The 57,275-nt window shown below is 63.0% G+C and carries 51 protein-coding genes, 1 tRNA gene and 1 riboswitch (1 of these 53 only partly in view); of the genes, 24 read left to right on the top strand and 28 right to left on the bottom strand.

The genetic code is table 11. The features are described from left to right. Window positions 1-134 precede the first annotated feature (134 nt). From EB231_RS34190 to EB231_RS34180, 3 genes are all read left to right on the top strand, one after another. Window positions 135-1,334: an aspartate aminotransferase family protein gene (locus EB231_RS34190; RefSeq protein WP_172352633.1), complete on the top strand. Its 1,200-nt coding sequence runs from the start codon at window positions 135-137 to the stop codon at window positions 1,332-1,334. Between the two features lie 16 nt (window positions 1,335-1,350). After that, window positions 1,351-2,262, top strand: a complete 912-nt coding sequence (gene argF / locus EB231_RS34185; RefSeq protein ID WP_172352632.1) for an ornithine carbamoyltransferase — start codon at window positions 1,351-1,353, stop codon at window positions 2,260-2,262. A gap of 100 nt (window positions 2,263-2,362) precedes the next feature. After that, window positions 2,363-3,394, top strand: coding sequence for an Hsp33 family molecular chaperone (locus tag EB231_RS34180; protein WP_140775438.1), 1,032 nt, complete (start codon window positions 2,363-2,365; stop codon window positions 3,392-3,394). Between the two features lie 36 nt (window positions 3,395-3,430). Here EB231_RS34180 and apaG read toward each other — a convergent pair whose 3' ends face one another. Then, the gene (gene apaG / locus EB231_RS34175; RefSeq protein WP_172352631.1) at window positions 3,431-3,823 is read right to left on the bottom strand and encodes a Co2+/Mg2+ efflux protein ApaG; all 393 of its coding nucleotides are present in this window, start codon (window positions 3,821-3,823) and stop codon (window positions 3,431-3,433) included. Window positions 3,824-4,123: 300 nt separating this feature from the next. Between apaG and EB231_RS34170 the strand changes: the two genes are divergently transcribed. Continuing rightward, on the top strand, window positions 4,124-5,275 hold the full coding sequence (locus EB231_RS34170; RefSeq protein WP_172352630.1) for a ceramide glucosyltransferase: 1,152 nt from the start codon (window positions 4,124-4,126) through the stop codon (window positions 5,273-5,275). A gap of 33 nt (window positions 5,276-5,308) precedes the next feature. Here EB231_RS34170 and EB231_RS34165 read toward each other — a convergent pair whose 3' ends face one another. Next, window positions 5,309-6,499, bottom strand: coding sequence for an O-succinylhomoserine sulfhydrylase (locus EB231_RS34165; protein ID WP_172352629.1), 1,191 nt, complete (start codon window positions 6,497-6,499; stop codon window positions 5,309-5,311). 56 nt (window positions 6,500-6,555) lie between these two features. Next, window positions 6,556-6,633: riboswitch (SAM riboswitch) on the bottom strand. A gap of 96 nt (window positions 6,634-6,729) precedes the next feature. Between EB231_RS34165 and EB231_RS34160 the strand changes: the two genes are divergently transcribed. Then, complete coding sequence (locus EB231_RS34160) at window positions 6,730-7,824, top strand: 2'-deoxycytidine 5'-triphosphate deaminase (RefSeq protein ID WP_172352628.1); 1,095 nt, start codon at window positions 6,730-6,732, stop codon at window positions 7,822-7,824. 486 nt (window positions 7,825-8,310) lie between these two features. Here EB231_RS34160 and araD1 read toward each other — a convergent pair whose 3' ends face one another. The 4 genes from araD1 to chvE all read right to left on the bottom strand — a co-directional run bounded on the left by araD1 (window position 8,311) and on the right by chvE (window position 13,589). Beyond that, on the bottom strand, window positions 8,311-9,303 hold the full coding sequence (gene araD1 / locus EB231_RS34155; RefSeq protein ID WP_172352627.1) for an AraD1 family protein: 993 nt from the start codon (window positions 9,301-9,303) through the stop codon (window positions 8,311-8,313). Between the two features lie 299 nt (window positions 9,304-9,602). Continuing rightward, window positions 9,603-10,889 carry a multiple monosaccharide ABC transporter permease gene (gene mmsB / locus EB231_RS34150; RefSeq protein WP_172352626.1) on the bottom strand — a complete coding sequence of 429 codons (1,287 nt, stop codon included), beginning with the start codon at window positions 10,887-10,889 and terminating at the stop codon, window positions 9,603-9,605. Then, entirely contained in the window at window positions 10,886-12,418 is a 1,533-nt protein-coding gene (gene mmsA / locus EB231_RS34145; protein ID WP_172352625.1) for a multiple monosaccharide ABC transporter ATP-binding protein, read from the bottom strand. Before mmsA ends, mmsB begins: the two co-directional genes overlap by 4 nt. Before the next feature lie 100 nt (window positions 12,419-12,518). Beyond that, the gene (chvE, locus tag EB231_RS34140; RefSeq protein WP_140775431.1) at window positions 12,519-13,589 is read right to left on the bottom strand and encodes a multiple monosaccharide ABC transporter substrate-binding protein; all 1,071 of its coding nucleotides are present in this window, start codon (window positions 13,587-13,589) and stop codon (window positions 12,519-12,521) included. A 312-nt stretch (window positions 13,590-13,901) separates the two neighbouring features. On the opposite strand from chvE, the gene EB231_RS34135 reads away from it, so the two are divergent. From EB231_RS34135 to EB231_RS34115, 5 genes are all read left to right on the top strand, one after another. Next, window positions 13,902-14,891: a LysR family transcriptional regulator gene (locus EB231_RS34135; RefSeq protein ID WP_172352624.1), complete on the top strand. Its 990-nt coding sequence runs from the start codon at window positions 13,902-13,904 to the stop codon at window positions 14,889-14,891. A 105-nt stretch (window positions 14,892-14,996) separates the two neighbouring features. Further along, window positions 14,997-15,647: a response regulator gene (locus tag EB231_RS34130; protein ID WP_172352623.1), complete on the top strand. Its 651-nt coding sequence runs from the start codon at window positions 14,997-14,999 to the stop codon at window positions 15,645-15,647. 5 nt (window positions 15,648-15,652) lie between these two features. After that, entirely contained in the window at window positions 15,653-17,377 is a 1,725-nt protein-coding gene (locus EB231_RS34125) for a sensor histidine kinase (RefSeq protein WP_246741055.1), read from the top strand. 343 nt (window positions 17,378-17,720) lie between these two features. Further along, window positions 17,721-22,538 (top strand): autotransporter domain-containing protein, encoded by a 4,818-nt coding sequence (locus EB231_RS34120; RefSeq protein WP_172352621.1) that lies wholly within the window; start codon window positions 17,721-17,723, stop codon window positions 22,536-22,538. A gap of 176 nt (window positions 22,539-22,714) precedes the next feature. Beyond that, window positions 22,715-23,035: a protamine-2 (modular protein) gene (locus tag EB231_RS34115; protein ID WP_172352620.1), complete on the top strand. Its 321-nt coding sequence runs from the start codon at window positions 22,715-22,717 to the stop codon at window positions 23,033-23,035. A 234-nt stretch (window positions 23,036-23,269) separates the two neighbouring features. On the opposite strand, the gene EB231_RS35470 is transcribed toward EB231_RS34115, so the two are convergent. Continuing rightward, the gene (locus EB231_RS35470; protein WP_246741059.1) at window positions 23,270-23,656 is read right to left on the bottom strand and encodes a hypothetical protein; all 387 of its coding nucleotides are present in this window, start codon (window positions 23,654-23,656) and stop codon (window positions 23,270-23,272) included. Here EB231_RS35470 and EB231_RS34110 point away from each other — a divergent pair. Continuing rightward, entirely contained in the window at window positions 23,615-24,097 is a 483-nt protein-coding gene (locus tag EB231_RS34110) for a Stf0 family sulfotransferase (RefSeq protein ID WP_340163222.1), read from the top strand. The two genes, EB231_RS35470 and EB231_RS34110, sit on opposite strands and share 42 nt — an antisense overlap. Before the next feature lie 92 nt (window positions 24,098-24,189). On the opposite strand, the gene EB231_RS34105 is transcribed toward EB231_RS34110, so the two are convergent. Further along, on the bottom strand, window positions 24,190-24,357 hold the full coding sequence (locus EB231_RS34105; RefSeq protein WP_172352618.1) for a hypothetical protein: 168 nt from the start codon (window positions 24,355-24,357) through the stop codon (window positions 24,190-24,192). Window positions 24,358-24,499: 142 nt separating this feature from the next. On the opposite strand from EB231_RS34105, the gene EB231_RS34100 reads away from it, so the two are divergent. Further along, entirely contained in the window at window positions 24,500-24,700 is a 201-nt protein-coding gene (locus tag EB231_RS34100) for a hypothetical protein (protein WP_172352617.1), read from the top strand. A 14-nt stretch (window positions 24,701-24,714) separates the two neighbouring features. On the opposite strand, the gene EB231_RS34095 is transcribed toward EB231_RS34100, so the two are convergent. Next, window positions 24,715-24,936, bottom strand: coding sequence for a hypothetical protein (locus EB231_RS34095; protein ID WP_172352616.1), 222 nt, complete (start codon window positions 24,934-24,936; stop codon window positions 24,715-24,717). Between the two features lie 130 nt (window positions 24,937-25,066). On the opposite strand from EB231_RS34095, the gene EB231_RS34090 reads away from it, so the two are divergent. Beyond that, window positions 25,067-25,606 carry an inorganic diphosphatase gene (locus EB231_RS34090; RefSeq protein ID WP_172352615.1) on the top strand — a complete coding sequence of 180 codons (540 nt, stop codon included), beginning with the start codon at window positions 25,067-25,069 and terminating at the stop codon, window positions 25,604-25,606. A gap of 74 nt (window positions 25,607-25,680) precedes the next feature. Further along, a complete protein-coding gene (locus tag EB231_RS34085) occupies window positions 25,681-25,965 on the top strand; it encodes a PRC-barrel domain containing protein (protein WP_172353145.1) in 285 nt (94 codons plus the stop codon). A 163-nt stretch (window positions 25,966-26,128) separates the two neighbouring features. Here EB231_RS34085 and EB231_RS34080 read toward each other — a convergent pair whose 3' ends face one another. The 6 genes from EB231_RS34080 to EB231_RS34055 form a co-directional block, all read right to left on the bottom strand. Continuing rightward, entirely contained in the window at window positions 26,129-26,362 is a 234-nt protein-coding gene (locus tag EB231_RS34080) for a hypothetical protein (protein WP_172352614.1), read from the bottom strand. A gap of 82 nt (window positions 26,363-26,444) precedes the next feature. Next, a tRNA-Gly gene (locus EB231_RS34075) sits at window positions 26,445-26,518 on the bottom strand. 97 nt (window positions 26,519-26,615) lie between these two features. Then, complete coding sequence (locus tag EB231_RS34070; RefSeq protein WP_172352613.1) at window positions 26,616-28,502, bottom strand: acyltransferase family protein; 1,887 nt, start codon at window positions 28,500-28,502, stop codon at window positions 26,616-26,618. 200 nt (window positions 28,503-28,702) lie between these two features. After that, entirely contained in the window at window positions 28,703-30,193 is a 1,491-nt protein-coding gene (locus tag EB231_RS34065; RefSeq protein WP_172352612.1) for a hypothetical protein, read from the bottom strand. Window positions 30,194-30,295: 102 nt separating this feature from the next. After that, window positions 30,296-30,748, bottom strand: coding sequence for a GtrA family protein (locus tag EB231_RS34060; protein WP_246740845.1), 453 nt, complete (start codon window positions 30,746-30,748; stop codon window positions 30,296-30,298). Beyond that, on the bottom strand, window positions 30,726-31,814 hold the full coding sequence (locus EB231_RS34055) for a glycosyltransferase family 2 protein (RefSeq protein ID WP_246740844.1): 1,089 nt from the start codon (window positions 31,812-31,814) through the stop codon (window positions 30,726-30,728). Before EB231_RS34055 ends, EB231_RS34060 begins: the two co-directional genes overlap by 23 nt. A gap of 195 nt (window positions 31,815-32,009) precedes the next feature. Here EB231_RS34055 and EB231_RS34050 point away from each other — a divergent pair, with 195 nt between their 5' ends. Next, a complete protein-coding gene (locus EB231_RS34050; RefSeq protein ID WP_027047739.1) occupies window positions 32,010-32,273 on the top strand; it encodes a DUF6460 domain-containing protein in 264 nt (87 codons plus the stop codon). Window positions 32,274-32,337: 64 nt separating this feature from the next. Here the strand turns inward: EB231_RS34050 and EB231_RS34045 are convergent, their stop codons facing one another. After that, complete coding sequence (locus EB231_RS34045) at window positions 32,338-33,240, bottom strand: histone deacetylase family protein (protein ID WP_172352610.1); 903 nt, start codon at window positions 33,238-33,240, stop codon at window positions 32,338-32,340. 132 nt (window positions 33,241-33,372) lie between these two features. Between EB231_RS34045 and EB231_RS34040 the strand changes: the two genes are divergently transcribed. Then, entirely contained in the window at window positions 33,373-34,713 is a 1,341-nt protein-coding gene (locus tag EB231_RS34040; RefSeq protein ID WP_172352609.1) for an MATE family efflux transporter, read from the top strand. On the opposite strand, the gene EB231_RS34035 is transcribed toward EB231_RS34040, so the two are convergent. Together EB231_RS34035 and EB231_RS34030 are read right to left on the bottom strand one after the other, a co-directional pair. Continuing rightward, window positions 34,706-35,785: a quinone-dependent dihydroorotate dehydrogenase gene (locus EB231_RS34035; RefSeq protein ID WP_172352608.1), complete on the bottom strand. Its 1,080-nt coding sequence runs from the start codon at window positions 35,783-35,785 to the stop codon at window positions 34,706-34,708. The genes EB231_RS34040 and EB231_RS34035 overlap by 8 nt on opposite strands. Then, complete coding sequence (locus EB231_RS34030) at window positions 35,782-36,132, bottom strand: DUF952 domain-containing protein (RefSeq protein WP_172352607.1); 351 nt, start codon at window positions 36,130-36,132, stop codon at window positions 35,782-35,784. The genes EB231_RS34035 and EB231_RS34030 overlap by 4 nt, the downstream gene beginning before the upstream one ends. Window positions 36,133-36,239: 107 nt before the next feature. On the opposite strand from EB231_RS34030, the gene EB231_RS34025 reads away from it, so the two are divergent. Both EB231_RS34025 and EB231_RS34020 read left to right on the top strand, forming a co-directional pair. Then, window positions 36,240-36,674 (top strand): hypothetical protein, encoded by a 435-nt coding sequence (locus EB231_RS34025; RefSeq protein WP_172352606.1) that lies wholly within the window; start codon window positions 36,240-36,242, stop codon window positions 36,672-36,674. Window positions 36,675-36,798: 124 nt separating this feature from the next. Continuing rightward, complete coding sequence (locus EB231_RS34020; protein ID WP_140775350.1) at window positions 36,799-37,458, top strand: response regulator transcription factor; 660 nt, start codon at window positions 36,799-36,801, stop codon at window positions 37,456-37,458. Window positions 37,459-37,517: 59 nt separating this feature from the next. On the opposite strand, the gene EB231_RS35860 is transcribed toward EB231_RS34020, so the two are convergent. Both EB231_RS35860 and EB231_RS34010 read right to left on the bottom strand, forming a co-directional pair. Next, entirely contained in the window at window positions 37,518-37,733 is a 216-nt protein-coding gene (locus EB231_RS35860) for a DAK2 domain-containing protein (RefSeq protein ID WP_172352605.1), read from the bottom strand. A 29-nt stretch (window positions 37,734-37,762) separates the two neighbouring features. Continuing rightward, window positions 37,763-41,269, bottom strand: coding sequence for a PAS domain-containing hybrid sensor histidine kinase/response regulator (locus EB231_RS34010; protein ID WP_172352604.1), 3,507 nt, complete (start codon window positions 41,267-41,269; stop codon window positions 37,763-37,765). Between the two features lie 250 nt (window positions 41,270-41,519). On the opposite strand from EB231_RS34010, the gene mscL reads away from it, so the two are divergent. Both mscL and EB231_RS34000 read left to right on the top strand, forming a co-directional pair. Beyond that, window positions 41,520-41,942 (top strand): large conductance mechanosensitive channel protein MscL, encoded by a 423-nt coding sequence (gene mscL / locus EB231_RS34005; protein WP_172352603.1) that lies wholly within the window; start codon window positions 41,520-41,522, stop codon window positions 41,940-41,942. A 110-nt stretch (window positions 41,943-42,052) separates the two neighbouring features. Beyond that, window positions 42,053-43,219: a pyridoxal phosphate-dependent aminotransferase gene (locus EB231_RS34000; protein ID WP_172352602.1), complete on the top strand. Its 1,167-nt coding sequence runs from the start codon at window positions 42,053-42,055 to the stop codon at window positions 43,217-43,219. Window positions 43,220-43,349: 130 nt separating this feature from the next. Here the strand turns inward: EB231_RS34000 and hemA are convergent, their stop codons facing one another. Beyond that, window positions 43,350-44,627, bottom strand: a complete 1,278-nt coding sequence (hemA, locus tag EB231_RS33995; RefSeq protein ID WP_172352601.1) for a 5-aminolevulinate synthase — start codon at window positions 44,625-44,627, stop codon at window positions 43,350-43,352. A 278-nt stretch (window positions 44,628-44,905) separates the two neighbouring features. Here hemA and galE point away from each other — a divergent pair, with 278 nt between their 5' ends. From galE to EB231_RS33980, 3 genes are all read left to right on the top strand, one after another. Beyond that, window positions 44,906-45,901 (top strand): UDP-glucose 4-epimerase GalE, encoded by a 996-nt coding sequence (gene galE, locus EB231_RS33990; RefSeq protein WP_172352600.1) that lies wholly within the window; start codon window positions 44,906-44,908, stop codon window positions 45,899-45,901. A gap of 103 nt (window positions 45,902-46,004) precedes the next feature. Continuing rightward, window positions 46,005-47,255 carry a D-amino acid dehydrogenase gene (locus EB231_RS33985; protein WP_172352599.1) on the top strand — a complete coding sequence of 417 codons (1,251 nt, stop codon included), beginning with the start codon at window positions 46,005-46,007 and terminating at the stop codon, window positions 47,253-47,255. 2 nt (window positions 47,256-47,257) lie between these two features. Then, window positions 47,258-49,084: an alanine racemase gene (locus EB231_RS33980; RefSeq protein ID WP_172352598.1), complete on the top strand. Its 1,827-nt coding sequence runs from the start codon at window positions 47,258-47,260 to the stop codon at window positions 49,082-49,084. Here the strand turns inward: EB231_RS33980 and EB231_RS33975 are convergent, their stop codons facing one another. The 7 genes from EB231_RS33975 to EB231_RS33945 form a co-directional block, all read right to left on the bottom strand. After that, a complete protein-coding gene (locus tag EB231_RS33975) occupies window positions 49,085-50,461 on the bottom strand; it encodes an FGGY-family carbohydrate kinase (protein ID WP_172352597.1) in 1,377 nt (458 codons plus the stop codon). Then, window positions 50,458-50,775 carry an L-rhamnose mutarotase gene (gene rhaM / locus EB231_RS33970; protein WP_172352596.1) on the bottom strand — a complete coding sequence of 106 codons (318 nt, stop codon included), beginning with the start codon at window positions 50,773-50,775 and terminating at the stop codon, window positions 50,458-50,460. Before rhaM ends, EB231_RS33975 begins: the two co-directional genes overlap by 4 nt. Further along, window positions 50,775-51,770 (bottom strand): ABC transporter permease, encoded by a 996-nt coding sequence (locus tag EB231_RS33965; RefSeq protein ID WP_172352595.1) that lies wholly within the window; start codon window positions 51,768-51,770, stop codon window positions 50,775-50,777. Before EB231_RS33965 ends, rhaM begins: the two co-directional genes overlap by 1 nt. Further along, the gene (locus EB231_RS33960; protein ID WP_172352594.1) at window positions 51,767-52,744 is read right to left on the bottom strand and encodes an ABC transporter permease; all 978 of its coding nucleotides are present in this window, start codon (window positions 52,742-52,744) and stop codon (window positions 51,767-51,769) included. The genes EB231_RS33965 and EB231_RS33960 overlap by 4 nt, the downstream gene beginning before the upstream one ends. After that, on the bottom strand, window positions 52,741-54,282 hold the full coding sequence (locus tag EB231_RS33955) for a sugar ABC transporter ATP-binding protein (RefSeq protein WP_172352593.1): 1,542 nt from the start codon (window positions 54,280-54,282) through the stop codon (window positions 52,741-52,743). The genes EB231_RS33960 and EB231_RS33955 overlap by 4 nt, the downstream gene beginning before the upstream one ends. 84 nt (window positions 54,283-54,366) lie before the next feature. Then, window positions 54,367-55,362 carry a rhamnose ABC transporter substrate-binding protein gene (gene rhaS / locus EB231_RS33950; protein ID WP_065005696.1) on the bottom strand — a complete coding sequence of 332 codons (996 nt, stop codon included), beginning with the start codon at window positions 55,360-55,362 and terminating at the stop codon, window positions 54,367-54,369. 48 nt (window positions 55,363-55,410) lie between these two features. Then, window positions 55,411-56,214 (bottom strand): DeoR/GlpR family DNA-binding transcription regulator, encoded by an 804-nt coding sequence (locus EB231_RS33945; protein WP_056565871.1) that lies wholly within the window; start codon window positions 56,212-56,214, stop codon window positions 55,411-55,413. Between the two features lie 182 nt (window positions 56,215-56,396). Between EB231_RS33945 and EB231_RS33940 the strand changes: the two genes are divergently transcribed. Continuing rightward, window positions 56,397-57,275, top strand: the 5' portion of a protein-coding gene (locus EB231_RS33940; RefSeq protein WP_172352592.1) for a bifunctional rhamnulose-1-phosphate aldolase/short-chain dehydrogenase. Its footprint extends 1,224 nt past the window's final position; only the first 879 of its 2,103 coding nucleotides appear in the window; its start codon is at window positions 56,397-56,399; its stop codon lies off the right edge, out of view.

Raw genomic sequence — 57,275 nt, 5'->3', positions numbered from 1 at the left:
GGCGTCGCGTTGGAGGGCTTGCCGCGCGCACTACGCGACGTTTTCGTTGACTTCATGGCCGAAAAACACGATAAGCCGCACAAGGCCGCCGCTTTGGCGGCTTTTTTGATTTTCCGGTACCGGAGACGCATATAATGAGCGGTTCGGCGCTTTACGAGACCTTTGCTCGCGCACCCCTGGCTTTCGACCACGGGGAAGGCACCTGGCTGGTTACTGACAAGGGCGAGCGATATCTCGATTTCGCCGGCGGTATCGCGGTCAATTCGCTCGGCCACAGCCATCCGCATCTCGTCGCGGCGCTGACCGAGCAGGCCGGCAAGCTCTGGCACGTCTCCAACCTCTATGAGATCCCGGGACAGAGCCGGCTTGGCGAGCGCCTGGCCGACGCCACCTTCGCCGACAAGGTGTTTTTCACCAACTCCGGTGCCGAGGCGCTGGAATGCGCGATCAAGACGGCGCGGCGCTACCACTTCGTCAAGGGTCATCCCGAGCGCTTCCGCGTCATCACCTTCGAAGGCGCCTTCCATGGCCGCACGCTGGCGACCATCGCGGCCGGTGGCCAGTACAAATACCTCGAAGGCTTCGGCCCCAAGGTCGAAGGCTTCGACCAGGTCGGCTTCGACGACATCGATGCCGCCGAGAAGGCGATCACGCCGGAAACCGCCGCGATCCTCATCGAACCGGTGCAGGGCGAGGGTGGTATCCGTCCGGTGCCGACACAATCGTTGAAGCGGTTGCGCCAGCTCTGCGACCAGCACGGCCTGCTCTTGATCTTCGACGAGGTCCAATGCGGCATCGGCCGCACCGGCAAGCTGTTCGCGCATGAGTGGACGGGCGTGACGCCCGACATCATGGCGATCGCCAAGGGCATTGGCGGCGGCTTCCCGATGGGTGCGTGCCTGGCCACTGACGAGGCAGTGGTTGGCATGACGTCGGGCGTGCACGGCACCACATTCGGCGGAAATCCGCTGGCCATGGCTGTCGGCAATGCAGTACTCGATGTGGTGCTCGAAGACGGCTTCCTCGAGGATGTCCAGCGCAAGGCATTGTTGTTGAAGCAAGGCCTGGCGGCGATCGCGGACGAATTTCCCGATGTCATCGAAGGCATCAGGGGCATCGGCCTGATGCTTGGCCTCAAATGTGCCATGCCCAACACCAAGGTGAACATGGCGCTGCGCGATCAGCATTTGCTGGCGGTTCCGGCCGGTGACAACGTCATCCGCCTGCTGCCGCCGCTCACCGTCACCGACGCCGAGATCCACGAAGCGCTCAACCGCATCCGCGCTGGTGCCAAAGGCCTGGCGGACGCCATCGCCGTGGCCGCCGCGAAGTAATTCCGGAACATTGCTGATGTCAGTTCGCCATTTTACCGATCTTTCCACCGTTTCCGAGGGCGACCTGCGCTTCATGCTGGACGACGCGGTGGTGCGAAAGGCGCGCCTAAAGGCCGGCGAGCGGACCAAGCCGCTCGAAGGAAAGGTGCTGGCGATGATCTTCGACAAGCCGTCGACCCGCACACGCGTTTCCTTCGACGTAGGCATGCGCCAGCTTGGCGGCGAGACCATCATGCTGACCGGTACCGAGATGCAGCTCGGCCGCTCAGAAACCATCGCCGACACCGCCAAGGTGCTGTCGCGCTATGTCGACGCGATCATGATCCGCACCACCTCGCATGAGCGGTTGCTGGAACTGACCGAGAACGCAACCGTGCCGGTGATCAACGGGCTGACCGACGACACCCACCCCTGCCAACTGATGGCCGACATCATGACCTTCGAGGAGCATCGCGGTCCGGTTGCCGGCAAGACCATCGCCTGGACCGGCGACGGCAACAATGTGCTGCATTCGCTGCTCGAAGCGTCTGCGCGGTTCCGCTTCAACCTCAACGTCGCCGTTCCCGAAGGCAGCGAGCCGGCGCAGAAGCATGTCGACTGGTCCAAGGCGCATGGCGGCAAGCTGCATTTCACCCGCTCGCCCGAGGAAGCCGTCGACCAGGCCGACTGCGTCGTCACCGACTGCTGGGTGTCGATGGGCCAGGAGCATCGCGCCCGCGGCCACAACGTCTTCTCCCCCTATCAGGTCAATGCTAAGCTGATGGCGCATGCCAAGCCGGACGCGCTGTTCATGCACTGCCTGCCGGCGCATCGCGGCGAGGAAGTCACCGACGAGGTCATTGACGGACCCCATTCGGTGGTCTTCGACGAGGCCGAGAACCGGCTCCACGCCCAGAAGGCGGTGCTCGCCTGGTGTCTTGGTGCTTGAGATGAAGTGTCTGGGCGCTTGATCCGCGGGGGCGCGATGCCTATCTGCGCCGCATCACGCAAATCAAGCGCGTTTGGACGCATGCACCCCAGGGGGCGGCATGGCCGCGCCCTGGAGCTTTGTCATGTTGGAAACGCATCAAGTGACTGAACATCACCCCAAACTCGGCGAGTTCGGCTATGCCGGCGACGACCATGTCGTGCCTTTCGAGGTCGGTCCGCTCGACGTGCGCGGTCGCACGGTCCAGCTCGGGCCGATGCTCGACGCCATCCTCAGCCGCCACGACTATCCCGAGCCGGTCGCCCGCCTGCTGGCGGAAGCCTGCGTGCTGACGGTGCTGCTCGGCACCTCGCTCAAATTCGAGGGCAAGTTCATCCTGCAGACCCGCACCGACGGGCCGGTCGACATGCTGGTGGCGGATTTCACAACGCCTTCGGCGCTGCGCGCCTATGCGCGCTTCGATGCCGATAGGCTCGAGGCCCTCGTCGCGGCAGGCGAGACGTCCCAGCAGACGCTGCTCGGCAGCGGCGTGCTGGCGCTGACCATCGACCAGGGTGCCCACACGCAGCGTTATCAGGGCATCGTGCAACTCGACGGCGAGACGCTGGAGGACGCGGCGCGCACCTACTTCCGCCAGTCGGAACAGATTCCGACGGATATCAGGCTCTCTGTGGCCAAGCTTTTGACGCCTGGCCCTGGTGGCGCGCGCGAACAGTGGCGTGCCGGTGGTATCCTGGCGCAGTTCCTGCCGCAGTCCCCCGAGCGCATGCGCGTTCCGGACCTGCCCGGCGGCGATGGCGATCCGCGCGACGAGATCCACGATCCGGCCGACAATTCCTGGCAGGAATTGCTGGCGCTGCTCGGCACCATCGAACCGACAGAACTGATCGATCCGACGATCGGCGCCGAACGGCTGCTCTATCGCCTGTTCCATGAGCATGGCGTGCGCGTCTTCGGCGGCGTCCCCGTCGCCGACCAGTGCTCATGCTCCAGGGACAAGATCCGCGGCATCCTCGAGGGCTTCTCCGCGCAGGAGATCAAGGACTCGACCGAGGATGGCGGCATCCACGTCGCCTGCGAATTCTGCTCGAAGCAATATGACTTCGACCCGGCGGAATTCGCGGCACAGTGAGTCAGTCTTTCTCCCCGTGGAACGGGGAGAAAGATGCTAATTCACCGTCCGTCTCGTGCCCGGCAGATCCAGCGAAAAGGCAGGGATGGCGATGTCAAATGTCTCGCCGCGCTTGTTGCGCATCGTATAGCGCCCGACCATGATCCCTGACGGCGTCGAGAGCGGGCAGCCCGACGTGTATTGATAGCTGTCGCCGGGATTGAGTTCGGGCTGGTCGCCGACAACGCCGGGGCCGCGCACTTCCTCGACCCGGCCGGCGCCGTCGGTGATGTGCCAATAGCGGGACAGAAGCTGCACGAATTCGTCCGACTGATTGTCGATCGTTACCTGGTAGCCCCAGACATAGCGGTTCTCGGAAGGATCCGAACGGTCCTCGAGATAGAACGGCCTGACCTGCACTTCGATATTGCGCGTGACGGCGCGGTACATAAGCGGCTCCAAAACGATGTCGAGCATGATCCCGAAAAGTGGGAACCGGTTTTCTCGGCCAAACGGTTTCCGTTTGTCCAAAGATCATGCTCAAACAAACAAAACTTTCGGCCCTCCAGGCGAGGAGGTCAACGTGCGCGTCTTGTCGCGCTCGTCCTCGAAAGGCAGGTGCCGGCAAAGAATGTCATTTAAGTGACACATGACAATGGTGGTGTGCGCGAACCGAGCGACTCGGCGCTCTGTCGAACTGTTGAAAGCGGCCACACCGCGGGCCGTCTCTTCTGGAGTGCCCAGACCTCGATGGAACTCACTTTCATAGCCGCCTTGCTTTCAACTGCTCTTATCCTTTCAAACGCTGCCAGCATCGCGCTGGCCGCTTCGCGGCTGAAACGGCGCACCACGATCTCGCCGCCAGCCGGCAAATCGCAGCCGGTGTCGATTGTCGTGCCGTCGCGTGGCGTCGAGCCGTTCACGCACGAGACTCTGGAACGCGCCTTCTCGCTCGACTGGCCGCGCTATGAGTTGATCTTCTGCGTTGCCCATGCCGATGATCCGGTGGTCGGGTTGATCAGACAAGCCATCGCCCGTTTCCCCAAGGTGCCGGCCCGGCTGTTGATCGGTGACGATCGCGTCAGCGCCAATCCCAAGCTCAACAATTGCGTCAAGGGCTGGGAAGCAGCGCGGCATAACTGGGTCGTGCTGGCCGACTCCAACGTACTGATGCCCAGGGATTACATCCAGCATCTGATGGCGGCATGGCGGTCAAACACGGGCCTTGTCTGCTCGACGCCGATCGGCTCGCGGCCGGAGGGCTTCTGGGCCGAGGTCGAATGCGCCTTCCTCAACACCCTGCAGGCCCGCTGGCAGTATGCTGGTGAGGCGCTCGGCCTTGGCTTTGCCCAGGGCAAGAGCATGCTTTGGAACAAGCCGCTGCTGGATGCCAATGGCGGCATCCGCGCGCTGGCAGCTGAAATCGCCGAGGACGCCGCCGCGACCAAGCTGGTCAATGGGCTCGGCCTGCGCGTCAATCTCGTCGCTTCGCCCTTCGAACAGCCGCTTGGCCGGCGCACGCTTGGCGAGATCTGGTCGCGCCAGGCCCGCTGGGCGCGCCTGCGCCGCGTCACCTTCCCGCTGTTCTTCGCGCCCGAAATCCTGACTGGCGCGGTGGTGCCGCTGCTGCTTGCGCTGGTTGCGGCGGCAGGCGTCGGCTTCAGCTTGCCGCTGACTGCCGTCGCCGTGCTGGCGGCCTTCTACCTCCCGGAATGTGCACTGGCCTGGTCCAAGGGCTGGTACCTGTCGCCGCGCATGGTCGCGGCGATCGTGATGCGTGACCTGATCCTGCCGGCGATGTGGGCACGCGGCTGGCTCGGTGGCGCCGTCGACTGGCGCGGCAATGCGATGACCATCGGCACCAAGGCCGCCGAACTTGAAGAGGCACCGTCGCGCGCTTGAACCCGCCGCAGGCGACGCTGCCTGGACGGCCTGCTATTTGGCGGCTTTCAACGCCTGTGCGATGTCTTCCAGAAGGTCGTCGGTGTCTTCCAGGCCGGCCGACAATCTCAGCGTACCAGGCCCGATGCCGAGTTCGGCGCGGGCCTCGTCGCTCAAATTCTTGTGCGTCGTCGTCGCCGGATGGGTGATCAGGCTCTTGGCGTCGCCAAGGTTGTTCGAGATCAGCACGATGTCGAGTGCATTCTGCAGGGCGAAGGCAGCCTGCTTGCCGCCCTTCACATCGAGGCAGATCAGCGTCGAGCCGCCCGACATCTGCTTCTTGACGATATCGGCCTGCGGGTGGTCGGCGCGGCCGGGATAGATGACGCGAGCAATCTGCGGCTGTTCGGCGAGAAAGTCGGCGATCCTGCCGGCGCTCTCCGTCTGCTGGCGCACGCGCAGCGGCAGTGTCTCCAGGCCTTTCAGCAGCGTCCAGGCATTGAAGGGCGACAGGCTGGGACCGGTGTGGCGGAAATAGTCGTGCAGGTTCTCGTCGATCCACTTCTTGTCCGACAGGATCACGCCGCCCAGACAGCGGCCTTGGCCATCGATGTGCTTGGTCGCCGAATAGACGACGATATGCGCGCCAAGCTGCAACGGCTTTTGCTGCAAAGGCGTGGCAAAGACATTGTCGACGACAAGCCGTGCGCCGATGGAGTTGGCAAGCGCGGCAACCGCGGCGATGTCGACCACTTCCAGTGTCGGGTTGGTCGGGCTTTCCAGGAAGAAGAGCTTGGTGTTGGGCCTGACCGCCTTTTCCCAATTGGCGATGTCGGTGCCGTCGACCAGCGTGGCCTCGATGCCGTATCGCGGCGCCAGCGTCTCGACCACCCAGCGGCAGGAGCCGAACAGCGCGCGCGCCGCCACGATATGGTCGCCGGCCTTGACGCTGCACAGAAGGGCCGCCGTGACCGCGGCCATGCCCGATGCCGTGGCGCGCGCATCCTCCGCGCCTTCGAGCGCGCACATGCGCTTTTCGAACATGTCGACGGTCGGATTGGCGTAGCGCGAATAGATGAAACCCGGTTCCTCGCCCTTGAACCGGGCTTCGGCCGCCTGCGCCGTTTTGTAGACATAGCCCTGCGTCAGGTACATCGCTTCGGAGGTTTCGCCGAAGCCGGAACGCAGGGTTCCGCCATGCACGAGGGCTGTCTGAGGCTTCCAGTTGCGCTTCTTGGTGCTCATCGCTTTGTTCCAGACACAAAAAAACCGGCCGCGAAAGTCGCAACCGGTCCATACGGCCTTGCGGCCCGACGGTCCTTTAGCGACTTGTTTAACGTGGCTGCAAGCCGACCGGCCAAATCACCACGGGATAACGACCCTTTAGACCCGTCCCACGCTTGCGTCAATTGCCGGCTTCATTAAGAGGTTTGTACCAAGCGGGTTCGACAAAGCCTGCCTCTAGGAGCGAAGCCTTGCGAGAGACGGGCATTCTTCCCGATCAGGACATTTCGGCGCTGTTCCAGTCTGGCGCGCTGAAGTCGCCGCGCGCGCTCGATGCCGACCAGATCCAGCCGGCCAGCCTCGATCTGAGACTCGGCGAGCGGGCTTGGCGAGTGCGTGCCTCCTTCCTGCCCGGCCCCAATCACAAGGTTTCGGAGAAGCTCGACCGGCTTAAGCTGCACGAGATCAATCTTGCCGACGGCGCGGTGCTGGAAACCGGCTGCGTCTACATCGTGCCCTTGCTCGAGAGCCTGGCATTGCCGCCGGAGATTTCCGCCTCGGCCAATCCGAAAAGCTCGACCGGGCGGCTCGACATCTTCACCCGTGTCATGACCGACCGTGGCCACGAGTTCGACAAGATCGCGGCCGGCTACAACGGTCCGCTCTATCTGGAAGTCAGCCCACGCACCTTCCCGATCGTGGTGCGCACCGGTTCGCGCCTGTCGCAGATACGCTTCCGCACCGGCAACGCGCTGCTCTCGGAGGGCGAACTGCATGAATTGCACCGTGCCGAGATGCTGGTCGCCACCGAGCCGCCGAATATTTCGGGCGGCGGCATCGCGCTGTCGATAGATCTCAATGGCGACAAGGAGGGTCTGGTCGGTTATCGCGGCAAGCATCACACCGGCCTTGTCGATGTCGACAAGCGCGGGGCGCAGGATGTCGTCGATTTCTGGGAACCGATCCACAAGAGCGGGGCCGGCGAACTGGTGCTCGATCCCGACGAATTCTACATCCTCGTCAGCCAGGAAGCGGTGCACGTACCGCCGCTCTATGCCGCCGAGATGACGCCGTTCGACCCGCTGGTCGGCGAATTCCGTGTCCATTATGCCGGCTTCTTCGACCCGGGCTTTGGCCATTCGGCGGCCGGCGGCACCGGCAGCCGGGCCGTGCTCGAAGTGCGCAGCCACGAGGTACCCTTCATCCTCGACCACGGCCAGATCGTCGGCCGGCTGGTCTACGAGCACATGCTGAAGCGGCCGCAGGCTCTCTACGGCACCGATCTCGGCTCCAACTATCAGGCGCAAGGCCTGAAGCTGTCCAAGCATTTCCGCGCCGCGCGGTGATCCTCCCTGGTTATGTCAGTGGCGGAAAAGATATTCTTCCGCAGCGCCGAGGCAGGCATGGAAATGGCCGATAAAGAGTAGCTCTCGCACGGTCAGACGCTTCCTGCCCCTTGGTCTGCTTCGTTTCATCAAGCGGAGAGCTTGAGCCCGCACCCAATGGGAACAATTGCCTGTTGAGGCATCCAAGGACATGCGCTCTCGCGGAGTCGATGCCGCAAGCCTGGCCGCTGTCGTTCAACTCGTCGGCGCGCAACGCGGATGTCATGCGATCCGCATTGCGCATGAGAAAGTTCACCTGCGTATTTGAGTATCCGGTGGCTAGAAGGCGGCTTGATATTGCCGATCGGGCTTCACGGTAGGTTTTTGGACTGCATTTTCCGGCAGCGTAAGCGGTCGAGTAGAAACAGGCGAGCGCCAGCACTATGCCTGTGAACGCGAGGCTCGGCCGGATGCGTCTCATGCCTTCCCCAAAATCTCGGTCCTGTCCTACAGCGCCTTCACCGCCACCTTTACCGGCTTTTCGATCTCCAGCGGATTGCGCAGCGGCAGGCCGAAATCCCCCGCCTCGATCTCGAACACATCGCCGGCCTCGGTCTTGACGCCGTCGGCGAAGGACAGTGTCGCGGTACCGAACATATGCACATGCACGTCACCCGGCTGGCGGAACGCAGAATATTTGAAATGGTGATGTTCGAGATTGGCGATGGTGTGCGACATGTTCGCTTCGCCCGACAGGAACGGTTTTTCCCACAGCGTCCTGCCGTCGCGTACGATGCGCGATGTGCCGCGGATGTCGGAAGGCAGGTCGCCGATCAGGATCTCCGGCCCGAACGAGGCATTGCGCAGCTTGGAATGGGCGAGGAAGAGATAGTTCACACGCTCGGTCACATGGTCGGAAAATTCGTTCGACAGCGTGAAGCCGACACGGAAGGGGGCGCCGTCGTCACCGATGACATAGATGCCGGCAACCTCGGGTTCCTCGCCGGCGTCCTTGGCGAAGGCCGGCGACAGAAGTGCCGCACCTGGCGCCACGGCCATGGTACCGTTGCCCTTGTAGAACCATTCCGGCTGCACGCCGACCTGGCCTTTGGCGGGCTTGCCGCCCTCCAGGCCCATGCGGAACATCTTCATGGAATCTGTGAGCTGCTCCTCGCCATCGGTGCTGAGCTTCTTGTGCATGGAATCGCGCGTCGCCGCCGAGCCGAGATGCGTCAGCCCAGTGCCGGTGAGATGCAGATGCGCCGGATCGGGATGGTTGATCGGCGACAACAGCCGCCCCTTCTTGTAGGCGGCGTCGAGATCGACCGCCTCGCCAAGTCCCTTGCGCTCGATCAGCGCGATGAGGCCGACGCCGGTGCGTGCAGCTTCCATCGCCAGCGAATAGACGCTGCGGGCGCCGTTGATGATCCGGGTCTTGCCGCCGCTGCGGGCCACGACACGAATGGTCTCCGCGTCGTCGAGAATCTGCGAGATCAGCATGATCAATCCTCTCTTATTTGCCTTGGTCCGGTTGCCTCGTGGCAAACCTTGACCTGCGCGGCTCGGATCTCGCCGCGCCACGGGTGAAATTCTTCGTCCGGATTGCGCTCGCGGGCTTGATCCCCTGGGGGACTTCTTGATGCCGACTATTTGCCGGCAGCACCGCGATCTGGACCCGTATGCCTTCCTTGTTGCCTCGCTGGAGCGGTTCAGCTCTGAGGAACCGAGCCGCTCCCGGTATTTTGTTTCCGCGCAATTCCTGGGAAAACCGCGATGCGCTTTTCCTGGAATTGCTCGTGTCAGGCCTTGTTCTTGTTGTAGACGTCGAAGATCACGGCGCCGAGCAGCACAAGGCCTTTGACCACCTGCTGCCAGTCGACGTTGACGCCCATGATCGACATGCCGTTGTTCATCACGCCCATGATGAAGCCGCCGACCACGGCGCCTATGACCTGGCCGACGCCGCCCATCGCCGAGGCGCCGCCGATGAAGACGGCGGCGATGACGTCGAGCTCTGAGCCCAGACCCGCCGCCGGCACGGCCTGGCCGAGGCGAGCCGCGATGATCAGGCCGCCGAGTGCCGAAAGCACGCCCATGTTGATGAACACGTAGAGCGTCAGCCGCTCGGTGTTGATACCCGACAACTGCGCCGCCTTGGCGTTGCCGCCCATTGCGTAGATGCGGCGGCCGATGGTCATACGCTTGGTGACGAAGACGAACAGCGAGATCAGCACGCCCATGACGAGGAGCACTACCGGCAGCCCCCTGTAACTGGCGAACTCATAGACCAGGAACAGCGCCAGCGCGCTGGCGACCAGTGTCTTGACGACGAACAGGGGGAAGGGTTCGGCCTCATAGCCATGGCGCTCGCGCTTGCGCCGGGTGCGCAGCCCGAAATAGGCATAGGCTAGCACGGCGATCACGCCCAGCACGATCGTGGTCATATGCAGCGTCAGGCCGCTGCCCATGATGGTCTTGCCGGCGGCATTCACCGTCGGCGGGATCAGCGTCAGCGGGCCGATCACGTCCGGAATGAAGCCGGAGCTCAGCGCCTTGAAGTCGTCCGGAAGGGGACCCACCGAGGATCCGCCGCCCAGCAGCGCCTGGCAGATGCCGCGGAAGATCAGCATGCCCGCCAGCGTCACGATGAAGCTCGGTATTCGGTGATAGGCGATCCAATAGCCTTGCGCCGCGCCGATAAGGCCGCCCACGATCAGGCAGACGATCGAAACCACCAGCGGATTGCTGAGCGGCCCGAGCTGCCAGATGACCATCATGTTTGCCGCCAGCGCGCCGATGAAGCCCGCGACCGATCCGACGCTGAGATCGATATAGCCGGAAACGATCACCAGCAGCATGCCCAGCGCCATCACGATGATGAAGGAGTTCTGCTGCACCAGATTGCTGAGGTTCACCGGCTTGAACAGCGTTCCCGACGTGGTGAACTGGAAGAACAGCATGATGACGATCAGCGCGATGATTAGACCGTATTCGCGCAGGTTCGCCGTCAGCGCCGAGACGGCGATGCGTGGACGCTGTTCTTCGGCGACGTTGCCCTGCGGGGCGGGGGCGCTTTCGGTGCTCATGCTGCTTTTCCTTCTCCCCGAACGATGGCGCGCATTATTTTTTCCTGGCTTGCGTCCGCCGCGGGCATTTCGCCCACGATGCGCCCTTCGTTCATGACGTAGATGCGGTCGGTGATGCCGAGCAATTCCGGCATCTCCGACGAGATGACCACGATCGCCTTACCTTCCGAGGCAAGACGCGCGATGATCGTATAGATTTCGTACTTGGCGCCGACATCGATGCCGCGTGTCGGCTCATCGAGGATCAGCACGTCCGGGTCGGCGAACAGCCATTTCGACAGCACCACCTTCTGCTGGTTGCCGCCCGAAAGATTGCCGGTCATCTGATAGACGCTCGATGCACGGATGTTCGTTTTCTTGCGATAGTCGTTGGCGATGGCGAGCTCGCGCAGATCATCGATCACGCTGTGGCGCGACACGCCGCCCAGATTGGCGAGTGTTATGTTGTGTTTGATATGGTCGATGAGGTTGAGACCGTAGGTTTTGCGGTCCTCGGTGACATAGGCGATGCCGTGTTCGACCGCCTTGCTCACCGACGAGACATCGATCTGCTTGCCCTTGAGCAGCACCTCGCCGGTAATGCGGCGGCCATACGAGCGGCCGAACAGGCTCATTGCGAATTCGGTTCGGCCAGCGCCCATCAGCCCGGCAATGCCGACCACCTCGCCCTTGCGCACGTTGATGTCGATGCCCTTGATCACCTGCCGTTCGGCATGGAGCGGGTGATAGACCGACCAGTTCTTCACTTCGAACACGACCTCGCCGATCTTGGGCTCGCGTGGCGGATAGCGGTCGTCGAGCGAACGGCCGACCATCGAGGTGATGATGCGGTCTTCCGAAATGTCCTTCTTGGCCAACGTCTCGATGGTGCGACCGTCGCGGATGACGGTAACCTTGTCGGCGACCCGGTTCACCTCGTTGAGCTTGTGCGAGATCAGGATCGAGGTCATGCCCTGCCGCTTGAACTCGAGCAAAAGGTCGAGCAGCGCCTGACTGTCCTTTTCGCTGAGCGATGCCGTCGGCTCGTCGAGGATCAGCAGCTTGACTTCCTTGCTCAGCGCCTTGGCGATCTCGACCAGCTGCTGCTTGCCGACACCGATATTGGTGATCAGCGTCTTGGGGTCTTCCTTGAGGCCCACCTTCTTCAACAGGGCGCTGGTGCGCTGCTCGTTGGCATCCCAGTCGATCACACCGTATCTGGCGTGTTCGTTGCCGAGAAAGATGTTTTCGGCAATCGACAGCATCGGCACCAGCGCAAGCTCCTGGTGGATGATGACGATGCCCTTGTGTTCGCTGTCATGGATGCCTTTGAACTGGCATTCCTGGCCTTGAAAGATGATCTGGCCGTCGTAGGTCCCCGCGGGATAGACGCCCGACAGCACCTTCATCAGCGTTGACTTGCCGGCGCCGTTCTCGCCGACCACGGCGTGAATCTCGCCTTCCTCGACACGCAGGTTGACGTTCGACAGCGCCTTCACGCCGGGGAACGTCTTGGTGATGTCGCGCATCTCCAAAATCGTCGAGGTCATTGGCGCAAGCTCCTCCGAGGCCGGCAGAAACAATACCGGGGTCGCTTGTGAACGAAAAGGGGCCCTGCGTTGCGCAGGACCCCTGACTTTACAACCGAAATTACTTCAGGTCTTCGGCCTTGATGTAGCCCGAGTCGACGACCAGCTTCTGGTAGTTCGACTTGTCGACCTCATGCGGCGTCAGCAGGATCGAGGGAACGACCTTGACGTCGTTGTTGTAGGTCTTGGTGTCAAGGCCATCCGGCTTGCCGCCCGAGAGCACCTTGTCGACGAGTTCGACGGTGGCCTTGGCCAGGTCGCGGGTGTCCTTGAACACGGTCGAGTACTGTTCGCCCGTGATGATCAGCTTGACCGAGGCGGTCTCGGCGTCCTGACCGGTCACGATCGGCCAGGGCTGTGCTTCCGTGCCGTAACCAACGGCGCGCAGCGAGGCGGTGATGCCGCGCGACAGGCCGTCATAGGGCGACAGGACGCCATCGACGCGGCTGCCGTCCGAATAGTTGGCCGACAAGAGGTTATCCATGCGTGCCTGGGCGGTTGCCGCCAGCCAGCGCAACGTGCCGACCTTGTCCATGCCGGTCTGGCCGGACTTGATCTTGATCGAGCCGTCGTCGATCAACGGCTGCAGGACGGAGATCGCACCGTTGTAGAAGAAGAAGGCATTGTTGTCGTCGGGCGAGCCGCCGAACAGTTCGACGTTCCAGGGCTTGGTGTTCGGGAAGCGCTCCTTGAGGCCCTTGACCAGCGAATTCGCCTGGATCACGCCGACGCCGAAATTGTCGAAGGTGGTGTAGTAGTCGACATTGGCGGTCTTCTTGATCAGGCGGTCATAGGCGACGACGACGACGCCGGCGTCAGCGGCCTTCTGCAGCGCATCCGACAGGGTGGTCCCGTCGATCGAGGCGATGATCAGCGCCTTCGGGCCCTTGGTGATTTCGTTTTCCAGCTGGCTGAGCTGGTTGGGGATGTCGTCCTGCGCATACTGCAGGTCAACGGTGTAACCGAGAGCCTCGAGCTGGGACTTCACGGCATCACCGTCATTGATCCAGCGCTGCGAGGTCTTGGTCGGCATCAGCACGCCGACAAGACCCTTGTCGGCTGCGTGCGCCGAGTAGGTCATGGCAGCGATGCCAAGCGCCGCGACTGCGGCCAGTGTCTTGATGATTTTCACTTAACTCTCCCTGGTTGATGGACGCGGCACCCCGGGGGTCGTGGGCCGCGCAATCGTGCAGAAGCGCCAAGGCACTGCTGCCGTCATATCGATCTCCGGTATCCTCCCATGGCCCCGAGGCACTGATTTCAATCGATACGATTTTTATCGTCGGCGACCGTTGCGTCTCGGAACGCGCTGACGTTGCCGCCCTTTTGCCATAACTGTCAAATGCGATCTTTGATGATTGCTATACCGCAAGTGGTATATGTTGTGATGCGTGACGGGTCGCTGGCAAATGCCATCGGGCCGCGGCAGGAGGTAAGGAAAACCATGGCGGCGTTACAGAATCCGACTACGGCTTTAAACGTTTCCAGCGACATACCGGGCGACGGCGAAACCCTGCTGCGCAGCGGTCTCAGCCTGCGTCACATGCGCATGATCGTCGCCCTCGACGATCACGGCCGGGTGAGCGCGGCGGCGCAAGTCATGAACATCTCGCAGCCGGCGGCCTCGCGCATGATCGCCGAGATGGAGGCGGTACTCGAGGTCAAGCTGTGCGAAAGGCTGCCGCGCGGCATCACGCTGACACCCTACGGCAAGGCGCTGGCCAGGCGTGCGCGCTCGATCCTGCTGGAGATGCGCGAGGTCGACCGCGAGATTTCCGAGCTCAAGGCGGGCAAGGGTGGATCGGTGTTCCTGGGTGCCGTGACGGCGCCTGCGATCGAACTTGCGGTACCGGCGATCCGCGAAATCCGCCGCATCTACCCGCGCATCGAGATCACCATGCAGGTCGAGACCTCCAATGTGCTGGCGCGCGAACTGATCGCCACGCGCCATGATTTCATCATCGCCCGCATCCCCGACGACCTCAATCCGCGGCTGTTCGAATCGCGTGTCATCGGCGTCGAGAAAGCCTGCCTGATCGTGCGCCGTGGCCACCCGCTCACCAGCGGCGGCGTGGTGCGGCTGGAAGACACCGCCGCCTACGACTGGGTTTTCCAGTCGGGCGGTTCGCCCTTGCGCCAGGCGATGGAGAGCAATTTCCTGAACCGCAACATCGCTCTGCCGGACCGGATCCTCAACACCAGTTCGCTGCTGCTCACACTGGTCATGGTCGCGCAATCCGACGCCATCGCACCGGTTTCGGTGCAGGTGGCGAAATTCATCCAGAATCCCGACGGGCTCGCCGGCGCCATCGACGTCGTCCAGACCGAATTCGACATCGAGGTCAGGCCCTACAGCCTGATCACGGTCAGGAATCGCGTGCTGTCGCCGGCCGCCAAGATGCTGCACGATTTCATCCTGCGGGAGGTCGGTTGATGCGTGGCCACGTGATTGTCGACGGGTGAAGAGGTTGCCATCTGGTGTATTGATCGGTTTACAATGGCCCGGCAGATCCATTGCAGGACAGGCGGGTAGGGGGACGTGAAAGCGAACGTCGTCGTTGTCGAGGATGATCCGCTCGTTGCCGCTCATGTTGGACGCGGCGTGGCGGCGCATGACGGCTTGTCGCTGGCGGCCATCGCGGGGACGCTGGCCGGTGCGCGTGCTCTGCTCGAAGAGAAGGTGGACCTGTTTATTCTCGATCTTGGCCTTCCCGATGGAAGCGGGATCGAATTGATCGAGGAAATCCGTGCACGAGGCGGTCTTGAGCCGAAAATACTCGTCCTCTCGGTGCTGGGCGATCAGGATACGGTGCTGGCGGCTGTGCTGGCGGGAGCGGACGGCTATCTGCTGAAAGATATCGACAGTCTCGACATCGGCCAGCAGGCTGCCAATGCATTGACCGGTGGTGCGCCATTGTCGCCCAGCATCGCCGCTTATGTGCTGCGTCATCTGCGCCGGCAACGGGAAGATTCGAAATCGGATGATGCCGATCCTCCGCTGTCACCGCGCGAAATCGAACTGCTGCAGCTTCTGGCGCGCGGGTACAGCAACCGGCAGGCGGCGGCCGAACTGGAAATATCGCCGTACACGATCGGTGATCATGTGAAATCGATCTACAGGAAGCTCAGGGTGAGCAATCGGGGCGAGGCCATGGTACGCGCCTTTCGCAGCGGGTTGCTACGTCTGTGACCATCATGCCCCGGCTGACGGGATGGCGCCGCGCGCTGGCTATCATTCTCGGCGCGCAACTGCTGTTCTGGTGCGCTTATGCGCTCATCGTCGCCGGTTTGCAGCCCGTGGGCACACTAGAGGACTATCGGTTGCCAGCGGCGCGGGCGCTGCTGGCGTCCGAGCCGGCCGAGGTGGGCGCCTATGCTGCCGGGCTTTCAGGGCCGGCCATGCTGCGTATCCCAGGCTGGCAGCCCGTGGTCCTGCAGCCGGCGCAGGCGAGCCTGTTGTCGCGCGCGGAGACGTCGGCGGGGAATGAGTGGTCGCTCACCTGCCGGGGAAATCCCTGTCCGGAGGCCGCGACAGCCTATGCAGGGCCTTTCGACCGTATGGATGAGGCGGCCGGTTGGGAGAAGTTCCAGCGCTTCGACATGGTATGGTTGGTCGTTGTGACGGAACTGATGATGGGCGCAGCGCTGCTCGTCCTGTTGCCGGTCAACGGGTTTTCGCGGCTCCAGTGCATCACTGGCCTGCTGCTCATCTCGGTGGGCATCGACGCCTGGCTCACCACCTTCGGTGCGGAGAGCCTGCCCTATGTCTGGTTTCCGTTGCTGCGCTACGGCGTGGAATATCTAATGTTGACGACAGCAGCGCTTGCCGTGAACGCCTTTGCCGACTGGCGGCCGCGCGAGGCGTGGGCGGCCTGCGGCTATTTCGTTGCCGTCTTTGCCATATTGCTCGGGACCATGATCGCGGGCGCCAGCTTCGCGACAATCGTCGCCTGGCTCGATGCGATCACGCTGACGCTGCTGCTCGGATATGGCTTTTTGGCCTTGCTACGGATGGGAAGGACAGCTCCCGGGCCGGCGATCCGGGTTCTGGCGATATTGCTTGTCGCTCTTGCCTCGATTGGCTTCGACCTGTTTCTCCTGCCGCCGCCCACTGGCTTCGCGCTGCAGGCGTCGGTCCTCGCACCGCCATTGACGATGTTCGGCATCCTGTTCGAGATCGCGCTGCAGGGGCACAGGCTCAATCAGGAGGCCGAGGAGGCGCGTAGCGACCTGGAACGTCAGGTGCTGGAGCAGGATGCGAGCCTGCTGCGCTCCTCGCGATTGCTGCGCCATCAGGAACGGCTGATCGCGATCGACGCCGAGCGTCAGCGTCTGCTACGCGACATGCACGATGGAGTCGGCGGTGTGCTGACGCACCTTCTCCTCGATGTCCGCGAGAATCGACTGACTTCACGGGAAATCGAGCAGGGACTACAGTCTTCAGTCGATGACCTGCGCAACATGGCCAGTGCAATCGACGCGGGCAACGAACCGATCGACGAGGCGCTGGCGATGTTCCGGGAGCGCATGGCAGGCCGTCTTGCCCGATCTGGCGTCACCCTGGACTATCGCTGCACGCTCCCGACCCCGGCACCGAGCCTCGACGTGCGGCGGCTGCTCAATCTCTATCGGCTGTTGCAGGAGGGTATCGCCAACAGCTTGCGCCATGCTTCCGCCACAAGGATCGACCTCGCGATGAAACCGGGTGACGATGGCGCAATTCTCATCATATTGTCGGACGACGGCATGGGGTTCGAGCCCGAGAGAGCCTCAGGCGCTGTCGGAGAAGGACGGGGCCTTGCGAACATCCGCCGTCGGGCTGACCAGATGGGCGGACGAATAGCAATCGAAAGTGCGCCTGGACGCGGCACGCAACTAACCTTGGCCATCCCGACCCACGCCGCAGGACGAAAGTCCTGATCGCTGCGTCGAAGCGGGTCAGCGGGGGGCCGAACGCTCGGCGGGTCTGGCTCAGACAATGGTGCCGCGCTTGGTGACGGCGACGGCCGACCGGAATGCCGGGAAGCGCGTTGCGTGGCCGCCGGGCGAAATGTCGAATTTACCATAATATTCTGCCGGTACCCCCTCGAACGCGGGATTGATGTGTCAGTCGCCCCGGCGGAAAAGACCATCGACGACTCCCGTTCGGGATCGGAACCAAATCGACGAAATCGCGGTGCCGCCGGTGGCGGCGCGGGGGAGGGTGCATGCCCGCGCTTCCCTTGCGTCGGCGCGCGGGCGGCTGCCGCGAGGGAGCATGGCAATGGCGGCAGGGCGCGGCAATCGTTCGAGGACCATTTCGCTCGGCAGGCTGTCGGTCACGACCTCGACCCTCGCGCTCCTCGCCATCGCCTGCGCGCCTTCGACGGCCCATGCGCAACAGCCTTGTGACCCGGGAGGGGCCCCCTACACCAGCGGTTTCCCGGATTTCAACGGCGGTCCCACCAATGGTTGCGAAGTGGATGCCGACACAGCCGACACATTCAGCGGCACTGTAGCGGCGACCTTCCGCAATGGCGCCGTCCTCAATGCGAACGCTGCCGGCGCCGTCAGCGGCGGTCTCGTGCAGTTGCCGACCTTCGACGCCGTCGTGAATGCGAACGTTGCCAACGCCATTACCGGTGGGACGCTGGTCATCGACGGCACCGTGAACGCAATGGCCACCGGCGCCATCGATGGCGCCTGGCTGAGGCTCGGTGGAGACGGCGTCGTCGACATATGGGCCGCCAACGCAACGACCGTGAATACCGACTTGGAATTCGGCAGTCAGGCAGTGGCCGCAGGAGGTCTCCTCAACCTCAACGGCTACAGCACGACCGTCGGGCGGATCACGAATTACATTCCCAGCGGGCAGATCGTAAACGGCGGCGCGGCGGATGCCGTGCTGACGATCGATGGTTCGGCCCTTGGAGATTCCTCTTTCGGTGGGTTGATCGCCGACGGAGCCGGTGGCGGCACGCTCGAACTGGTCAAACGCGGATTGAGCACGCTGACACTTTCGGGTTCCAACACCTATATCGGCGGGACCCGGATCGAAGCGGGCACCCTGGACCTCAAGGGCAACGGCACTCTCGGTGCGCCAACGGGAAAGCTCGACATCGCCAGCGGTGCCACGCTGCTTTTTGATACCACGGCCCTGACGGTCGGCTCACTTTCGGGTGCGGGCACCGTCACCCGTTCGGATTTCAACCCCGGCCTGCTCACCGTCGATCAAGCCACTGACACCACTTTCAGTGGCGACATCACGGACTACTTCGACGAAATCAATGGCGTTACCACCATGACCGGACTGACCAAGTCCGGCGCCGGCATGCTCACCCTGAGCGGCAACAACGCCTATACCGGCACCACCAATGTGACGGGCGGCACGCTGCTCGTCGATGGATCCCTGGGCAATGTCATGTGGGGGCCCATTGTGTTGGGCACGTCCACGGTTGCGGTTGCGTCGGGAGGCAGCCTGGGCGGCGCCGGATCGATCGCCGGCGATGTTTCCGTGGCATCCGGCGGCATCGTCCTGGGCCACACCGGCCAGACCCTGTCGATGGGGTCGCTGGCGCTGAACAGCGGCTCGCTCGTCGATGTCTCGCTCGGCGCACCGGGCAACACGGGCCTGTTCAACGTCGCCGGCAACCTGACGCTCGCCGGCACGCTCAACATCAGCGACGCCGGCGGTTTCGGCGACGGTCTCTATCGCCTGTTCGATTATGGTGGGGCGCTGACCGACAATGGGATGATCGTTGGCGCGACGCCAACCGGTTATGCCGGCGGCGATCTGATCGTGCAGACTTCAGTGGTCAATCAGGTCAACTTGCTGGTCGGGGCGGTCGCGTCCGGCTCCCACAGCTTCTGGAACGGCGCCCAGACCACGGCCAACAATATGGTCAATGGCGGCACGGGCACGTGGAGCTCTGCCGGAACCAACTGGACCAACGCGAGCGGCAGTGCGAATGGCGTATACGACCCCACGACCATGCTGATCTTCCAGGGCACGCCGGGCACGGTCACGGTCAGCGCGGGCGGCGGCGCACTCGATGTGAAGGGCGGGATGCAGTTCTTCGTCGATGGCTACAAGGTAACGGGTGATGCGCTGAATTTCACCGCGGCGGCCACGCCGATCCGCGTGGGTGACGGCACTGCTGACGGGGCAGGCATGACGGCGACCATTTCGTCCGTGCTCACCGGCAGTGGCGGCATCGACAAGACCGACCTTGGTACGCTCGTTCTTTCCGGGTTCAACACGTACACGGGTGGAACCACGATCTCGGCGGGCACGCTGAAGTTCGACGTCGACCTGGGTGGCACGCTTGGCGCACCAACTGGTGCGCTTGCGATCGCCGGCGGTGGCACGTTTGATCTTACCGGTACCAACCAGACGGTCGGCGCGCTGTCCGGCGCCGGCAGCATTACCACTACGGTGTATGGCGGCCGGCAAAGCCCGCTCACGGTCAATCAGGCGACCAACACCAGTTTCAGCGGTGCGATCACAGACGGATTCATGACGGGCGCTGGGGAAGGCGCCGTGTGGCTCATCAAGGATGGTGCGGGTACGCTGACCCTGACCGGCAACAGCGCGTTTTCGTTCACCACTGTCGATGGCGGCACGCTGGCGATCGCAAATGGCGGTACGGTCGCGAACCTGACCAGCTATATCGGCGAAGTGGCCGGCAGCAATGGCACGATGCTCGTCACCGGCATCGGGTCAGTGTGGACGACGGATTATCTGCGCCTCGGCTATCAGGGCGCGGGCACGCTTACCGTCGCAGATGGTGGCAGGGTCAGCACCGGCGTCGGCACGGTCGATATGGTGCGCACAAGCTCCGGCAGTGGCACGCTGAATCTGAACGGCACGGCCGGGGCACGCGGGGTACTGGAAACCAATGGCGTCTGGAAAGGTCTCGATGGCGCGACGGTCAATTTCGATGGCGGCATTTTGCGCGCCACGACTGCCGACGCCGATCTGCTCGGCCACTTCGCTGCCGGCGATGTGACGATCAAGGCGGGAGGCGCCTTCATCGACAGCAACGGTTATGACGTGGAGATATCCTCCCCGCTCGGCGGCGTCGGGGCGCTGACCAAACAGGGCGCGGGCGAGCTGTATCTGATCGGGGCCAACACTTATGAAGGCGGCACCAATATCGAGGCGGGGAGGCTGTTCCTTGGAGATGGCGGCACGCTCGGCGCCCCAACCGGATCGCTTTTCGTCGCAAGCGGCGCCACTCTCGACCTCGGCATCACGTCGCAGACGGTCGGTTCGCTGTCGGGTGCAGGCGATATCACCAGCACGGTCGCGATGGGGGCTCCCAGCCTGCTCACCGTGGATCAGGCCACGGACACCACCTTTAGTGGCGCCATCCGCAACGGCATCTATATCGCCAGTCCCGGTAGTGCCAGCCTTCCGGCGATTCTCGTGCCGACGGTCGTCGGGCTGACAAAATCGGGCGCGGGCACGCTTACCTTGAGCGGTAGCAATACCTATACCGGAAACACCAAGGTGACCGGTGGAACGCTGCTCATCGAAGGGGCCTTGAGCAACACCCAGGTCGCGGTTGCATCGGGGGCTGCGCTCGGCGGCACCGGCACGATCACGGGCACTGTCACGGTCTCCGGCCGCCTCTTCACTGGCACGCTCGCATCCGGCGCTGGCGGTGGCATCGGCACGATGAGCGTGGGTGCCGTCACCTTCAACACCGGCTCGACTTATCAGGTCGGCGCGAATGCGGCCGGACAAGCCTCCCGTATCAACGCGACTGGGTCGGCCACGATCAACGGCGGAACGGTCAGCGTGCTGGCTGGTGCGGGCAGTTACAGTCCTCAGACCGACTACACGATCCTGTCGGCGGCCGGCGGCGTTAGCGGTGCCTTCGCCGATGTGACCAGCAATTTTGCCTTCCTCGATCCTTCGCTCAGCTACGACGCGGACAATGTCTATCTGCGGCTGCACCGCAATAACATCAGTTTTGCCTCGGTTGGCCTGGCCGCCAACCAGATGGCCACCGGCGGCGGCGCCGAGAGCCTGGGCAGCGGCAATCCGCTCTACGACGCCATCCTTCAACTGCCCGCCACGGCTGCCGCTCAAGATGCCCTCGACCAATTGTCGGGTGAGATCCATGCCTCGGCCAAGGGCATGCTGCTGGAAGATGGCCATTTCGTCCGTGATGCCGCCACCGACCGCATATCCGCTGCCTTCGGCGATGGCGGCGTGGCCGCCCTGCCGATCATGGCCTATGGCGAGGGCGGTCCCGAAATGGTCGCCGCCGACACCGATCGTTTCGCCGTCTGGGGCCAGGCTTTTGGGTCCTGGGGCAGCATGGACTCCGATGGCAACGCCGCCGCTTTCGATCGCTCGACTGGCGGCCTGCTGGCCGGCGCCGATACGTCGGTCGGCGGCTGGCGTGTTGGTCTGCTCGGCGGCTACAGCCATTCGAGCTTCGGTGCCGACGGTCGCAATTCGACCGGTAAGAGCGACAACTATCATCTCGGTCTCTATGGCGGCACCAACTGGCGCGCAATCGCCTTCCGCACCGGCGCCACCTACAGTTGGAGCAGCATCTCGACCAGGCGCTCGGTAGCTTTCGACGGTTTTGCAGACGCGCTCTCGGCCGATTATGAGGCTGGCACCGCGCAAATCTTCGGGGAGTTCGCCTACAGGGCCGATGCCGGACAATTCAAGTTCGAGCCTTTCGCCAATCTTGCTTATGTCAGCGTCCACACAAACGGGTTTACCGAACAAGGTGGCTCAGCGGCGCTGGCCAGTGCCGGTTCGACCACCGATGCCACCTTCACCACGCTCGGCTTGCGCGGTTCCACCGAATTCGCGCTTGGCGGCGTCAATGCCACCGCGCGCGGCATGCTCGGCTGGCGTCATGCCTTCGGCGATATCAAGCCGCTGTCGACCGTCACTTTCGCAGGCGGCGATCGCTTCACCATCGCTGGCGTGCCGATCGGCAGGGACAGCGCGCTCATCGAGGCCGGTCTCGACCTGCTGCTCGCCCCCAACGCCAAGCTCGGCCTGTCCTATACTGGCCAGTTCGGCGGCGGCGTCGACCAGGGCGCCAAGGTCGATCTCGGCGTGACATTCTGAGGGCGCCGGCGTCGCGCACTCTCGCCTCCGCCAAGATGCTGCACGACTTCGCCCTGCGCGAAGGGGGATGATGGAACAAGAAGCGCAGTCGCGCGTTCAATCCAATCGACATGTCGCTGCAGCCTGTTTGGGCGAGGGAACGAGGTGCCGATAGTCAACAACTCTGGAGGTTTTTGATGGAACGTCGGTTGTTTCTCACTGGAATGCTGGGTGTTGCGGGCGCCGTGGCGTTTGCGAGCGTGGCCGGGCCTGGCCGGGCGGTTGCCGGTATTCCCCAAGGCAACGGAATTCTCGATGAACTGGACAAGCCGGATCCGGCTGTCTTCGAAGGCGATGACGAGGTCGGACTGGAACAGGTCTCCCATCGTCGCGGGCATTACCGCCATCATCGCCGGTATGGCGGAAGGCGTAGAGGCTGGAGACGGGTGTGCCGCAGTTACTGGCGTCATGGTCGTCGCCGCGTCCGTTGCTGGCGCGAGCGGGTATGGCTCTGGTAACGATTGGATTCTCACTGACGCAAGCCGGCCACCAACAGCGTGGCCGGTGTCGACAGGGTGCACAAAACGTGCAGGGCCAATGTATGCGTTTTGCAAATCGGTGTCCCAGGGCACCGATCAAACGACCGTTATGGGCCCAGCCACGTATTTTAGCTCAATCTAGGAATCGGTGGAACCATACCAGCCGTTACCCGTTGGGCGCTGCTTACTGGGGATTGTGACTATGCCAGACGGCTACCGAAAAGAATCGTATTCTACAATTGTGACCACAGATCCACAGGCCAGAGGCAATCCGCACGCATGAAAGGCGTGGCGATACTGACCGAAGCCCGCAGTGGCTCCGAATGGCTCGGCAGTCTGGCGAACAGCACGGGAATACTGGGCCGGTCGGCCGAATGGCTCGATACGGACACGTTGGGCCTCAGGCCGAAATCCTTCGACGAACTCCTGTCCGCCGTCATCGATCGTGGCGGGACCGAAAATGGCAGGTTCGCCGTCAAGCTGTTTCCACGCCACCTTCACTGGTCGCAAGCGAAATATGACGCCGACTTCCTTGCCGAATGCGTCCGGCGCCATGCCATGGGTGTGGTCTTTCTGGAGCGGCGGGACCGCCTTCGCCAAGCCATCTCCTATTGTCGGGCGAAGGCGTCGGGTCGTTGGAGAAGCACGATGGGCGGCGAGGATCGGGTTCCGCAATACGACTTTGCCGGAATCTGCCAGGCCTATTTCCTGATCGGGCAGAGCTATGCTTTCTGGGAGGCTTATCTGCGCATGGCCGACCTGCCTTACGACCATTTGTTCTATGAAGATCTGTTGGACGACCCTCGTCCCTACGTCGCGTCGGTGGCCCGGCAGTTGTCGATTGAAGTCCCGAACTGCGAGTTCAGGACGAATTTGCGATTGCAGCGGGACAGCTGCACCGAAGAGTGGGCCGAGCGGTTCCGGAGCGACGCCAAGTCCAAGGGCCTGCTGGCCCATCTTCCCAAGAAGGTGGCGCCGCGGAATATCAACAACCTTGCCCGGTTCCTGCTCAAGAAGCAGATGCGCCTCGGCCAGGTTTAAGCCTGACCAATCCCGTGCCGATCCTGCCGGACCGGCACGCTCTCGAAAGCGCTTGTCATGAAAAAGCCCGCCGGCTCCGGTGGGCGGCTTTTTCATTCCGGCGGCGGCGCCGGCTTGTCGCGTTTCAGCAGGTCGCCGAGGACCGTGGCGGTTTCGCGCAACAACTCCCTGACTTCCTCCGGATTTATCTTCTCCAGGTGATCGGCTGCGCTCAACAGCTCACAGACCAGCTCGACACCGCGCGCGTGCAAAACAGCCATTTTCGGTCCTCGTATCCAAGGCGTGCAGGCCGCATCTCGAGCTGCAACGCCGCAATAACAAATGACACCGAAAGGCAATTTTATTTTTCGGGAACAATTTCTCGAGTCCACGCTTTTGGCCGTCAGACCAGAGGAGGCTTTCTTGAAACGAAAGGTTGATCGCGAGAGGATTGAGAGAGCGGACCGCGTGAGCAAGCTGATGCTTGATGCCGAGCGGCAAGCCCGGGAAGCAAAGACGGCGCGTTTGCGTGAGCAACGGATGTCGTTGGGGACTTTAGAACCAAAGGCTGTCGTCGTGGCAAAGGCCCGAAAAGGAGCGCGTGGAGCCATTGAGATCGAGTGACGGGCCCCGAGGACTCAAGGCATCCGCTGCGTACTTTGCTGGCGCTTTTCAATCGCATAGGAAGTCCAGCGGCAGCACATGCCTATTACCGATGTGGCGGCACCGGCGAACAGGCATATGGCAAGCATCGGATCTTGCGAGGCACTTTTCCAGCTGACCACTGCCAGCAATATGACGCTCATCGTCGAAATCACGTAGCCGACACCCTTCAGCGCATGCGGCGAAATCTTAGCCATCAAACTCTCCCTTTCGCTACACTGTTGAACAATTGCATCCAAAGCAGGTTCCACTCGTGGCCTCGCGGAAAAGGGAACCTTTTGCCTCTTCGCGCGTGCTACTGCGACAATGGTCTTGGATGCATGGGCTATGACAAACTTCCTGAAACTTCCGACGAGATCCCGGGACTTCTTTCGTGTCGTTATCGAAACACCAAGGGGAGCAGCGGCAAAGCTCGCTTACGAGCCGAAAACAGGTGTCTTCCAATATTCACGACCGCTGCCGGTGGGCAACACATACCCTTATGATTGGGGGTTTGTGCCATCCACCCTCGGCGATGACGGCGATCCGCTTGACGGCATGGTGATCCATCAGGCGGCAACGGCACCTGGTATAGTCATTGAATGCGAATTGCTCGGTGCGCTGCGGGTGAAGCAGAAGGACCCGCACGGGAACGTAATCCGAAACGACCGCTATATCTTCTGCCCGCGCAAGGAGGACGCCCCCGACCGGCCCGTGGCCGCTGACCATGTGCCGCAAGACTTGCGCAAGGAGATCGAACAGTTCTTCTTGTCCTCGGTGCTGGGCACGGGCAAGACCATCAAGCTGAAGGGCTGGCAGGACGCTGGCAAGGCCGCCAAGGCGCTCAGCAAGGGCGCCAAGGCTTTTCGGCGCAGACACAAGCGATAGTCCGCCTCGGGACCGCTGGAACCGTTCGCCTTTTCGCTGGTTAGATCGTGTCAACCCAAGCGGAGAAGCAGCTCATGGACCACTCGAATCACACCCGCCTTGCTGGCTCGGAACTGACCCCCGACATTCTTGAGGGTGCTACCATTTATGGCCCGGCCGACGAGAAGATCGGTTCCGTCGACCATGTCCATGGCACGCAAATTGTCATCGATGTCGGTGGGTTTCTTGGCATCGGTGCAAAGCCCGTTGCGGTCGCATCGAATGAACTCGACTTCATGCGCGACGAGGATGGAGATGTCCATGCCGTCACGTCATGGACGAAGGATCAGCTGAAGGCCATGCCCGAACACCGCGATTGATCGTTGCAGTTTGGCTCGCACGAATGACGGGGGAGACCGTGATCCCACGCGGCGTTCGAGCTGTCGGTCGATCGTTATTATTTCGCCAGGCAGCCGACCCCAAATGGCAAACGCCGGTCCGTCCGAGCACTCCGAGCGGCGCGCTTGAGATCGCCCGCTCGGCCTACTGGTCCGAAAACTTCACGCTCACGCCGCGCTGCCGAAAATAAGCCTGCATCAATTTGCGGCCCGAGCGGTTGTTCTGCGCCAACTTGGTCGGATCGAACACAGCCTCTTTTGTGCCCTCTCGTGTCAGCGCTGCCTTAAGCGTCGCGATATGTGCGTCGATGTCGGCATTGTCCGCCCGTAGCGACGCATAGATATTTTCAGTCGCCTCGGCCACGGTGGGTTCGCTCACAGGTGTCGTCCTTTGTCGATTGGGCGGCGGCTTTGAAAGTGCCGCCTTATCCGTCTGTTGTCTGGATGGTGCGCCGAAAGCTTGGAGCGGGTAGCGGGAATCGAACCCGCGCGTTCAGCTTGGGAAGCTGACAGGCTACCATTACATCATACCCGCGCGTGCCCTCGTTACCATGAGGTTCGGCCTTCGGGCAATCGCAAAGCGGCTCGCGAAACGCACTCTCCAGCAGTTCCCTCAGCGCGGGCCTGCGTTTTTATTTTGCCTTCGCGACCTTGTTGCTGGCGGCAAAGCTCGGCCAGTATTTCGAGATGGCGAGTATCGCGCCCGCCGAAGAGAAATGACCGTAGTCGAAATAGAGAAATTGCCTGGTGCCGGCGTCTGCGTAGGAACAGCCGGCCGCGTCGCACAGATAGGCCAGCGGGTCGATGAACGTTGCCCCTTTGACGAAAGGCAGCACCTGCTTGTTGATGTCCGGGTCCATGGCCATCGGCCAGGATGTGTTCGCCACATGCTCGCGCCGTGCGAAGAAGGCGATTTTCTGCACGTCGGCGATGAACTCCGGAGACTGCCCGATGACATAGACCTTGACGCCCATCCCGTTAAGCCGGTCGATCGTCTTCTGCAGGCCGTCGAAACCCCTGGCCTGATAGTCGGTCCATCGGCCACTCAGGATCACGGCCTGGATGTTGGCATCGCGGATGATCGACAGCGCCCGTTCGTTGAAGCGCGTGCAGGCCGGCCGGGCATACGAGAAGTAGCTCAGGTTGGGCGGGCAGCCGGCATAGGTGTACTGGATGACATTGGCCTGGATTTTCTGCGCGTTGGCCTCAAGGCCCGATACGTAGTGAGCGGCGAAGGAATCGCCCCACAACAGCACATTGGTTGGAAAGCCGTGCGTTCGGGTGCAGTCGGCGAGGTTCCAGTTCTCGATCCGGCTCGCGCCCTCGTTGAAGCAGACGCCATTGCGCCAGTCGCCCACCAGCACCCGCTCCGTCGAGAAGTCCGGGAACCGTTGCGGAAACCCCTTGCCGAGCGCGCCGGCCAAACCGCCGACGCACAGAAGGACGATCGCTGTGGCCGAAAAGGCGAAGATGGGCAGCGGCGCCGTGAAGGTGCTTTTCCGGCGGAACGGCTGCTCGACATATTTCCAGGAGAACGTCGCCAGGGCGACGCTCGCCACGATCATTGCGATGATCGTCGGCACGCCGATGGCTTTCAGCGAGAGATAGTGGACGAACGAATTGATCGGCCAGTGAACGAGATAGAGCGAATACGAGATCAGGCCGACCCAGACCAATGGAGTGAGCTGAAGCACGCGGGTGGCGACAGGGACAGGTCTGTCCGGGTGGATCTGGCCCGCATAGATCAGCAGCGCCGTGCCGATGCAGGGAAACAGGGCATTGTAGCCCGGAAACGGGTCACTCTCCGAAATCGTCAGAAACCCGAATGCAAGCAGGCCGAAACCGGCGAGGCCGATCAGTTCCGTCAGCGGACGGCTGGCAAGTGCGGGTGGCTTTCTCAGCATCAGCATGGCGCCCAGCGCCAGTTCCCAGATACGCGTCGGCAAGAGGTAGAAACCGGCGGTCGGCGCCAGCGTGGTTGCCATCACCGCCAGGGCAAAACTGCCGATGGCAATCGGCAGCAATATCGTCAGCCAGCGCTTCGAGGCGTATCGGTAGATCAGATACACAAGGATCGGCGCGAAGATATAGTACTGCTCCTCGACCGAAAGCGACCATGTGTGCAGCAGGGGCCGCAGTTCCGCGTCGATCGAGAAATAGTTGGTCGTCTTCCAGAAATAGATGTTCGACCAGAAGGTCGAGGCCGCGATCACACTGAGGCTGTATTCGTGAAGGTCGGACGGCAGAAGGATGAACCAGGCGGCGATGCTCGCGAGCAGGATGACGAAGGTCAGCGCCGGCAGGATCCGCCGTGCGCGGCGCCAGTAAAAGCGGCCGATCGAGAACTGGCCGCGCTCGAGATCGTCGAGCAGGCTGCCGCTGATCAGATAGCCCGATATCACGAAGAAAATGTCGACGCCGGTGAAGCCGCCGGGAATGGCGGACACGCCGAAATGGAAGAGCACGACGGGGAGCACGGCAACGGCCCGCAGGCCATCGATATCGCGCCTGTAGTTCATTCGGCCGGTCCGTACGCCGTGGCTCGTGCCTCGGAACTTGACATGCTCCTCATGCTGCGATTTCCCCGTCGTACAAAATCGTGGCTCGTGGTTTCACGGACTGTGCTCTGCAGCATAAGTTTGCTGCACTGCAATATTCATGTCAAGCCGGATGCCGGGGTTTGGGCGCCGGCTGCACCGGCCTCTCTCGATGCTGAAAATCAGGTGCCGGGCAGATAAATCACGGCATAATCGTCCGCATAGGCCCGCTTCCAGCCCAACTCCGCGAAGAAGGGGATGCGGGTGTCGTCGGCTGTAAGCAGTGCCCAGCCAATGGCGTATTTCTTCAACTGGGCCTCGAGCAGCGGTTTTCCGTCGCTGCGTCCCGTTGCGTCGTCGGTTTTCGTGAAACCGCCCAGGAACAGCTGGTCTGTCCTGCCGTCGATGTAAGTCTTGATGCCATGAAAAATCAGGGTGCCGCCGAAATTATAGGAATTCAGCACGTTGCTCGATAGGTGGTGATCCCCGGCGAATGCGAGGGCACCGCTGGCGGATGTCTTCGGGCTCGGTGCCACCTGGTAGGCATTGCCGAGGATTGCGGCCGCCGCGACCAGCAGGACGGCCATGGCGCCGCAGACAGCGTAGAACCGGTTGGCGAAGAATTTTTCCAACCCGTCACGCTTTTCCGTCAGCCAGGTCGTGGTTGAGAGCGAAGGGTATTGCTGTGCGACCTCGACGGCGATCACCAAGGGAATCAGCAGGAAGGGCAGATACACAAATCGCAGATGGGTGAGATAGACATGCAAGGCGAAGACGACGAACAGCGCCTTGGCCCAGCCGATCCGCAGCCTCGACACCAGAAGCCCGAAAAGCGCCAACAGCATCACCGCTTCCTCGAAGATCTGCTCCTGGGCATTGAACGGCCGCCACTCCAGTATGAGCGGCACCGCCTCGTTGCCATAGGCCACGGTGAATGTCGCCAGGATGGCTTTGACGCCGTAGGGATGCATCAGGCTCACAAGTGGGCAGAGGAGGCCGAAAGCCACCCATTTCGCCAGGAGAGCGGGTTTCGACAGGCCCGAGCGCGCCAGCAGACCAAGCCCGGCAAAGGCGGCGATGACGAAGCTCAGGGTGAACGTGGCGTGCAGGTTGGCCCACAAGACGACAAGTATGAGCAGCCACAAAGGTGGAGCCCTCTCTTCCCGCGCGGCGCGAAACAGCATTGCCGTCCAGACGACGATGATCGGCAAGGTGAAGACGTGGGGGCGTGCGGTATAGATAGGGGCGATCAGGAAAGCCACCACGAAGGTCAGCCCTATCGCCAGTATCGGCCTCAGCCATGCGCTGAGGAACCATCCCATCAGGAAGACGGTCAGGCCGACGGTGGCGATGATCAGTGCGACGACGCCATTCCAGCCGCCCGCGCGGTAGGCAAGCGCCAGAAAGACCTGTCCCAGCCATTCCTTGGCGATCCAGGGCTGGCCGCCGAACGTATAGGAATAAGGGTCGACAAGCGGAAACGTCCCGTGTTCCAGGAAGTCCAGGCCAACTTTCACCTGCCACCAATTGTCGGGATCCTGCAGGATCGCGCTGGCAAGGGCGCTGAGCACACAAGCCACGATGCAGGCGCACAGAAGGCAGAATATCAGCCTGATGCGTTGCGCGTCGCCCAGCGAAGGCGTTGCCGTGGCGATTGCAGCGGCCTGGCTCATGTTGCGGCTCCGGGTGACGGCGTCGCCGTCACGACTGCTGCGGCCTGGTTCATGTCACGGCTCCGGGTGACGGCGTCGCCGTCACGACTGCTGCGGCCTGGTTCATGTCACGGCTCCGGGCCATTTCGCGCTCGTTGCGGCGAAGGCGTCAGGATCATCCGCGCCGCCGACGAAGACGAACCGGGCCGAGCCGAGATAGAAGATGATCGAGTAGAGGCAGTTTCCCGCCAGGTGGACGAACGGGTTCTCGATGAAGCCGGCGGACATGGCGGCAATGACGATGCCCAGATTGGCGCCGTAGGCAACGACGAAGGTCATCGCGTATCGAGCAACCGCGCCGGGGCGGAAGCCGCCTGCAAGTGCGAATGTCCAGCGGCGATTGAGAAAGAAGCCAAGGGTGAGGCCAGCGGCATAGCCGGCCGCATTGGAAACGATATCGCCGAGGCCCAGCGCCAGCCCGGCCAGGATCAACGTATATCCGAGCGCCGTGTTGAGAAGCCCTACAGCGCCAAAGCGCAGCATCCGCGAGACGTCAGATGGAAGAGCCGACCGCATGCCGCCCACGCCGTTTCGGTTGCATCCGGTCGACTTTCGCCTCAGCTAGGCGCGACCCTTTCGCCATCTCCTGCAGGCGATGGATGGGTAGGTCGCTGTCCTTGGTCGGCTGGTCACGCGAAACGATCTCATTGACGAAGTACAGCGGCCGCCGCTTCGTCTCCATGTACATGCGGCCAAGATATTCGCCGAAGATGCCAAGCACCAGAAGCTGGACGCTGCCCATGATCAGCATGATCGCGGCAAGACTCGTCCAGCCGGGTACCACGTTGCCCCTGGACCATTCGAACAGCGTATAGCCAAGCACGACCATGCCGAGCAGGCCGAACATCATCCCCAGCAGCGAGGCAAATCGCAAAGGCAGGATCGAAAAGCTGGTCATCGCGTCGACCGCCAGAAGAACCATCTTCTTCAGCGGGTAGTGAGTGGTGCCGGCAAAACGCCGGTGCCGCTCGTACGGAAAGGCAATTTGGTTCAGGCCGATCCAACTCACCATGCCGCGAATAAACCTATAGCGTTCGGGCATCGCGTTCAGATGATCGAGCGCACGGCGGCTCATCAGCCGGAAGTCTCCGGAGTCCGACGCGATCTCGACATCGACCATCCGGCCGAGCAATCGGTAGAACATCGAGGCCGAAGCCCGCTTGAACCAGCTTTCGCCGTCGCGCTTCACCCTCTGGCCGTAGACGACATCGAAGCCTTCATCCATCTTGGCCATCATCGCGCCGAGCAGTTCGGGCGGATCCTGAAGGTCGGCGTCGAGAATGAGAATGCGCTCGCCGCGACAGAATTCCAGCCCGGCGCTGAGCGCGATCTGATGGCCGTAGTTGCGGGCAAGGTCGATGGCGACGACATGGTCGTCCTTTTCGGCCAGTTCGAAAATGGTCTCGCGGGTGCCGTCTGTCGCGCCGTCGATGACGAGCACGATCTCGTAGGAAGCGTTCTGTTCAAGGCATGCGGCGCTGACGCGTCGGTGAAGCTCGGCCACGCCATCGCGCTCGTTATAGCATGGCACGACAACCGACAGCATGACCGCGCGGTGCGCGCCGATTTTTCCCGTTCCCACCAAAGCCTGGCTCCCGCTCTTGCAATGGCAATAGCGGCAATTGGTTAGAAAACAGATAAGTAAGGTGGATACGCGGGTTTCCAGCGGCGGCCAATCGGGTTACGCGGACAGAGCACGCTGGCTTGATGGATCACCGCCAAGCACGTATCTCTGGGCTGTGCCCGTGAGTCTGGGCATCTCAATCGGGAGACGGCCTTGTCCGCACTGACGCGCTTTCTCGGCGACTCGCCGCTCAGGGTGATCCTGAAGCTGCTGGTGGTGTCGTTCCTCGTCGGGCTTGTCATGAATGCCTTCGGCTGGTCGCCGATGGATGTGTTCTACGGCATCCAGAAATTCTTCATCGACCTCTGGAATCTGGGCTTCCATGCCATCGACCGCTTCCTTGGCTACATCCTGCTCGGTGCCGCGATCGTCGTGCCGGCCTTCATCCTGCTCAGGATCGCCAATTACCGGAAGTGACTTGGAGCAATTCCAGGAAAAGTGTGAAACGGTTTTCCGTTCGGAATTGCGTTAAAACAGAGGGCTAGGCGTAACCCGTGGCAACCTCGAACAGCAGGGCATGCCGTGCGGCAAGGGCCGGCACATCGGTGGAATAGCCGCCGCCGATGACGCCGCAGACCGGAATGCCTTGCGCGCGAAAATGGCCGATGACCATCTTGTCGCGGGCACGCAGGCCGTCATTGGAAAGTGCCAGCCTGCCGAGCCGGTCCTCGGCATGGACGTCGACACCGGCATTGTAGAAAACGATGTCCCAGCGCAACTGGGCCGAGAGCTCCGGCAGGATCGTGGCCAGCCTTTCGAGATAGGCGGCATCGCCCGTTCCGTCGGGCAGTGCAATGTCGAGATCGGAAGCGATCTTGCGCACGGGGTAGTTGCGCTCGCCATGCATGGAAAATGTGAACACGCTTGGCTCGCTGCTCAGAATATCCGCGGTGCCATCGCCCTGATGTACATCGAGATCGACGACCAGGATATTCTGTGCCGCACCCTGTGTGAGCAAGACCAGCGAAGCGACGGCGACGTCGTTGAAGGTGCAGAAGCCGGCACCTTGCGCGCGCCGCGCATGATGGCTGCCGCCGGCGGTGTTGCAGGCGATGCCGTGGCGCAAGGCAAGTCGCGCGGCCAACACCGTGCCGCCGGTGGCAAGCTGCGCGCGGAGCGAAACGCGCGGGCCGACCGGAAAACCGATCTCACGCTCGATTTTTTCCGGCACCGAACAGCCGATGACCTGGTCGACATAGTCGGCCGCATGGGCAAGCTTCAGCCATGACGCTGGTGCGGGGACCGCTGTGTTGAGCGCGTCGGGTCCCGCCAGGCCGCGTGCCCGCAAGGCCTCCATCAGGAGCGGATACTTGCTCATCGGGAAGCGATGGTTGGCAGTGAAGCCGGCGTCGTAGTCAGGATGGTGGACGATCTGCAGGGGCATGAACGGAATCCGGCGGGCTCACGCCAGACCGGGATTTCGGTTGGCCATCGCGGGAAGAACGATTGCGCGGTGGCCGGAAAATGGGGCACATCGGCTCCTCGATCAAGCATCAATCAGCAAGGCAGCAATTCCTTGGACAAGGGTGCAATCCCAGCCGACGCCAGATCTTTTGTCGTCACCAACCGTTCCGTGCTCGCCATAGCGGTGCCGATGACGCTCGCCTATCTGACCACGCCAATGCTCGGCCTGGTCGACACGGCGGTGGTCGGGCAGTTCGGCGACGCGGCCCTTCTCGGCGGCCTGGCCGCGGGATCTCTGGTGTTCAGTGTCGTCTTCACCACCTTCAATTTCCTGCGCTCCGGCACCACGGGTCTCGTCGCCCAGGCGTTCGGGCGCGGCGACGCGCTGGAGGAACAGGCGGTGTTCTGGCGTGCCGTGCTGATCGCGGTCGTCGCCGGCATCGTGCTGGTAGCGCTTTCACCGCTGATCGCCGTCGGCGGCCAGTGGTTCATGGGCGCTGAACCGCGCGTCAGCGAGGCGATGGGCGTCTACATCAGGATCAGGCTGCTTGCCGCACCCTTCTCGCTGATCAACTATGCCATCCTCGGTTACGTGCTGGGGCGTGGCGAGGGCGGGCTCGGCCTTGTGCTGCAGCTGGTGCTCAACGGCATCAACATCGCGCTCTGCTTCCTGCTTGGCCTGAAGCTCGGCTGGGGTGTTGCCGGCGTCGCCTGGGCGACCGTCACCGGCGAGTTCCTGGCCATGCTGCTGGGTCTCGCCATCGTGGTGCTCCGCTTCCGCTCGACCGCGTCCCTGCCGCGCCATCGCCTGCTCGACATGAGCGCCTTCCTGCGCATGCTGTCGCTCAACCGCGACATCATGATCCGCTCGTTCTCGCTGCTCGCCGCCTTCGCGCTGTTCACGCGTCAAGGTGCGCAGTTCGGCACGGTGACGCTGGCCGCCAACGCGGTCTTGATGAACTTCTTCCTCGTCGCCGGTTATTTCCTCGACGGCTTTGCCACCGCCGCCGAACAGCTCGCGGGCCGTGCCGTCGGCGCACGTGCCGAGCAGCCCTTCCGGCGGGCGGTGCGGCTGACCTTGTTCTGGGGTTTCGGGCTTGCCGGAGCCGCGACGCTGGTGCTGCTCTCGGCTGGTGCCGATCTGGTCGCCGTCGTCACGACATCGCAGGAGGTCCGCTCGGTGGCCGACATCTATTTGCCCTGGGCGGCATTCACCGCGCTGAGCGGCGTGCTGGCGTTCCAGATGGATGGTGTCTTTATTGGCGCGACATGGTCGCGCGACATGCGCAACATGATGTTGCTGTCATTTCTCGTCTTTATCGTCGCGCTGCTGACGCTCGCGCCTGCCTTCGGCAATCATGGCCTGTGGGCGGCACTTCACGTGTTCCTGTTGACGCGCGGCTTCAGCCTGCTGGCGATTCTGCGGCTGCGGGTGCGGACGGCGTTCAGCTGAGCGGCTTTGACGCCCACCGATCGAGATGGCTGTCGCGCAACGCGCGGATGGAGTTCAGCCGCCCCGTCTCGCAAAAGCGCGCCATGCCGGCGACGATACGGCCCGGCAGTGCCGGCCCTGCATAGATCATGCTGGTGTAGAGCTGGACGAGATCAGCGCCCGCGCGGATCTTTTCCAGCGCCGCATCCGTGGTATCGACGCCGCCGACGCCGATAATGGCGATATCCGACCCGAGCAGTCTGCGCATCCTGGCCAGTACGATGGTCGAGCGTTCGAACAACGGCCTGCCGGAAAGTCCGCCGGTTTCGCTTATCGTGCCACCGCTGCGCAGCGGCGGCCGTGAAATCGTGGTGTTGGAGACGATAACGCCGTCGATTTTTTTCTCGGTGACCTCGGCGGCGATGTCTTCCAGCTCGGCCTCGACCAGATCCGGCGCGATCTTCAGGAAGACCGGCGGCTGCGCGGACGCCGTGGCGCGTGCGGCCATGACGCGAGACAGAAGCTCGCCGAGCTGTTCGCGCGCCTGCATGTTGCGCAGGCCGGGCGTGTTGGGCGACGAGATGTTGACCGTCAGATAGCCGGCATAGGGGGCGAAACGGGCGACGCCGCGCTCATAGTCGCCGACGCGGTCGGTGCTGTCCTTGTTGGCGCCGATGTTGACGCCGACAATACCGGAATGCCCCTTGCGGGCGGCAAGGCGTCTTTCGGCCGCCGCATGGCCCTCATTGTTGAAGCCCAGCCGGTTGATCACCGCTTCATCCGCCGTCAGCCGGAAGATGCGCGGCTTCGGGTTGCCGGCCTGCGGCAGCGGCGTGACCGTGCCGACCTCGGCAAAGCCGAAGCCGAGGCCAAGCAGCGCGTCCGGCACCTCGGCGTTCTTGTCATAGCCGGCCGCCATGCCGAGCGGGTTGGGGAAATCGAGGCCGCAAAGGCTGACCTTCAACCTTGTATCGTGCACCGTCCGCGCGCCGACCGGCAGTCCGCAGCGCAGCGCCGCGATGGACAGGCCGTGCGCGGTTTCCGGATCGAAGGTGAACAGCAGCTTCTGGCCGAGCCGGTCGAGCACGCTCATTCGGCCTCCAGCGCTGGGAACTGGTGGGTACCGTCGGGACCAAGCGGCAGCGGTCGCACCCACGTGACGGCTTTCAGCTCCAGCACACCGTAAAGATGCGGAAACAGCGCGCCGCCGCGCGATACCTCATATTTCAGGGCAGGCCCCAGGCTGGCGCCGTCGATGGCGACGAGCAGAAGGTCTGTCTGGCCGGAAAAATGCTTTGCCGCCGTTTCCCGGACCTGCGCCGCCGTCGAGAAATGGATGAAGCCGTCGGTGACATCGATCGGCGCCCCGGTGAAGCGGCCATTGGCTTCGGCCTCGCGCCAAAGCGCTCGCGGGGTTATCTTGTAGATAAACTGAGACATGGTTGCGCTATAGTCCGAACCAGTCGTGCGGGGAAGGCCACGCCAAGGGTCTTCCCCATTTCCGGCGCAAACATGCGATATTTCAGGCCTTGGCCATGGAGGACAACATGCGTCTGCACCACATTTTGATCCCCGCCGCGCTCGTTTCGCTGGTCGCGGCATCAGCCTATTCGGAAGAAACCGATCGTTACCGGCTGGAAAAGTCCGACAACGGCTATGTCCGCATGGACACGCAGACCGGCGCGATGTCGCTCTGCGAAGAGCGTTCGGGCCAGCTCGTCTGCAAGATGGCGGCCGACGAACGCGCCGCCTTCCAGGACGAGGTCGACCGCCTGCAGACCTCGATGAAGGCAATGGATGAGCGCGTCACCAAGCTGGAGAATTCGCTCTCCGCCCGTCTCGAATCGAAGCTTCCGAGCGAAGAGGATTTCAACAAGACGATGAGCTACATGGAGCGCTTCCTGAAGGGCTTCATGGGCATCGTCAAGGATATGGACAGGGATAACGGCGACGGCGCCCAGCTCAACTCGCAGAAAACCTGAGCATCCAAACCAGGGAAAATGGGGCGTGCCGGCTTTGCCGCTTGAAAACGGCGCGCGGCCCCTCATAATCGTCCGACTGGTCCCGAAAAGCTAAAAATCATCGACGGGATTCGGGGAGGAACATTTGCCGTCAGGCTATTCTTTCGTCATCGCCGACGATCACCCGCTGTTTCGCGGCGCGCTGCGTGAGGCACTTGCCGGCATCGGCAATGTCGCCGCCATCCACGAGGCCGGCGATTTCGAAAGCGCCAAGGCGCTGGTCGTGGCCAATGAGGATGTCGATCTTGTGCTGCTCGACCTGTCGATGCCGGGCGCCAGCGGCCTTTCCGGCCTGATCTCGCTACGCGGCATCCATCCGGCGGTGCCGCTGATCGTTGTCTCTGCGCATGACGATCCGGCGACCATCAGGCGTGCGCTCGATCTTGGCGCCTCCGGCTTCATCTCCAAATCGGCGAGCATGGAGGAGATCCGCAACGCCGTGCAGTCGGTGCTGGCCGGCGACATAGCGGCTCCGGTGGGCGTCGATCTCGGCGTCGAGCGCGATCCCGAAATATCGGACCTGATCAAAAGATTGCAGGCGCTGACCCCGCAGCAGACCCGCGTGCTCGGCATGCTGGCCGAGGGCCTGCTCAACAAGCAGATCGCCTACGAACTCGGCGTCTCCGAGGCGACGATCAAGGCGCATGTCTCGGCCATCCTGCAGAAGCTCGGTGTCGACAGCCGCACCCAGGCGGTTATCCTGCTGTCCAAGATCGGCAGTGATCCGTTGCAGCCGGCGCACTGAGTGCCGGCGCCGCAACGGATTCATGCGACGTGTTTCAGGTCATCGTTCAGCCTTGTCTGTCACCCTTGCCTGGCTATCGCTTGTGCGATCGCGCGCATCCAGATCGCAACGGCCGCAGCGCCGCCGTCCGGCGCGCCGACTGCCCGCTCACCGAGATAGCTTGCCCCGCCGAGACGCGGCGACGTCGAGGCGGTCGCGCCGGCCCGCCTGCCGCGGCGAAAGTCTTGCTCCGCTGGTAATCCAGACCGCGAACGATATCTCGAAGGCCCTGGCATAGTGCTCACGAGGCGAATAGGAGCTGATCTTATTCGGCCGCCGAGGCAAGCGGCCTGACCCTGGCCATCATCGAACGCAGCACCGCCGGTTTCAGCGGCTTGTTGATTATCGGAACGTCGAGTTCGCCAGCCGCCGCGCGCACCTCGTTGGAACGATCGGCGGTGACCAGCACACACGCAAGATCCTGGCCGCAGGTCGCGCGCAAGGTCCTGATCGCGTCGAGCCCGGTGACGCCGTCGAGATGATAGTCGGCAAGCACGATGTCGGGCCTGCGCGCGCCAGGCCGCAGCAGCTCTCCCGATCCGGAGGCGGTGTCGACGGTGCACCCCCAACCTTCGAGCAGAAGACGCATGCCGTCGAGGATGCGCGCGTCATTGTCGATGCAAAGTACTGTCAGCCCGGCAAGCGAGGAAGCGGCGCGTGCTGGTGCCTTCTCGATCTCGCGCCGCGGCGCCGCCACAGCCGCCACCGGCAGTATGACCGAGAAGCGCGTGCCCTTGCCCGGATTGGAGAAGAGGCGGATTTCGAGCCTGAGTACCCTGGCAATGCGGTCGACGATGGAGAGACCGAGACCGAGGCCCTCGGCCTCCCGCGCACCTTCGTCCAGCCGGGTGAACTCATGGAAGACGGTGTTCAGCCTGTCGCCGGCGATGCCGATGCCGGTGTCGATCACCTGGATCTCCGCCAGTTCGCCGCGTCGCCGCACGCCGACCAGGATGCGGCCCTGGCGCGTATATTTGATGGCATTGGAGACAAGGTTCTGGATCAGGCGGCGCAACAGATTGGGGTCGGTCACCACCGTCAGCGAAGACGGCATGATCGTCAGGTCGAGCTTTTTCTCCGCGGCCATCGGTCGAAAATCATTGCCGATCTGGCGCAGCAATCCGTCGAGGTTGAAGGCGGTATCGTCCGGCTTCATCGCGCCGGCATCGAGGCGGGAGATGTCGAGCACGGCGCCCAGGATCGTCTCAACCGATTCCAGAGAGGATTCGATGTTGACCGCGGCCTTGCCGGCCGGACCCTTGCCGGCTTTCTCGATCAGCGAGGAGCAATAGAGCCGGGCAGCATTCAACGGCTGCAGGATGTCATGGCCGGCGGCAGCGAGGAAGCGCGTCTTGCCCAGATTGGCCTCCTCGGCCAGCATCTGCGCCTGCGCCAGTTCCTCGTTGACCCGGGTCAACTCCTCATTGACCCTGGTCAGCTCGATGGTACGGGTCTTGACGCGCTGTTCCAGCGATTCATTGGCGCGCTTCAGCGCCAGATCCTGTTCGACGCGGCCGGAAATGTCGGCATAGGTGGCCACGATGCCGCCGTCCGGCATCGGGTTGGAGCGCAGTTCGAGAATGCGGCCGCTGGTCTTCAGCTCCATCTGCCAGGGGCTGACGAAACTGGTCAGACGGTTGAGCATTGTCACGCGTTGGTCGGTGGGAATGTCGCCTCGCTCGGCGAGGTGGCGCAAGATCTGGTCGAGCGAGACGCCGACCTGGCCCATCTCGTCGGGCAGATCAAACAGCGCCCGGTACTGGCGGTTCCAGCAGATCAGCCGAAAGTCCTTGTCGAAGACAGTGATGCCTTGCTCCATCTGGTCGAGCGCGATCTGCAGCAGGTCGCGGTTGTGCTGCAGCGCCTCGGTGGCGTCGTCGAGCAGGCGGAAGGCATCCCGGGATTCGCGGTCATGGCGCCTGAACAGCAGCGACAGGATCAGCCGCGCCGAGGAGGAGCCGACGGCGCTGGCCAAAAGCTGCTCGGAGAAGCGGATGACGTCCATGCTCGCCTGCTCCTTGCCGTGCAGCGAGGTGCCGTTGGTCCTCTCGAACGACTGGAAAGAGCGCTCGGTGCGCTCGACACCGAGATAGCGGCCGATCGTGTCCTTGAGGTCATTGACGGTGATGGCGGTGCGGAAGCGGCGTAGACTGGGCATCGGGCCGGCGTCGCGCGGCACGAAGATCGATGCCTGGATGCGCTCCAGCGGCACCGACGCGCGCGACAGCGAGCCGAGCACGAAGAACACCGCGTTGATCGACAGGCTCCATAGCACGCCGTGGTTCAGAGGTTCGGCGACCGTGCCGAACAGGGCTTGCGGGCGCAGTGCCTCGAAGCCGAACAGCCCATGCACGACGATGTCGGTGTCGGGCGCGACAAGCGAGGGCAGGAGCAGCGTGTAGCTCCAGACAAGGATGCCGGCGACCATGCCGAGCGCGGCCCCCCTGCCGTTGGCGCCGCGCCAGATCAGCCCGCCGATCAGCGCCGGCGCGAATTGCGCGATGGCCGCGAACGACATCAGGCCGATCGACGACAGCCGCGCGCTGTTGGTGCTCTCGCGATAGTAGAGGAAGGCGATGAAAAGAAGGATGAAGATCGCTCCGCGCCGCACGTTGAGGATGAGCGTCGACCAGTCCTCGGTCTCCAAGGTCGAGGTCTTGAGCAGACGGCGCACGAACAGCGGAATGACGAGGTCATTGGAGATCATGATCGACAGCGCCACGCTTTCGACGATCACCATGGCTGTTGCCGCGGACAACCCACCGATGAAGGCCGCCATGGCCAGCAGGTCGTGGCCGCTGAAGAGCGGCAGCGACAGCACGTAGAGATCGCTGCTGGTGCCGGTGCCGACCAGCGACAGGCCGGCAAACGCGATCGGCAGCACGAACAGGTTGATCGCCACGAGGTAGAGCGGAAACACCCAGGTCGCGGTGCGCAACTCGGCCTCGCCGCGGTTCTCGACGATGGTGACGTAGAATTGCCGCGGCAGCATGATGATGGCACAGCCGCTGAGGCCCGTCAGCACCAGCCAGGTGGCAAGCGAGGTGTTGTAGCCCATCGCCTGCCGCACCTGACCATTTTGCGCCAGCTTGGCGAACATGTCGCCCGGGCCGCCGAAGATCAGGAAGGTGACCATCAGGCCGATCGCCAGGAAAGCGGCGAGCTTGACCACGGTTTCGACCGCCACCGCCAGCACCAGCCCGTCCTGATGTTCGGTGGCGTCGGCGTGGCGGGTGCCGAACAGCACGGCAAACAACGCCAGGAGCATCGCCACGACCAGCGAGATGTCGCTGACGAACGGATCGAAGGAGGGCGGCGATCCCGTATAGTGCTCGACCATCAGGCTGACCGAGCCGGAGATCGCCTTCAATTGCAGCGCGATGTAGGGCACCGCCCCGATGGTGGCGATCAGCGTGGCGATCGCCGCGACGGTGAAGCTCTTGCCGTAGCGCGCGCCGAGGAAGTCCGCGATCGAGGTGATCTTCTCGGTCTTGGCCAGCCGTATGATGCGGTTGAGCAGAGGAAAGCCGAACACGAACACCAGCACGGGGCCGGTGTAGATGCCGAGGAATTCGAGGCCGCGTTCGGACGAGAGGCCGACGGAGCCGAAAAAGGTCCACGAGGTGCAGTAGATCGCCAGGCTGAGCGCGTAGATGAACGGCCTTGCGCGGCCCGGCCCTGAAATGGCCGAGCGACGATCGCCCAGGCTGGCGATGGCGAACAGCAGCGTCACATAGGCGATCGCGATGATGACGATGAACAAACCCTGCACGCCTGGAATTTCCTCCTTTGCCGTCTTTTTATCCGGCTTGTTCGAACGCAATCACAGCTTGAGCCCTAAGTCCATCGCGGCTTTGGGCGCATGAAGGGCATGATTTCTGGACGTTGACGCGGCCAAGGAGAAAGCGGTTGTTTTCTCCCTTTTACACATGTTGCAACTTCAGGTTTTTGTTATTGTGCCCATGGTCGATGCCGCAAGGACGGAACGGCAGCGCGGCCGGGTCATGACAAGGAGGGTCGGAATGCTGAAAGAATTCCAGGAATTCATTTCCAAGGGTAACGTGATGGACTTGGCCGTCGGCGTCATCATCGGCGGCGCCTTCAGCACGATCGTTACCTCGCTGGTCAATGATATCATCATGCCGATCGTCGGCGCGATTTTCGGTGGCCTGGATTTCAATAACTATTTCTTCGGCCTCTCCTCGGCCGTCAACGCCACCTCGCTGGCGGACGCCAAAAAGCAAGGCGCCGTTTTTGCGTATGGCAGTTTCATCACCGTGGTGCTGAACTTCCTCATCCTCGCCTTCATCATCTTCCTGATGGTCAAGGCGGTGAACAATCTGCGCCGGCGGCTTGAGGCCGAGAAGCCCGCGCCCGCCGCGGCGCCGCCCCCCGCCGATGTCGCGCTGCTGACCGAAATCCGCGATCTGCTCGCCAAGAAATAACTCGGCCTGCCATTGCTGGACCAAAACCCCGGTCGCTCGCGGCCGGGGTTTTCTGTTTTCGCATCTGGTAAGGAGCGCTGACCAACGCTTGAGACCGGAACCGACCCGCCATGACCTTGATCGACAGCTTGCGTGCCGAAGCCCGCGCGGCACCTGAAAGCGGCATTGTCGCCGTCGTCAATTACGGCCGCCTGCGCGACGGCTTGATCCCGCTTTGGGCGGGTGAGGGCGACCTGCCGACGCCGGCCTTCATTTCCGACGCCGCTGCTCGGGGATTGTCCAATGGCGAAACCTTCTACACCTGGCAGAAGGGTATTCCTGATCTCAGGCAAGCGCTTGCCCGCTACTATGCCAGGCATTTCGCCAGGACGTTCCCCGAGGAGCAGTTCATCGTCACCGGCTCCGGCATGCATGCCATCCAGCTGGCGCTCGATGCGCTCGCCGGGGCCGGCGACGAGGTTATCTATCTGTCGCCGGCCTGGCCGAATTTCGATGCCGCGGCGGCGATATCGGGAGCCGTTCCGGTGCCGGTCACGCTCGACAACTCGGGCAATGGCTGGTCCTGCGACGTCGAGAAGATAGCGGCGGCGATCACGCCGCGCACCAGGGCGCTGTTCATCAACACGCCCTCGAACCCGACCGGCTGGACCGCCGATCACGAGACCTTGCAGGCGATCCTCGATCTTGCGCGGGCGAAGAACCTCTGGATCATCGCCGACGAGATCTATTCGCTGTTCCACTATGGCCATGGCCGCGCCCCGTCTTTCCTCGACATCGCGACGGCGGAGGACCGCATCCTGTTCGTCAACTCCTTTTCCAAGAACTGGGCGATGACCGGCTGGCGTGTCGGTTGGATCAAGACGCATCCGAGCCTGCAGCAGGTGTTCGAGAACCTGATCCAGTATTCGAACTCGGGTGTTGCCCAATTCATGCAGCGCGGTGCGATCGCCGCGCTCGACGAGGGCGATGCCTTCGTCGCCGAACAGGTGGAGCGGGCGAGGAAGGCACGCGACCTGGTCTGCGGCATTCTCGGAGCCACCGGCCGGGCGCGATTCACCGTGCCGCAGGGCGCCTTCTATCTGTTCTTCGCCGTCGACGGCATCACCGATTCGCGCTCGGCCGCTTTCGAGATCGTCGACAAGGCCAATGTCGGCCTGGCGCCCGGCACGGCCTTTGGTCCCGGCGGCGAAGCCTTCCTCAGGCTGTGCTTCCACCGCCGGCTCGATCAGATCGAGGAAGCGGCGCACCGGCTGGCGAAGTGGATGAAGACCGTTTGAGCCGGAGGTGGCTTTAGAGCAATTCACCGTTTCACGGAAACGGCGAAGTGCTCTAACTATTTGTTTTGACGCAATTCCGGACGGAAAACCGTTTCACACTTTTCCTGGAATTGCTCTAAGCCGCCCGAGATCAGCCGCCCGACTTGGGGACCAGGAGCGGAATGATGCGGTCGCTCTTGGCGACAGCGGGACGGCCGGAACTGGCATAGGGGATGCCGAGCGCATCCCAGGTCTCGACCAGTGCATCCTGCAGTTGCGCGATCAGCGCATCCGAATGGAACGGCGTCGGCGTGATGCGCAGCCGCTCGGTGCCGCGCGGCACGGTCGGGTAGTTGATCGGCTGGATGTAGATGCCGTGAACGCCAAGCAGCCGGTCGCTCGCCATCTTGCAAAGCTCCGGATCGCCAACCAGCACCGGCACGATATGGGTCGGAGAGTCCATCACCGGCAGGCCGGCGGCCGCCAGGATCTGTTTGGTTCGGCTCGCCTGCTGCTGCTGCGCGTCGCGCTCGGCCTGCGATTGCTTGAGATGGCGGATGGAGGCGGTGGTGGCGGCGGCGATCGCGGGCGGCAGCGCCGTGGTGAAGATGAAGCCCGGCGCATAGGAGCGAACCGCGTCGATCACCGCGCTGGTGCCGGTGATGTAGCCGCCCAGCGTGCCGAACGCCTTGGCCAGCGTGCCCTGGATGATGTCGATGCGGTCGGCGAGGCCTTCGCGCTCGGTGATGCCGCCGCCGCGCGGTCCGTACATGCCCACGGCATGGACCTCGTCGATATAGGTCATGGCGTTGTAGCGTTCGGCGAGCTCGACGATCTCTCTGATCGGCGCGATGTCGCCATCCATCGAATAGACGCTTTCGAAGACGATCAGCTTGGCGCGCTCGCGGCCCGCCGCCTGCAGGAGGCTCTCCAGATGCGCGACGTCATTGTGGCGGAAGATCTTCTTTTCCGCGCCCGAGCGCCGCACGCCCTCGATCATCGAGGCGTGGTTCAACTCGTCCGAGATGATCAGGCAGTTCGGCAAAAGCCGCGCAATGGTCGAGATCGAAGCTTCGTTGGAGACGAAGCCGGACGTGAAGACCAGCGCTGCCTCCTTGCCGTGCAGGTCGGCGAGTTCATGCTCGAGCTCGACCAGCGGGTTGGACGTGCCGGAGATGTTGCGGGTGCCGCCGGCTCCCGAACCCATCTTGCCGGCCGCATTCTGGAAGGCGGCGATGACATCCGCGTGCTGGCCCATGCCGAGATAGTCGTTGGAGCACCACACGGTGATTTCCTCGGCGCGGCCGTTCGAACGCCAGATGGCGCGCGGAAACTTGCCCGCGATACGCTCGAGATCGGCGAAGACACGATAGCGACGCTCCGCATGGAGCTGATCGATCGCTTCTTCGAAGAACCGCTGGTAGTTCATGTCGGCTTCCCAATTTTGCGCGGGATCATAATCATTGCCTTATTGGTCGTCCACCGGGCCGCTTTGGTCAAAATGCCACGCCCCGCGCCTGTTCCTAACGCTGGCGGATCGTGGCCTATTCCCGGTCCAAGACACGCTCTGTGGATCACTTTTGTTTCCACACGATGCCACATCAAGTGAACGCCGGTTACCAAGGGTTCTAATGGCCATGCGGACGGCTTTCCAGTAAGGCGGTGTTTGAGACAGTTTCCGATAAATCTTGAGATGCGAGGATGCGGATGACGGTTTTGGTGACAGGCGGCGCCGGCTATATCGGCAGCCACATGGTCTGGGAATTGCTTGATGCCGGCGACAGCGTGGTCGTTCTCGACCGGCTCTCGACCGGCTTCGAATGGGCGGTGGCGCCGGAGGCAAAGCTCATCGTCGGCGATGTCGCCGACAAGGAACTGGTCGGATCGATCATCCGGGACAATCATGTCGACGCCATCATCCATTTCGCCGGCTCCATCGTGGTTCCGGAATCGGTCGCCGACCCGCTTGCCTACTATGAGAACAACACCTCAAAGACGCGCACGCTGATCGAAACCGCGGTGCGTGAGGGCGTGCCCAATTTCATCTTCTCCTCGACCGCCGCCGTTTATGGTGGCGCCGGGCTTGAGCCGGTGCGCGAGGACGCCCGCCTGGCGCCCGAATCGCCCTACGGCCTCTCCAAATTGATGAGCGAATGGATGCTGCGCGACGCGGGCCTTGCGCACGACATCCGCTACACGGCGCTGCGCTACTTCAACGTCGCCGGCGCCGACCCAAAGGGTCGCACGGGCCAGTCGACGCCGGGCGCCACGCATCTTATCAAGGTTGCCTGCGAGACCGCGCTCGGCAAGCGTCCCTTCATGCAGGTGTTCGGCACCGACTACCCGACGCCGGACGGCACCTGCATGCGCGATTACATCCATGTCAGCGACCTGGCCGCCGCGCATCGCCTCGCCTTGCAGCGGTTGCGCGCGGGGGGGCCGAGCCTCGTCGCCAATTGCGGCTACAGCCATGGCTATTCCGTGCTTGAGGTGATCGACAGCGTGCGGCGCGCCTTCGGTCATGATTTCGAGGTGAGGATGGGCGATCGGCGTCCCGGCGATGCGGCGGCCGTGGTCGCCAATTCGGACCTCGCGCGAGCGGAACTCGGCTGGGCCCCGCAGCGCGACGACCTCGACCAGATCGTCGCCGACGCGCTCGCCTGGGAACGCATCCTGACCAGCAAGAACTCCGCACGCGGCTGAGCCAGGCTCCCCGAGGGCTCGCAACGCGCGCGGTGACAGGCTATGGAAGCAGTCGCGACACGGCGTGGAGGCGCCGTGCCGCGGAGAGCTTTTGGGGGATGGCATGAAGATAACGGTGCTTGGAGCTGGCGTCGTCGGCACGGCGGCCGCCTATTATCTGGCTGCCGACGGCCACGAAGTCACCGTGATAGAGCGCCATCCGGCTCCGGCGCGTGGCACCAGCCAGTCGAATGCCGGGCTGGTTTCGCCAGGCGACGCCACCGCCTGGGCCTCGCCGGCGGCGCTGAAGACCTTCCTACGCGGGCTCTACAACCATGATCTCGGCATCAAGGTGCGGTTGCGCTTCGATCCTTATTTCCTTGCCTGGAGCCTGCGCTTCCTGCGCCAGTGTACCGTGGCCCGCCTGCGCGCCAACAGCCAGGTCAAGCTACGCCTGGCGCTCTATTCGCGTGAGTGCATCAACGCCATCTCGGCGGACACGGGCATCCACTATGATGAGCGCAAGAAAGGCATCCTCTACTTCTTCCGCTCACAGCACAGCCTCGACACCGGCACCGACAATTACCGCTATCTGGCCGAGCATGGCCTGCCGATCGAGATCGTCGGCCGCGACCGGCTGGTCGAGCTTGAACCGGGCCTTGCCGGCGTGAAGGAAAAGATCGCCGGCGGAGTCTACTCGCCGATCGACCAGACCGGCGATTCCCGGCAGTTCGTCGAGAAGCTCGCCGCCCATGCCGCCGAAAGGCTCGGCGTGAGATTTCTCTACGGCACGACGGTCGAAGGCCTCGATATCGGGGGCGGCCGGGTGCGCGCGGTGATGACCTCCGCCGGACCGATCGGTGGCGATGCCGTGGTCATCTCGATGGGCCCGGAAAGCGGCCTGCTCGGCCGCCGCTACGGCATCGACCTGCCGGTCTATCCGGTGAAAGGTTACACCGCGACCATTCCGTTGGAAGACGAGAGCAAGGGCCCCACCATGGGCGGCGCCGACGAGGACCAGCTGATGGCCTATTCGCGCCTTGGCAATCGCTTGCGGCTGGCCTCGACCGCCGAATTCACAGGCTTCGACCGCACCCACAAGCCAAGCGACTTTGCCACCATGTTCAGGACTGCCAGGGATCTCTTTCCCGGCGCTTTCGATGAGAAGAAAGCGGAGCTATGGGCTGGCCTGCGGCCAATGATGCCGAACTCCGTGCCGGTCATTGGCCAGGCGCGCTATGAGAATCTCTATCTCGACACCGGCCATGGCCATGTCGGCTGGACGATGGCCTGCGGCTCCGGGAAATTCCTGGCCGACCTTATCGCGGGCCGCAAGCCGGAGATCGACCCGCAGGGGCTGGTCTACGGAGGCTAGCCATGTCGGGACCGCAAGTCGCCATCGACCTTGGTCGCATCGAGCGCAACGCCCGCACCATCGTCGACCGCTGTGCACTGTCCGGCATCAAGGTGTTCGGCGTCACCAAAGGCATGTGCGGCATGCCGCAAGTGGCGCGCGCCATGCTGCGCGGCGGCGTCGCCGGCATTGCCGAATCGCGTTTCGAGAACATCCGCCGGCTGCGCGACAGCGGCATCAACGCGCCGATCATGCTGCTGCGCAGCCCACCCATGGCGCGCGTCGAGGAGGTGGTGCGCACCGTCGACATCAGTCTGCAATCGGAACTCGCCACCATTCGCGAGATTTCGCGCATCGCCGAGCGCATGGGCCGCGTCCACGACATCATGCTCATGATCGATCTCGGCGATCTCCGCGAAGGCATCTGGCCGAGCGACCTGATCCCCACCGTCGAGAAGATCCTTGAATTCAAAGGGGTGCGCATCGCCGGCATCGGCACCAATCTCGGCTGCTTCGGCGCCATCATGCCGACGCCGGAGAATCTCGGCCAGCTCGTCGCTCACGCCTACAAGACCGAGCGCCTGTCCGGCAAAAGCCTCGACTGGATTTCAGGCGGTGCCTCGTCGTCGCTGACGCTGCTGCTCGAAGGCAGGTTGCCCGCCGGCATCAACAATCTCAGGGTCGGCGAGGCGATCCTGCAAGGCGGCGTCGAGACCTTTCGCGAGATGCCATGGGCCGAACTCGAACCCGATGCCTGCCGCCTGACCAGCGATATCATCGAGGTCAAGCTCAAGCCGTCGCGGCCGATCGGCGAGTCCGGCTACGACGCTTTCGGCAACCAGCCCGTTTTCCCCGACGAGGGCGACAGGTTGCGTGCCATCGCCAATATCGGCCGCGAGGACGTGCTGGTCGAAGGGCTGACTCCCATCGCAAAAGGGATACGCGTGCTCGGCGCCTCCAGCGACCATCTGCTGCTCGATGTGCAGGACGCCGATCCGCGGCCCACCGTCGGCGACCGCGTTGCCTTCCGCATGAGCTACGGCGCCATGCTGTTGGCGATGACCTCGGAATATGTCGAGAAGGCGCCGATGCACGACGTCGCGGATTTTTCCGGCCGCAAGATGGTGTCGATCTCGGCTGAACCGGAAGCAGCCGGCATCCTCGCCCGCGAGGGGACGGGTGGGCGGCTGGAGGCGATGAATTTCGACGTCGTCGAACTGGCCGATGTCGAGCGGCCTCCCTCGGGGCTGATCCGTCTCACCGCCGGTGCTGATCGCCGCGTCGTCCACAAGGCGCTGACCGTGACGGCGCGCGCGACGCACTCCTTCGGCCTGATCTGGCTCGATTCCATCGCCGCCCTGATGCCGGAGGATGAAGAGGGCATCGACCTGCCGGAGGCCTCGGTGCTGGCGCGTGCGCTCGGCCTCGACCACAAGGCCGGCGCGCTGCAGCCGCAGCTTTCGCCGGAGAATGTCGTCATCGTCGGCCTGCGCCATGCAGATCCGGCCGAGGCGCGGGTGCTGAAGGATTCGCGGGTGTCGGCCTTCACCATGACCGACATCGACGCCATGGGCATGCGCGACCTGATGCATGAGGCGATCCGCATCGCCACGTCGGGCACGCAAGGCTTTCATGTCAGCTATTCGCCGACAGCGACCGAATTCGCCGGCTGGGCGGCTGGCTCCGGCGGGCTGACCGTGCGCGAGACGCATCAGGCGATGGAGGCGATCGCGCTCTCCGGCGGCCTGCTTTCGATGGATGTCTCCGGCCTGACCAAGGATCTTGAGCCCAGGATCGGCACTGATACCGTCAATTTCATCATGTCGGCCTTCGGCAAGCGGATCCTGTAATCAGCCTTGTGCTTCGACCGCCGTGCGCCATGCGCTGACATAGTCCGCCCAGGCCGGGTTGGTCGGCGGTTCCAGCCTTTCGCCTTTGCCGTGCGTCGCGGCCTGATCCGATGCCAGCAATGCCGCGCCAATGCTGGTTCCGGTTGCGGCTTCCGAGGCGACGACGCTGCGGGCGGTGGCCGCCGCCAGCATGCCGACAAAGAGCCGGTTGCGGGCAAAGGGCCCTTCGACGGTGGTCGGACCGTCGGCGCCGATCAGATCGAGGCACGTCGCCGTCATCAGCGCCAGATAGAAAGAGATGGCGGCAAAGCGCTGGCCATCATTCATGCCGTCGGCATCAAGCCATGTCGCGGCCTGCTGTGGGAACGGCCCCGATCGCTGTTGCGTCGACGGCAGCAGCAGGATCTTCCTTCCCAGAACCGCAAGCACATCGCTTCCACTGCAATCCTGCGGCTTGTCGTCGGTCAACAGCGAGAATTCGCGTCCGCCCATGAAGCGAGCCGACGGCACGGGATTGCCGAGTGCATTGACATTGACCAGCGTATCACGCGCCGCATCCAGCGTAACCTGCTTGCCGCCGACCGCCATCGACACCACCCAGGTCCCGGTCGAGACGACCGAGAAGGGTGGCGCATCCGACAAGAGATGCGGCAGCAGCGAGGCGTTGGAATCGTGCAGGCCGCAGAACACCGGTGTTTGCGGATCAAGCCCGGTTCGTACCGCGAGCGCGGGCAGGATCGGGCCGAGACGGTCTCTTGCCGGTCGCACCGGCGCCATCAAGTGGCGCCAATCCATGCGGCCGACCAATGACGAGAAATCCGCCTTCCACGGGTCCCAGAGATCGGTGTGGCAGCCAAGCGAGGTGACCTCGTTGGCGGTAACGCCGGTGAGGCGCAAGGCCCAGTATTGCGGATACATCAGCATCGCCGCGGCCCGCGCGAACTCGCCCGGAAAGCGTTTCCGCTGCCAGAAGAATTGCGCGCCGAGATTGAGGCCGAGCGGCAGGCGCGGCGTGCCGGTCTCGGCAAAGGGCGGGCGGATCGCGTCATAGTCCGCCGCCAGCGCGTCGGGACCATCGAATTCATAGTCGAGTACCGGCAGCACCAGTTCGCCTGACGCGTTGACCAACGCACCGGTCGCGCCATGGGTGGTGATCGAAATGGCGTCGATGCGCCGCTCGTGGTTGAGGCTGGCCAGGCTGTCGAGGATGAATGTCCACAGAGCTTCGACATCATGGTGCGGGTAGGGCGTCTGCCGCGGCGGCGCATTGGCCATCCGGCGTAGCGCGACCTCGCTCAACGTTGTGAGGTCCACCAGCGCTACCTTGGCGTTGGTCTTGCCGATGTCGATCACGGCGATGTGGCGCATCGCACTCATTCCATATGGAACACGGTTTCCAGCGGCACCACCACCGGCTCGTTGTCAGGCCTCGTTTCCATGATGTCGGCCATGTGGGCCCACCAGCGCTGCATCACCGGATGCTTCGGCAATTCGTCCATGTCGTGGTCGTCCCGCCGCCACAGCACGCCAAACAGGGTGTTGGTCTCTTCGTCGAGATGGATTGAGTAGTCGCGGACGCCTGCCTGTTTCAAGAGCGCGACCAGCGACGGCCAGATCTCGTCGTGACGCTTCCCGTACTCGGCCTTCATTCCCGGCTTGAGCTTCATCTTGAACGCGTATTTCTGCGGCATCAGCGTCCCCCGCGCAGCCGCCGCCAGACGATCGGCAGCGCGATGACGATGATCAGCAGCAGGCCGATGAAGATCGACATGACGATACCGGGAACGTTGAGCAGGCCGAGCCCGAAGGTCACCAGCCCCATGATGAGGGCGGCAAGCACCACGCCGACAATGCTGCCGGCGCCGCCCAGAATGCTGACGCCGCCAAGCACCACCATGGTGATGACTTCCAGTTCATAGCCTTGCGCGATCGACGGCCTTGTCGAGCCGAGCCGCGAGGTGATCAGCACCGAGGCGATGCCCGACATCAGCCCGGTCAGGCAGAACAGGATGAACTTGATGCGGCCGACGCGCACGCCGGAAAATTGCGCCGCGACCGGATTGTTGCCGATGGCGAAGAGACGGCGGCCGAAGCTGGTGCGGTGCAGGAGGAACCAGTAGACGACGGCCGCGATCAGGAAGAGCACCAGTTCGAACGATACCACCCACCAGACATAGCCCTGGCCGAAGAAGGCGAAGCTTTCGGGGTAGCCCTTGTAGGCCTGGTCGCCGAGGATGATGAAGGCGATGCCGCGAAACAGGCTCATCGTGCCGATGGTGACGACGATGGAGGGCAGGCCGAGCCTTGTCACCAGCAGCCCGTTGAAAGCGCCGCAACCGAGGCCGACGACGATGCCGATCGCCACCAGCGCCGGAGTTCCGGCACCTGCCTGCACCGCCATGCCCATCATGGTCGAGGCGAGCGCGATGATGGCGGCCACCGACAGGTCGATCTCGCCCGAGATGATCAGCAGCGCCATGGCGAAGGCGATCAGACCCTTCTCCGTGAAGTTGAAGGTCAGGTCGGACAACGAATAGGGGTCGAGGAAATAGGGCGAGGCGAAGCTGTTGATGGCGAAGATGGCGACAGCCACCATGACCAGCAGCGCTTCCCAGGAAAAGATCGCCGAAGACAGCGGCTTGTCGAGCCGGTCGGGAATATGGCGCGGGGCAGGGATGTCGGTCATGCCGCCTCCACTTTCTTGAGGATGATGCGGCCCTGCTGGCGTTCACCGCGTGCGTTGAGCACGACGGCCAGGATGATGGCGCTGCCTGAAATCGCCATCTGCCAGAAGGGCGAGATATTGATGACCGGCAGGGCGTTGGAGATGATGCCTAGGAACAGCGCCCCCAGCACCGCACCGCCGACCGAGCCGATGCCGCCGGCGATCGAGATGCCGCCGATGACGCAGGCGGCGATGATGTTGAGCTCATAGCCATTGGCGACCTCTACCGAGGCGATCACGTAGCGCGAGATCCAGAGATAGCCGGCCAGGCCGCCGATCATGCCGGAGATGCAGAAGACGATGAATTTGGTCCGGCCGACATCGATGCCCGCATAGACCGATGCCGTCGGGTTGACGCCGATGGCATAGATCGAGCGGCCCAGCGCCGTGCGTGTCATCAGGATGAAGAACAGCGCGATGACCAGTATGGCGATCCAGGACAGCACCGGGATGCCGAGGAAGGCGGCGCGTTGGAAGCCGATGAAGTCGGGGCTCATCTTGTCGGCATTGACCCAGGCACCGCCCGATATGACGAAAGTGGCGCCGCGATAGATGGTCAGCGTGCCCAATGTCACCACGATCGAAGGGATGTTCAGCCGCCACACCAGAAGGCCGTTGATGGCCCCGAGCACCAGGCCGACGACCAGCGCAACGACGATCAGCAGCGGGATCGGGATTGCCGGGTGCGCCGCGTTGAGCATCGCCACCACCATGCCGGTGAAGCAGAGGTTGGACGCCATCGACAGGTCGATCGATCGCGTCAGGATGACAACCATCTGGCCGAGCGCCAGGATCATCAGGATCGAGGTGTCGTTGAACACCTGGCGCAGATTGCCTGGATCGGCAAAGGCGGGGAAGCGGGTCGAGATCAGCCCGATCAGCACGACGATGGCGGCGGCCAGCCAGATTTCGCGATATTTGAGAAAGGCCTTCATGCCGCGATTCCCGCTGCTGTCCGAACCAGCGTTTCGGCGTCGAGCCCCTTGTTCTCGTAAACGGCCGCGACAAGCCCCTCCCGCATCACGACGACGCGGTCCGACATGCCGAGGATCTCCGGCAGTTCCGACGACACCATGATCACCGACAGGCCCTGCGCCACGAGTTCGGCCATGAAGCCATGCACGGCGGCTTTGGAGCCGATGTCGATGCCCTTGGTCGGTTCGTCCAGGATGATCACCTTGGGCGCGGTCGCCAGCCATTTGGCGATGACGATCTTCTGCTGGTTGCCGCCCGACAATGTGCCGACATCCTGGCTGAGCGAGGAGGCCCTGAGGTCAAGCCGCTCGGTGTAGGAGCGGGCGAGCGAAAACTCTTCCGCCAGCCGCAGCAGGCCTGACTTGGAGGTACGCTTGAGTGAGGGCAGCGAGACGTTCTGGAAGATCGGCAGGCCGATCACCACGCCTTGCTTGCCGCGTTCCTCCGGCACATAGACGATGCCGGCTTCGATCGAATCCGCCGCTGATTTCGGCGTGATCGTCTTGCTGTCCAACGTGATCGTGCCGCCTGACGTGCGGGTGATGCCTGATATCGCCTGCATCACCTCGCTGCGCCCGGCGCCGACAAGGCCGTAGAAGCCCAGGATCTCACCCTTGTGCAGTTCGAAGCCGATGTCGTTGAATTCGGTCGGATGCGAAAGCCCTGAAACGGTGAGCACCGGCGCGCCGATCTCGGCCTTGCGCTGCGGAAAGATATGATCGACCGAGCGGCCGACCATCATGCGCACGATCTGGCTCTGGGCGGCGTCCTTGATCAGCCCTTCGCCGACCATCTCGCCATCGCGGAACACGGTGTAGCGGTCGGCGATCCGATAGATCTCGTCGAACTTGTGGCTGATGAACAGGATCGCCTTGCCTTCGCCCTTGAGGAATTCGATCAGCAAAAAGAGCTCTTCGATCTCCTTCATCGAAAGGGCGGCGGTCGGCTCGTCCATGATGACGATCCGCGCGTCGATCGACATGGCGCGCGCCACCGCGACGAGGTGCTTGTTGGCGATGCCGAGATCCTTCAGCCGGGCGTCGGCATCGATATGGCCGGCATGCATGGTATCGAGCACTTCGCGGGCATTCCTGCGCATCGTGCGCCAGTCGATAGTGCCGAAGCGCGAGCGTGGCGCGTGGCCAAGAAAGATGTTTTCGGCGACCGTCAAATCGTCGAACAGCACGGTTTCCTGATGGATGGCGGTGACGCCATGGCCGAAGGCGGCATGCGCGCTGGGCAGGGTGACGGCCTGGCCGTCGATGCTGATCGTGCCGGCGTCCGGCTGGTAGATGCCTGTCATGATCTTGACCAGCGTCGACTTGCCGGCGCCGTTCTCGCCGATCAATGCGGTCACCTGGCCCGGATAGAGCGAGAGGCTGACATCGTGCAGCGCGCGCACGCCGGGAAAGCTCTTCGAGATGCCGGACAGCGTCAGGCGTGGGGTGGTGGCCAGGGGCTTCTCCATCGCCGCGCCGTGTTGGGCTGTCGTGTCCATCGTTGTATCAAGCCCTGAAACAAGGTCCGTTTAAAGTCGCGGCGGGACGTGAGCCCCGCCGCGACAGCTTGAGAGGGGCAGAGATCAATAGATCTTGGAGAACTTCTCGATGTTGGTCTTGTCGAACTGGAAGGGCGGAGCCATCGCCGCAGAGTTGGTGTCGTCGAGCGTCACCTTGCCGACGCGGCCGATCGACAGCGTGGCGCCGGGCTTTGCCTCTTCCTTCTTCACCGCCAGGTCATGGGCGAGGTAGACGGCGGAATAGCCGAGGTCGATCGGGTTCCACAGCGCGACCGCCTGGCTGGCGCCGTTGTCGATGAACTTCTTGAATTCGGACGGCAGCGCGAGGCCGGTGACATTGACCTTGCCGATCAGGTTCTCGTCGGTGACGACCTGCGCGGCGGCAACGACGCCAACGGTGGTCGGCGCGATGATCGCCTTGAGGTTCGGGTAGGACTTCAGCAGGCCCTTGGCTTCGTCGGTGCTCTTGGCCGAATCGTCATCGCCATAGACGGTGGCGACGAGTTTGATCTTGGGGAACTTCTCCGGCAGGATTTTCTTGGCCGCGTCGATCCAGGCGTTCTGGTTGGTCGCGGTCGAGGACGCCGACAGGATAGCGACATCGCCGCCTTCCGGCAGGTAGTCGGCGGCAAGCTTGATGATGGTCTCGCCGATCAGGCCGGTGTCGGACGGGTTGAGATGCAGTTGGCGGCCTTCCTTGGCGACACCGGAATCCCAGGAGATGACGGTGATGCCGCGCTCCATGGCCTTCTTCAGCACCGGCACCAGCGCGTCGGCGTCATTGGCGGAAATGGCAATGGCGTTGACCTTCTGGGCGATCAGCGAATTGACCACTTCGATCTGCGCTTCCGCGGTCGCCTTGGTCGGGCCGGTGTAGATGATGTCGACGTCGCCGAGTTCCTTGGCCGCCTCTTCGGCGCCCTTGTTGGCCGCGTCGAAGAAGCCGTTGCCGAGCGACTTCACCACCAGCGCGATCTTGACATTCTCGGCATAGGCCGCGTTCACGAACATGGCGGCGGAAAAGGCCGCCGTAACCATCAATTTCTTCAAGAAGCTCATCGTATATCCTCCCTTGAGCGTTGCATTTCCATCGCCGCTGCGGGCGTCTCAGGCCTGCAGTGAAGATTCTTCCTTTGCCGATTTGCGGGCGACGATCAGCGTCACGCCGGCGGTCTCCAACATCTTGGCTTCGCGATCCTCGATGCCGTCATCGGTGATGACCGTGGCGATGCGCGATAACCCGCACAGGATCAGGCTGGAGCGTTTGCGGAATTTCGAGGAATCGACCAGCACGACCAGTTCGTCGGCCTGGTCGATAAGCTTCTGCTCGGCCTGGATCAGCAGCGGATCGCCTTCCATCAGGCCCAGCGGTCCCAAGCCTTGCGCCCCCATGAACATGCGGCGCGCGTAGAAATTGCGCGTCACGTCATTGTCGAAGGGCGACAGGATGATGTTCTGCTCGCGGTATATGGTGCCGCCCGACAGCATCACCGTATTCTTGGAGTGCTTGAGCAGATGCTCGGCGATCGGGAACGAATTGGTGAAGATCGGCATGCGGCGGCCGGTCAGGAAATGCACCATCTGGAAGGTGGTGGTGCCGCCATTGATGATGATCGGCTCGCCGTCCCCGCACAATTCCACGGCTTCTCGGGCGATGGCCCGCTTCTGCGCAGCGTTGATGGTTTCGTTGACGGAAAAGGGCCGGCCGGCCAAGCCGATGAATTGCGGCGGCGAGATTGCCTCGGCGCCGCCGCGCACCCGGCGCAGGCGCTTTTGTACGTGAAGAGCCGCTATGTCGCGCCGGATCGTCGCCTCGGAGGACTCCGTCAGGTCGACCATCTCCTGCACCGTCACCACAGGCTTCTCCTGGACGGCGGACAGAATGATCCTGTGGCGCTCTTTTTCGTGCATCGTTCCTCCCTGCCTGGCCATCTAGGCACTCAAAACAAGCACTGTCAATCATTTCCGATCATATAATTTCATTGTGCAGTGCAATATGATCGGTCTTGATCGTTTGTGATTGACAAGCGAGCCTCTTGCGTAGACATTCCCGGCAAAATGGACCGCGGTTTTGCGTCCCAGGGAGGATACCTATGCTCGACAAGCGCTCCGGCTCGCGCCTTGCCAATCTGTGGGACGATGCGAAAGCCTTGGGGATGAGCGAGCCTGAGCTTCTGGTCTATCGCTCGAACACGCTCGGCTCCGACAAGCGCGTCACCAACTATGGCGGCGGCAACACATCGTCCAAGATCTGGCAGAAGGATCCGCTCACCGGCGCTGATGTCGAAGTGCTCTGGGTCAAGGGCTCCGGTGGAGACAGCGCTTCGATCAAGCTCGACGGTTTCGCCACGCTCTACATGGACAAATTGCGCGCGCTCAAAAGCCTGTATCGCGGCGTCGAGCACGAGGACGAGATGGTGGGATATCTGCCCCACTGCACCTTCAATCTCAATCCGCGCGCGGCCTCGATCGACACGCCGCTGCATGCCTATGTGCCGAAGCCTTTCGTCGACCACATGCATCCCGACGCCATAATCGCGATCGCCGCTGCCAAGGATTCCAAAGCGCTGACGACAGAGATCTTCGGCGGCGCCATCGGCTGGCTGCCGTGGAAGCGGCCGGGCTTCGAGCTAGGCCTGTGGCTGGAGAAATTCTGCCTGGAGAATCCCGCCGCCAAGGGTGTCATCCTCGAAAGCCATGGCCTGTTCACCTGGGGCGACACGCCCAAGGAATGCTACGAGACGACGATCTCGGTGATCAACCAGGCGATCGAGTGGTTCGAGCGCCGCTCCGAGGGCCTCGCCATTTTCGGCGGCGAGGCGGTCAAGTCGCTTGGTGCAGCCGAACGGCGCGCCATCGCCGCGAAACTGATGCCCAGGATCCGTGGCCTGATCTCGGAAAAGAGCCACAAGCTCGGCCATTTCGACGATTCGGCGGCCGTGCTCGAATTCGTCAACTCCAGGGATTTGCGC

The sequence above is a fragment of the Mesorhizobium sp. NZP2298 genome (assembly GCF_013170825.1).
GTDB lineage: Bacteria > Pseudomonadota > Alphaproteobacteria > Rhizobiales > Rhizobiaceae > Mesorhizobium.
This window is presented reverse-complemented; position numbering and strand designations above follow the sequence as displayed.

Bases quoted from the DNA above. Each gene is read 5' to 3' on its own strand.
- EB231_RS34085 (WP_172353145.1), top strand. From the start codon at position 25,681: ATGGACCACTCGAATCACACCCGCCTTGCTGGCTCGGAACTGACCCCC.
- EB231_RS34170 (WP_172352630.1), top strand. From the start codon at position 4,124: ATGGAACTCACTTTCATAGCCGCCTTGCTTTCAACTGCTCTTATCCTT.
- EB231_RS34070 (WP_172352613.1), bottom strand. From the start codon at position 28,502: ATGAACTACAGGCGCGATATCGATGGCCTGCGGGCCGTTGCCGTGCTC.
- argF (WP_172352632.1), top strand. From the start codon at position 1,351: ATGTCAGTTCGCCATTTTACCGATCTTTCCACCGTTTCCGAGGGCGAC.
- EB231_RS34105 (WP_172352618.1), bottom strand. From the start codon at position 24,357: ATGGCTGTTTTGCACGCGCGCGGTGTCGAGCTGGTCTGTGAGCTGTTG.
- EB231_RS33955 (WP_172352593.1), bottom strand. From the start codon at position 54,282: ATGGACACGACAGCCCAACACGGCGCGGCGATGGAGAAGCCCCTGGCC.
- mscL (WP_172352603.1), top strand. From the start codon at position 41,520: ATGCTGAAAGAATTCCAGGAATTCATTTCCAAGGGTAACGTGATGGAC.
- EB231_RS34115 (WP_172352620.1), top strand. From the start codon at position 22,715: ATGGAACGTCGGTTGTTTCTCACTGGAATGCTGGGTGTTGCGGGCGCC.
- araD1 (WP_172352627.1), bottom strand. From the start codon at position 9,303: ATGCTGATCTCGCAGATTCTCGACGACGCGGAGACCATTCGTGTCGTG.
- EB231_RS34095 (WP_172352616.1), bottom strand. From the start codon at position 24,936: ATGGCTAAGATTTCGCCGCATGCGCTGAAGGGTGTCGGCTACGTGATT.
- galE (WP_172352600.1), top strand. From the start codon at position 44,906: ATGACGGTTTTGGTGACAGGCGGCGCCGGCTATATCGGCAGCCACATG.
- EB231_RS34025 (WP_172352606.1), top strand. From the start codon at position 36,240: ATGCGTCTGCACCACATTTTGATCCCCGCCGCGCTCGTTTCGCTGGTC.
- EB231_RS34190 (WP_172352633.1), top strand. From the start codon at position 135: ATGAGCGGTTCGGCGCTTTACGAGACCTTTGCTCGCGCACCCCTGGCT.
- EB231_RS34165 (WP_172352629.1), bottom strand. From the start codon at position 6,499: ATGAGCACCAAGAAGCGCAACTGGAAGCCTCAGACAGCCCTCGTGCAT.
- EB231_RS34045 (WP_172352610.1), bottom strand. From the start codon at position 33,240: ATGCCCCTGCAGATCGTCCACCATCCTGACTACGACGCCGGCTTCACT.
- mmsB (WP_172352626.1), bottom strand. From the start codon at position 10,889: ATGAGCACCGAAAGCGCCCCCGCCCCGCAGGGCAACGTCGCCGAAGAA.
- EB231_RS34120 (WP_172352621.1), top strand. From the start codon at position 17,721: ATGGCGGCAGGGCGCGGCAATCGTTCGAGGACCATTTCGCTCGGCAGG.
- EB231_RS34060 (WP_246740845.1), bottom strand. From the start codon at position 30,748: ATGCGGTCGGCTCTTCCATCTGACGTCTCGCGGATGCTGCGCTTTGGC.
- EB231_RS34065 (WP_172352612.1), bottom strand. From the start codon at position 30,193: ATGAGCCAGGCCGCTGCAATCGCCACGGCAACGCCTTCGCTGGGCGAC.
- EB231_RS33960 (WP_172352594.1), bottom strand. From the start codon at position 52,744: ATGAAGGCCTTTCTCAAATATCGCGAAATCTGGCTGGCCGCCGCCATC.
- EB231_RS34090 (WP_172352615.1), top strand. From the start codon at position 25,067: ATGACAAACTTCCTGAAACTTCCGACGAGATCCCGGGACTTCTTTCGT.
- EB231_RS34125 (WP_246741055.1), top strand. From the start codon at position 15,653: ATGCCCCGGCTGACGGGATGGCGCCGCGCGCTGGCTATCATTCTCGGC.
- rhaS (WP_065005696.1), bottom strand. From the start codon at position 55,362: ATGAGCTTCTTGAAGAAATTGATGGTTACGGCGGCCTTTTCCGCCGCC.
- EB231_RS34180 (WP_140775438.1), top strand. From the start codon at position 2,363: ATGGCCGCGCCCTGGAGCTTTGTCATGTTGGAAACGCATCAAGTGACT.
- EB231_RS34035 (WP_172352608.1), bottom strand. From the start codon at position 35,785: ATGAGCGTGCTCGACCGGCTCGGCCAGAAGCTGCTGTTCACCTTCGAT.
- EB231_RS34030 (WP_172352607.1), bottom strand. From the start codon at position 36,132: ATGTCTCAGTTTATCTACAAGATAACCCCGCGAGCGCTTTGGCGCGAG.
- EB231_RS34135 (WP_172352624.1), top strand. From the start codon at position 13,902: ATGGCGGCGTTACAGAATCCGACTACGGCTTTAAACGTTTCCAGCGAC.
- EB231_RS33985 (WP_172352599.1), top strand. From the start codon at position 46,005: ATGAAGATAACGGTGCTTGGAGCTGGCGTCGTCGGCACGGCGGCCGCC.
- EB231_RS33945 (WP_056565871.1), bottom strand. From the start codon at position 56,214: ATGCACGAAAAAGAGCGCCACAGGATCATTCTGTCCGCCGTCCAGGAG.
- EB231_RS34000 (WP_172352602.1), top strand. From the start codon at position 42,053: ATGACCTTGATCGACAGCTTGCGTGCCGAAGCCCGCGCGGCACCTGAA.
- apaG (WP_172352631.1), bottom strand. From the start codon at position 3,823: ATGTACCGCGCCGTCACGCGCAATATCGAAGTGCAGGTCAGGCCGTTC.
- hemA (WP_172352601.1), bottom strand. From the start codon at position 44,627: ATGAACTACCAGCGGTTCTTCGAAGAAGCGATCGATCAGCTCCATGCG.
- rhaM (WP_172352596.1), bottom strand. From the start codon at position 50,775: ATGCCGCAGAAATACGCGTTCAAGATGAAGCTCAAGCCGGGAATGAAG.
- EB231_RS35860 (WP_172352605.1), bottom strand. From the start codon at position 37,733: ATGCCAGGGCCTTCGAGATATCGTTCGCGGTCTGGATTACCAGCGGAG.
- EB231_RS33975 (WP_172352597.1), bottom strand. From the start codon at position 50,461: ATGAGTGCGATGCGCCACATCGCCGTGATCGACATCGGCAAGACCAAC.
- EB231_RS33965 (WP_172352595.1), bottom strand. From the start codon at position 51,770: ATGACCGACATCCCTGCCCCGCGCCATATTCCCGACCGGCTCGACAAG.
- EB231_RS34110 (WP_340163222.1), top strand. From the start codon at position 23,615: ATGGGTGTGGTCTTTCTGGAGCGGCGGGACCGCCTTCGCCAAGCCATC.
- mmsA (WP_172352625.1), bottom strand. From the start codon at position 12,418: ATGACCTCGACGATTTTGGAGATGCGCGACATCACCAAGACGTTCCCC.
- EB231_RS33980 (WP_172352598.1), top strand. From the start codon at position 47,258: ATGTCGGGACCGCAAGTCGCCATCGACCTTGGTCGCATCGAGCGCAAC.